The 56,682-nt window shown below is 40.3% G+C and carries 72 protein-coding genes and 1 other RNA gene (1 of these 73 running past the window's edge); 8 read left to right on the top strand and 65 right to left on the bottom strand.

All coding sequences use genetic code 11. The features are described from left to right. Positions 1–862: 862 nt before the first annotated feature. The 6 genes from ssrA to secG form a co-directional block, all read right to left on the bottom strand. Positions 863–1,199: a transfer-messenger RNA gene (gene ssrA / locus LZD48_RS03730) on the bottom strand. Between the two features lie 103 nt (positions 1,200–1,302). Beyond that, a complete protein-coding gene (gene smpB, locus LZD48_RS03725) occupies positions 1,303–1,767 on the bottom strand; it encodes an SsrA-binding protein SmpB (RefSeq protein WP_235761391.1) in 465 nt (154 codons plus the stop codon). Positions 1,768–1,841: 74 nt separating this feature from the next. Beyond that, complete coding sequence (gene zupT / locus LZD48_RS03720; RefSeq protein WP_235761390.1) at positions 1,842–2,648, bottom strand: zinc transporter ZupT; 807 nt, start codon at positions 2,646–2,648, stop codon at positions 1,842–1,844. Between the two features lie 173 nt (positions 2,649–2,821). Next, positions 2,822–5,053: a ribonuclease R gene (gene rnr / locus LZD48_RS03715; protein WP_235761389.1), complete on the bottom strand. Its 2,232-nt coding sequence runs from the start codon at positions 5,051–5,053 to the stop codon at positions 2,822–2,824. Between the two features lie 49 nt (positions 5,054–5,102). After that, positions 5,103–5,849, bottom strand: a complete 747-nt coding sequence (locus LZD48_RS03710; RefSeq protein ID WP_235761388.1) for an alpha/beta hydrolase — start codon at positions 5,847–5,849, stop codon at positions 5,103–5,105. A gap of 74 nt (positions 5,850–5,923) precedes the next feature. After that, entirely contained in the window at positions 5,924–6,154 is a 231-nt protein-coding gene (gene secG, locus LZD48_RS03705; RefSeq protein ID WP_235761387.1) for a preprotein translocase subunit SecG, read from the bottom strand. A gap of 143 nt (positions 6,155–6,297) precedes the next feature. On the opposite strand from secG, the gene LZD48_RS03700 reads away from it, so the two are divergent. Further along, a complete protein-coding gene (locus LZD48_RS03700) occupies positions 6,298–7,209 on the top strand; it encodes an alpha/beta hydrolase (RefSeq protein WP_235761386.1) in 912 nt (303 codons plus the stop codon). 83 nt (positions 7,210–7,292) lie between these two features. Here LZD48_RS03700 and LZD48_RS03695 read toward each other — a convergent pair whose 3' ends face one another. The 14 genes from LZD48_RS03695 to LZD48_RS03630 all read right to left on the bottom strand — a co-directional run bounded on the left by LZD48_RS03695 (position 7,293) and on the right by LZD48_RS03630 (position 23,158). Further along, entirely contained in the window at positions 7,293–7,868 is a 576-nt protein-coding gene (locus tag LZD48_RS03695; RefSeq protein ID WP_235761385.1) for a nitroreductase family protein, read from the bottom strand. A 105-nt stretch (positions 7,869–7,973) separates the two neighbouring features. Then, a complete protein-coding gene (gene eno / locus LZD48_RS03690) occupies positions 7,974–9,260 on the bottom strand; it encodes a phosphopyruvate hydratase (protein WP_235761384.1) in 1,287 nt (428 codons plus the stop codon). Positions 9,261–9,296: 36 nt separating this feature from the next. Further along, positions 9,297–10,835 carry a 2,3-bisphosphoglycerate-independent phosphoglycerate mutase gene (gene gpmI / locus LZD48_RS03685; protein WP_235761383.1) on the bottom strand — a complete coding sequence of 513 codons (1,539 nt, stop codon included), beginning with the start codon at positions 10,833–10,835 and terminating at the stop codon, positions 9,297–9,299. Further along, positions 10,828–11,589, bottom strand: a complete 762-nt coding sequence (tpiA, locus tag LZD48_RS03680; RefSeq protein WP_235761382.1) for a triose-phosphate isomerase — start codon at positions 11,587–11,589, stop codon at positions 10,828–10,830. Before tpiA ends, gpmI begins: the two co-directional genes overlap by 8 nt. 17 nt (positions 11,590–11,606) lie before the next feature. Next, positions 11,607–12,788: a phosphoglycerate kinase gene (locus tag LZD48_RS03675; protein WP_235761381.1), complete on the bottom strand. Its 1,182-nt coding sequence runs from the start codon at positions 12,786–12,788 to the stop codon at positions 11,607–11,609. Between the two features lie 249 nt (positions 12,789–13,037). Continuing rightward, positions 13,038–14,048 carry a type I glyceraldehyde-3-phosphate dehydrogenase gene (gap, locus tag LZD48_RS03670; RefSeq protein ID WP_235761380.1) on the bottom strand — a complete coding sequence of 337 codons (1,011 nt, stop codon included), beginning with the start codon at positions 14,046–14,048 and terminating at the stop codon, positions 13,038–13,040. 61 nt (positions 14,049–14,109) lie between these two features. Then, positions 14,110–15,129, bottom strand: a complete 1,020-nt coding sequence (locus tag LZD48_RS03665) for a sugar-binding transcriptional regulator (RefSeq protein WP_235761379.1) — start codon at positions 15,127–15,129, stop codon at positions 14,110–14,112. A 130-nt stretch (positions 15,130–15,259) separates the two neighbouring features. Next, the gene (locus LZD48_RS03660) at positions 15,260–15,508 is read right to left on the bottom strand and encodes a glutaredoxin family protein (RefSeq protein WP_235761378.1); all 249 of its coding nucleotides are present in this window, start codon (positions 15,506–15,508) and stop codon (positions 15,260–15,262) included. A 7-nt stretch (positions 15,509–15,515) separates the two neighbouring features. Beyond that, a complete protein-coding gene (gene rpoN, locus LZD48_RS03655; RefSeq protein WP_235761377.1) occupies positions 15,516–16,793 on the bottom strand; it encodes an RNA polymerase factor sigma-54 in 1,278 nt (425 codons plus the stop codon). 639 nt (positions 16,794–17,432) lie between these two features. Next, on the bottom strand, positions 17,433–18,311 hold the full coding sequence (gene nikC, locus LZD48_RS03650; RefSeq protein ID WP_235761435.1) for a nickel transporter permease: 879 nt from the start codon (positions 18,309–18,311) through the stop codon (positions 17,433–17,435). A gap of 60 nt (positions 18,312–18,371) precedes the next feature. After that, a complete protein-coding gene (locus LZD48_RS03645) occupies positions 18,372–19,373 on the bottom strand; it encodes an ABC transporter permease (protein ID WP_235761376.1) in 1,002 nt (333 codons plus the stop codon). A 103-nt stretch (positions 19,374–19,476) separates the two neighbouring features. Next, positions 19,477–21,159 (bottom strand): ABC transporter substrate-binding protein, encoded by a 1,683-nt coding sequence (locus tag LZD48_RS03640; protein ID WP_235761375.1) that lies wholly within the window; start codon positions 21,157–21,159, stop codon positions 19,477–19,479. 30 nt (positions 21,160–21,189) lie between these two features. Then, a complete protein-coding gene (locus LZD48_RS03635; RefSeq protein ID WP_235761374.1) occupies positions 21,190–22,167 on the bottom strand; it encodes an ABC transporter ATP-binding protein in 978 nt (325 codons plus the stop codon). After that, positions 22,148–23,158 carry an ABC transporter ATP-binding protein gene (locus LZD48_RS03630; protein ID WP_235761373.1) on the bottom strand — a complete coding sequence of 337 codons (1,011 nt, stop codon included), beginning with the start codon at positions 23,156–23,158 and terminating at the stop codon, positions 22,148–22,150. Before LZD48_RS03630 ends, LZD48_RS03635 begins: the two co-directional genes overlap by 20 nt. Positions 23,159–23,372: 214 nt before the next feature. Between LZD48_RS03630 and LZD48_RS03625 the strand changes: the two genes are divergently transcribed. Continuing rightward, positions 23,373–23,765: a ribonuclease HI family protein gene (locus tag LZD48_RS03625; RefSeq protein ID WP_235761372.1), complete on the top strand. Its 393-nt coding sequence runs from the start codon at positions 23,373–23,375 to the stop codon at positions 23,763–23,765. A 23-nt stretch (positions 23,766–23,788) separates the two neighbouring features. After that, positions 23,789–24,310 (top strand): shikimate kinase, encoded by a 522-nt coding sequence (locus tag LZD48_RS03620; RefSeq protein WP_235761371.1) that lies wholly within the window; start codon positions 23,789–23,791, stop codon positions 24,308–24,310. Between the two features lie 256 nt (positions 24,311–24,566). Here LZD48_RS03620 and LZD48_RS03615 read toward each other — a convergent pair whose 3' ends face one another. The 4 genes from LZD48_RS03615 to LZD48_RS03600 all read right to left on the bottom strand — a co-directional run bounded on the left by LZD48_RS03615 (position 24,567) and on the right by LZD48_RS03600 (position 26,150). Beyond that, positions 24,567–24,878, bottom strand: coding sequence for a YolD-like family protein (locus tag LZD48_RS03615; protein ID WP_235761370.1), 312 nt, complete (start codon positions 24,876–24,878; stop codon positions 24,567–24,569). Continuing rightward, a complete protein-coding gene (locus LZD48_RS03610; RefSeq protein WP_235761369.1) occupies positions 24,878–25,090 on the bottom strand; it encodes a hypothetical protein in 213 nt (70 codons plus the stop codon). Before LZD48_RS03610 ends, LZD48_RS03615 begins: the two co-directional genes overlap by 1 nt. A gap of 121 nt (positions 25,091–25,211) precedes the next feature. After that, positions 25,212–25,721 (bottom strand): hypothetical protein, encoded by a 510-nt coding sequence (locus LZD48_RS03605; RefSeq protein ID WP_235761368.1) that lies wholly within the window; start codon positions 25,719–25,721, stop codon positions 25,212–25,214. Continuing rightward, positions 25,722–26,150: a hypothetical protein gene (locus tag LZD48_RS03600; protein ID WP_235761367.1), complete on the bottom strand. Its 429-nt coding sequence runs from the start codon at positions 26,148–26,150 to the stop codon at positions 25,722–25,724. A gap of 339 nt (positions 26,151–26,489) precedes the next feature. Between LZD48_RS03600 and LZD48_RS03595 the strand changes: the two genes are divergently transcribed. From LZD48_RS03595 to LZD48_RS03580, 4 genes are all read left to right on the top strand, one after another. After that, on the top strand, positions 26,490–26,825 hold the full coding sequence (locus LZD48_RS03595; protein WP_235761366.1) for a hypothetical protein: 336 nt from the start codon (positions 26,490–26,492) through the stop codon (positions 26,823–26,825). After that, positions 26,825–27,289, top strand: a complete 465-nt coding sequence (locus LZD48_RS03590; protein ID WP_235761365.1) for a hypothetical protein — start codon at positions 26,825–26,827, stop codon at positions 27,287–27,289. Before LZD48_RS03595 ends, LZD48_RS03590 begins: the two co-directional genes overlap by 1 nt. Before the next feature lie 4 nt (positions 27,290–27,293). Then, the gene (locus tag LZD48_RS03585) at positions 27,294–27,533 is read left to right on the top strand and encodes a helix-turn-helix domain-containing protein (RefSeq protein WP_235761364.1); all 240 of its coding nucleotides are present in this window, start codon (positions 27,294–27,296) and stop codon (positions 27,531–27,533) included. A 107-nt stretch (positions 27,534–27,640) separates the two neighbouring features. Next, positions 27,641–27,790 carry a hypothetical protein gene (locus LZD48_RS03580; protein ID WP_235761363.1) on the top strand — a complete coding sequence of 50 codons (150 nt, stop codon included), beginning with the start codon at positions 27,641–27,643 and terminating at the stop codon, positions 27,788–27,790. 114 nt (positions 27,791–27,904) lie between these two features. Here LZD48_RS03580 and LZD48_RS03575 read toward each other — a convergent pair whose 3' ends face one another. The 9 genes from LZD48_RS03575 to LZD48_RS03535 all read right to left on the bottom strand — a co-directional run bounded on the left by LZD48_RS03575 (position 27,905) and on the right by LZD48_RS03535 (position 36,044). Next, entirely contained in the window at positions 27,905–28,747 is an 843-nt protein-coding gene (locus LZD48_RS03575) for an N-acetylmuramoyl-L-alanine amidase family protein (RefSeq protein ID WP_235761362.1), read from the bottom strand. Positions 28,748–28,805: 58 nt separating this feature from the next. Then, positions 28,806–29,033 carry a phage holin gene (locus LZD48_RS03570; RefSeq protein ID WP_188859864.1) on the bottom strand — a complete coding sequence of 76 codons (228 nt, stop codon included), beginning with the start codon at positions 29,031–29,033 and terminating at the stop codon, positions 28,806–28,808. Positions 29,034–29,046: 13 nt separating this feature from the next. Next, positions 29,047–29,352: a hemolysin XhlA family protein gene (locus tag LZD48_RS03565; protein ID WP_235761361.1), complete on the bottom strand. Its 306-nt coding sequence runs from the start codon at positions 29,350–29,352 to the stop codon at positions 29,047–29,049. A 256-nt stretch (positions 29,353–29,608) separates the two neighbouring features. Further along, the gene (locus LZD48_RS03560; protein ID WP_235761360.1) at positions 29,609–29,920 is read right to left on the bottom strand and encodes a hypothetical protein; all 312 of its coding nucleotides are present in this window, start codon (positions 29,918–29,920) and stop codon (positions 29,609–29,611) included. A gap of 100 nt (positions 29,921–30,020) precedes the next feature. Continuing rightward, positions 30,021–30,266 (bottom strand): hypothetical protein, encoded by a 246-nt coding sequence (locus LZD48_RS03555; protein WP_235761359.1) that lies wholly within the window; start codon positions 30,264–30,266, stop codon positions 30,021–30,023. Further along, complete coding sequence (locus LZD48_RS03550; RefSeq protein ID WP_235761358.1) at positions 30,266–30,694, bottom strand: DUF1617 family protein; 429 nt, start codon at positions 30,692–30,694, stop codon at positions 30,266–30,268. The genes LZD48_RS03555 and LZD48_RS03550 overlap by 1 nt, the downstream gene beginning before the upstream one ends. Next, on the bottom strand, positions 30,691–35,445 hold the full coding sequence (locus tag LZD48_RS03545) for a phage tail spike protein (RefSeq protein ID WP_235761357.1): 4,755 nt from the start codon (positions 35,443–35,445) through the stop codon (positions 30,691–30,693). The genes LZD48_RS03550 and LZD48_RS03545 overlap by 4 nt, the downstream gene beginning before the upstream one ends. Before the next feature lie 6 nt (positions 35,446–35,451). Next, a complete protein-coding gene (locus LZD48_RS03540; RefSeq protein ID WP_235761356.1) occupies positions 35,452–35,823 on the bottom strand; it encodes a hypothetical protein in 372 nt (123 codons plus the stop codon). A gap of 50 nt (positions 35,824–35,873) precedes the next feature. After that, positions 35,874–36,044 carry a hypothetical protein gene (locus tag LZD48_RS03535; RefSeq protein ID WP_235761355.1) on the bottom strand — a complete coding sequence of 57 codons (171 nt, stop codon included), beginning with the start codon at positions 36,042–36,044 and terminating at the stop codon, positions 35,874–35,876. Positions 36,045–36,114: 70 nt separating this feature from the next. On the opposite strand from LZD48_RS03535, the gene LZD48_RS03530 reads away from it, so the two are divergent. After that, entirely contained in the window at positions 36,115–36,351 is a 237-nt protein-coding gene (locus LZD48_RS03530; protein WP_235761354.1) for a hypothetical protein, read from the top strand. 2 nt (positions 36,352–36,353) lie between these two features. On the opposite strand, the gene LZD48_RS18710 is transcribed toward LZD48_RS03530, so the two are convergent. The 32 genes from LZD48_RS18710 to LZD48_RS03385 all read right to left on the bottom strand — a co-directional run. Then, positions 36,354–36,488, bottom strand: a complete 135-nt coding sequence (locus LZD48_RS18710; RefSeq protein ID WP_255770444.1) for a hypothetical protein — start codon at positions 36,486–36,488, stop codon at positions 36,354–36,356. A 16-nt stretch (positions 36,489–36,504) separates the two neighbouring features. After that, on the bottom strand, positions 36,505–37,983 hold the full coding sequence (locus LZD48_RS03525; protein ID WP_235761353.1) for a distal tail protein Dit: 1,479 nt from the start codon (positions 37,981–37,983) through the stop codon (positions 36,505–36,507). Between the two features lie 4 nt (positions 37,984–37,987). Continuing rightward, entirely contained in the window at positions 37,988–41,362 is a 3,375-nt protein-coding gene (locus LZD48_RS03520) for a tape measure protein (RefSeq protein WP_235761352.1), read from the bottom strand. A gap of 1 nt (position 41,363) precedes the next feature. Further along, positions 41,364–41,924 (bottom strand): Gp15 family bacteriophage protein, encoded by a 561-nt coding sequence (locus LZD48_RS03515; protein WP_235761351.1) that lies wholly within the window; start codon positions 41,922–41,924, stop codon positions 41,364–41,366. Between the two features lie 8 nt (positions 41,925–41,932). Then, positions 41,933–42,373: a hypothetical protein gene (locus LZD48_RS03510; protein ID WP_235761350.1), complete on the bottom strand. Its 441-nt coding sequence runs from the start codon at positions 42,371–42,373 to the stop codon at positions 41,933–41,935. Positions 42,374–42,418: 45 nt separating this feature from the next. Continuing rightward, on the bottom strand, positions 42,419–42,958 hold the full coding sequence (locus LZD48_RS03505; protein ID WP_235761349.1) for a phage tail tube protein: 540 nt from the start codon (positions 42,956–42,958) through the stop codon (positions 42,419–42,421). Then, on the bottom strand, positions 42,951–43,358 hold the full coding sequence (locus LZD48_RS03500) for a phage tail terminator protein (protein WP_235761348.1): 408 nt from the start codon (positions 43,356–43,358) through the stop codon (positions 42,951–42,953). Before LZD48_RS03500 ends, LZD48_RS03505 begins: the two co-directional genes overlap by 8 nt. Then, positions 43,359–43,685, bottom strand: a complete 327-nt coding sequence (locus LZD48_RS03495) for a minor capsid protein (RefSeq protein ID WP_235761347.1) — start codon at positions 43,683–43,685, stop codon at positions 43,359–43,361. After that, positions 43,685–44,023, bottom strand: a complete 339-nt coding sequence (locus tag LZD48_RS03490) for a putative minor capsid protein (protein ID WP_235761346.1) — start codon at positions 44,021–44,023, stop codon at positions 43,685–43,687. Before LZD48_RS03490 ends, LZD48_RS03495 begins: the two co-directional genes overlap by 1 nt. Further along, positions 44,017–44,415 (bottom strand): head-tail connector protein, encoded by a 399-nt coding sequence (locus LZD48_RS03485; protein ID WP_235761345.1) that lies wholly within the window; start codon positions 44,413–44,415, stop codon positions 44,017–44,019. Before LZD48_RS03485 ends, LZD48_RS03490 begins: the two co-directional genes overlap by 7 nt. A 33-nt stretch (positions 44,416–44,448) precedes the next feature. Beyond that, the gene (locus LZD48_RS03480; RefSeq protein WP_235761344.1) at positions 44,449–45,471 is read right to left on the bottom strand and encodes a major capsid protein; all 1,023 of its coding nucleotides are present in this window, start codon (positions 45,469–45,471) and stop codon (positions 44,449–44,451) included. Positions 45,472–45,486: 15 nt separating this feature from the next. Beyond that, a complete protein-coding gene (locus LZD48_RS03475) occupies positions 45,487–46,110 on the bottom strand; it encodes a phage scaffolding protein (RefSeq protein WP_235761343.1) in 624 nt (207 codons plus the stop codon). Positions 46,111–46,237: 127 nt separating this feature from the next. After that, the gene (locus LZD48_RS03470; RefSeq protein ID WP_235761342.1) at positions 46,238–46,501 is read right to left on the bottom strand and encodes a DUF6275 family protein; all 264 of its coding nucleotides are present in this window, start codon (positions 46,499–46,501) and stop codon (positions 46,238–46,240) included. A gap of 71 nt (positions 46,502–46,572) precedes the next feature. After that, a complete protein-coding gene (locus LZD48_RS03465; RefSeq protein ID WP_235761341.1) occupies positions 46,573–46,836 on the bottom strand; it encodes a hypothetical protein in 264 nt (87 codons plus the stop codon). A 5-nt stretch (positions 46,837–46,841) separates the two neighbouring features. Continuing rightward, positions 46,842–48,023 carry a phage minor capsid protein gene (locus LZD48_RS03460; protein WP_235761340.1) on the bottom strand — a complete coding sequence of 394 codons (1,182 nt, stop codon included), beginning with the start codon at positions 48,021–48,023 and terminating at the stop codon, positions 46,842–46,844. Between the two features lie 4 nt (positions 48,024–48,027). After that, positions 48,028–49,602 (bottom strand): phage portal protein, encoded by a 1,575-nt coding sequence (locus LZD48_RS03455; RefSeq protein WP_235761339.1) that lies wholly within the window; start codon positions 49,600–49,602, stop codon positions 48,028–48,030. An 11-nt stretch (positions 49,603–49,613) separates the two neighbouring features. Then, positions 49,614–50,969, bottom strand: coding sequence for a PBSX family phage terminase large subunit (locus LZD48_RS03450; protein ID WP_438822742.1), 1,356 nt, complete (start codon positions 50,967–50,969; stop codon positions 49,614–49,616). After that, a complete protein-coding gene (terS, locus tag LZD48_RS03445; protein WP_235761337.1) occupies positions 50,956–51,717 on the bottom strand; it encodes a phage terminase small subunit in 762 nt (253 codons plus the stop codon). The genes LZD48_RS03450 and terS overlap by 14 nt, the downstream gene beginning before the upstream one ends. Before the next feature lie 56 nt (positions 51,718–51,773). After that, positions 51,774–52,397, bottom strand: coding sequence for a hypothetical protein (locus LZD48_RS03440; RefSeq protein WP_235761336.1), 624 nt, complete (start codon positions 52,395–52,397; stop codon positions 51,774–51,776). Positions 52,398–52,523: 126 nt separating this feature from the next. After that, positions 52,524–53,036 carry a sigma-70 family RNA polymerase sigma factor gene (locus LZD48_RS03435; protein ID WP_235761335.1) on the bottom strand — a complete coding sequence of 171 codons (513 nt, stop codon included), beginning with the start codon at positions 53,034–53,036 and terminating at the stop codon, positions 52,524–52,526. 96 nt (positions 53,037–53,132) lie between these two features. Continuing rightward, a complete protein-coding gene (locus tag LZD48_RS03430) occupies positions 53,133–53,705 on the bottom strand; it encodes a hypothetical protein (RefSeq protein ID WP_235761334.1) in 573 nt (190 codons plus the stop codon). Beyond that, on the bottom strand, positions 53,702–53,926 hold the full coding sequence (locus LZD48_RS03425; RefSeq protein ID WP_235761333.1) for an XtrA/YqaO family protein: 225 nt from the start codon (positions 53,924–53,926) through the stop codon (positions 53,702–53,704). Before LZD48_RS03425 ends, LZD48_RS03430 begins: the two co-directional genes overlap by 4 nt. A 106-nt stretch (positions 53,927–54,032) precedes the next feature. Beyond that, positions 54,033–54,164 carry a hypothetical protein gene (locus tag LZD48_RS19200; protein ID WP_438822741.1) on the bottom strand — a complete coding sequence of 44 codons (132 nt, stop codon included), beginning with the start codon at positions 54,162–54,164 and terminating at the stop codon, positions 54,033–54,035. A gap of 167 nt (positions 54,165–54,331) precedes the next feature. Next, positions 54,332–54,490, bottom strand: coding sequence for a DUF1064 domain-containing protein (locus LZD48_RS18700; protein WP_255770437.1), 159 nt, complete (start codon positions 54,488–54,490; stop codon positions 54,332–54,334). Between the two features lie 11 nt (positions 54,491–54,501). Beyond that, complete coding sequence (locus LZD48_RS03415) at positions 54,502–54,714, bottom strand: hypothetical protein (protein ID WP_235761332.1); 213 nt, start codon at positions 54,712–54,714, stop codon at positions 54,502–54,504. Positions 54,715–54,717: 3 nt separating this feature from the next. Then, positions 54,718–54,912 (bottom strand): hypothetical protein, encoded by a 195-nt coding sequence (locus LZD48_RS03410; RefSeq protein WP_235761331.1) that lies wholly within the window; start codon positions 54,910–54,912, stop codon positions 54,718–54,720. Positions 54,913–54,914: 2 nt separating this feature from the next. Then, positions 54,915–55,229, bottom strand: a complete 315-nt coding sequence (locus LZD48_RS03405) for a MazG-like family protein (protein WP_235761330.1) — start codon at positions 55,227–55,229, stop codon at positions 54,915–54,917. Then, positions 55,226–55,360, bottom strand: coding sequence for a hypothetical protein (locus LZD48_RS18695; protein ID WP_255770434.1), 135 nt, complete (start codon positions 55,358–55,360; stop codon positions 55,226–55,228). Before LZD48_RS18695 ends, LZD48_RS03405 begins: the two co-directional genes overlap by 4 nt. A 112-nt stretch (positions 55,361–55,472) precedes the next feature. Continuing rightward, positions 55,473–55,781 carry a hypothetical protein gene (locus tag LZD48_RS03400; RefSeq protein ID WP_235761329.1) on the bottom strand — a complete coding sequence of 103 codons (309 nt, stop codon included), beginning with the start codon at positions 55,779–55,781 and terminating at the stop codon, positions 55,473–55,475. Next, on the bottom strand, positions 55,778–56,170 hold the full coding sequence (locus LZD48_RS03395; protein ID WP_235761328.1) for a hypothetical protein: 393 nt from the start codon (positions 56,168–56,170) through the stop codon (positions 55,778–55,780). Before LZD48_RS03395 ends, LZD48_RS03400 begins: the two co-directional genes overlap by 4 nt. Continuing rightward, on the bottom strand, positions 56,163–56,345 hold the full coding sequence (locus LZD48_RS03390) for a hypothetical protein (RefSeq protein ID WP_235761327.1): 183 nt from the start codon (positions 56,343–56,345) through the stop codon (positions 56,163–56,165). Before LZD48_RS03390 ends, LZD48_RS03395 begins: the two co-directional genes overlap by 8 nt. Next, positions 56,342–56,682 carry the 3' portion of a hypothetical protein gene (locus tag LZD48_RS03385; protein WP_235761326.1) on the bottom strand. 229 nt of this gene lie beyond the right edge of the window, so only the last 341 of its 570 coding nucleotides appear in the window; its start codon lies off the right edge, out of view; its stop codon occupies positions 56,342–56,344. Before LZD48_RS03385 ends, LZD48_RS03390 begins: the two co-directional genes overlap by 4 nt.

The following is a 56,682-nucleotide window of genomic DNA, read 5'->3' as shown; positions in this document are numbered from 1 at the left end:
AGATTAGACATTAATTCCGGATGGATATGATAGTTATTCCAATTCCATCATTCTTCAGTTGGTAGATTATTATCATTTATTCGCAGTTCTTTAGGAAAAAGTCTCTGATATTTCTCCCAATATACTTCATTTTCAATTAAGATATATTTCCAATGTTTGAATTCATTCTCTTTATTATAAAATTTGTTATCCTTTAGAACTAAGATAACATTAACAATTTGTCTGAGTCCATAGAAATCATATTTCATATATCTAATAATTTTTGCATTCATTGTATGATTCATTTTTTCTTCTTTTTTACCGAAATTTTACATCATACCAAATCAAGCATAAAATTTCCTGAAATCAAATAAAGCATAAAGTTTCCAAACGGAAATTTTATGCTTTACGTCACAAAACATAAAAAAACCACCAACATATGTATTGGTGGAGACGGTGGGACATGTCCTTCCATGCTTTCGTCACGGCACTGACTATATCTTGGTCCTTTTTATTTAAGGACCCTCGGCGTATTATACGAAATATATATTTGTCACAGGATGGCAGGATTTCGTATCCTAGTACTACCAAGTTGGCAGCCTATAAGTCGATACATGGCTGTTGGATTGCTCCACATACCACTCGGTATTGCCCTATTGCCTAATAAAAACTCCGGTAAAAATAACCTTCGCATTTCTTCGTTGGCTTGCTTTTCCGTTGCTCACGTATGAACTGTATACGTTCCGCTACTCAAAGCTACGCCGCCTCGAACTGCTCGGTCTTTTTTTATCCTCATTTTTGAAATCAAAATTATAGACAACTTAGGTTTCACCGATAAAGCCGAGTTTTCACTTTTGTATTGCTACAAAAGGCGACTATTTACTAATCGAACCCACGTCCAGAGATATTGCCACTCAGGCTTCTACACGTGTAGTTGGTATATTCGTATTTCACTATGCACTCGGCCTACCAACAGGCTTTGTGATAGCTAGTCTGATTCATCTCGACTGACGATCCTCAGACGGTGGAAGTCAGTCCAGCCTGCTTGAGTTTGAGACCCTTCTATCTACAACACAGGCGATTGTAGGAAGGATCCTTTAGGACTGCTTATGCAGCAGCTAAAGAGTAATTTTCGTTTTTGCCAGTTATAGGCGTTTACGTTTTACGAGCCGTAACCTCGACGCGCAACCTGAGCTCAACCTACCCCTGTCGAATCCGTAACGTCCCCATATAATGAGAACACTCGGGAGGGAGCCCTGAGCTCTGTATTTATTATAACACAACCTCACAAAAATGAAAAGGGGCGCTGACTGCGCACACCGTTTACTGATTGTATTCTTTTAACGCACGGTCCGCATCCCGTTTCATTTGTTTCCGTTTCAGGTCTTCCCGTTTATCGAACCTTTTCTTCCCTTTACCAAGACCGATCAACACTTTGGCATATCCATTTTTTATATAAATTTTAAGTGGAACAAGTGTGTATCCTTCTTGCTGCGTGAGACCAATTAATTTATCAATCTGATTGCGATGTAAGAGAAGCTTACGGGAACGAGTCGGATCATGGTTATACCGATTTCCTTGTTCATATTCCGCTATATGCAGATTCACAAGAAATACTTCACCATTGATAATCCTTGCGTGTGCATCTTTAATGCTCACGCGACCAAGTCGGAGAGATTTAATTTCCGTTCCTTGAAGAACAACCCCTGCTTCATATGTTTCTTCAATGAAAAAATCATGGCGCGCTTTCCTGTTTACTGCAATTGTTTTTCCTGCTCCTTTTGGCATTGGAACACCTCCCAATCACTTCCATAGAACTTCATTTTATCAAATTATCATATTTATTCCAATGAATATCCTGTTTATTGTAAATATATCAGGCTAATCGCCATTATTGCCATTCCAGCAATCACGCCATAAATTGATAAATGCGTCTGGTCATAACGCTTCGCAGCCGGCAGCAGTTCATCGAGTGAAATAAATACCATAATACCAGCAACCATGGCAAAGGTAACACCAAAGACAAATTCATTTAAAAATGGCATTAAAATTAGAAAGGCAAGGACCGCTCCAACCGGTTCCGCCAGACCAGAAAGAAATGAAAGCATAAATGCTTTTTTTCGATTGCCTGTCGCATAGTAGATCGGTACAGACACCGCAATCCCCTCAGGAATATTATGAATCGCCACCGCAACTGCTATTGCAAAGCCGACAGAAGGGTCTTGTAACGTAGAAATGAACGTTGCAATCCCTTCTGGAAAGTTATGAATGGCAATTGCTATTGCTGTAAATACTCCCATCTTCATTAATTCGGGATCTTGAATTGCTTTTCCCGGTTTCTCCATATCCTCGACTTTTTTAATTTCATGAGGATTGGAATACGATGGTATGATCTTATCAATAACACCTATTAATAACATACCGCTAAAGAAAGCAAGGACTGTCACCCAATAACCTTCTGTATACCCTAATGAAGATATAAGTGCATCTTTCGCTTTAAAAAAGATTTCAATCATTGAAACATAAATCATAACACCGGCTGATAAACCGAGTGCAAAAGAAAGGAATTTCGTATTTGTTGTCTTAGCAAAGAATGCAAGCAAGCTCCCAACACCGGTAGCAAGCCCTGCAAAAAGAGTAAACATTAATGCAAGGGTTACATTATCCAATACACCACCTCCAACATGCAGTCTATTCTATATATATACCCGATCTATAAATTTTGACATATAAATATTATAAATCAAGAATAACTTAGGAGTCAACAAAGGTTTTTCCCTCATCCAACTTCTATTGGAAATTTGCTTAAATGAAAAACAGTGGAGCCTTTCCCCACTGTTTTCTAGCTTTTTTTCTTTCGTTTCTTCTTTTTCCCTTTTGGATTTCCGTTTGCTTTATTCTTTCTTTTAGCTGGTATCGCTTGCTTGTTCCCTTCATTGCGCCGTTTCTTTGTTTTAGCTTCCAGGAGCTCGAAGTCTACCGCTCGTTCATCCAAATTCACTTGGGCAACTCTTACTTTCACTTCATCACCCACACGATAAACTTTCGCTGTATGCTCGCCAATTAAAGCGTGCGCCCGGTCATTGTAATGGTAATAATCATCTGTCAAATAGCTGACATGAACGAGCCCTTCCACTGTGTTTTCCAGTTCAATAAACAATCCAAAGTTGGTTACCGAGCTGATTACTCCGGTAAATTCTTCACCAACCTTATCTTCCATATACTCCGCTTTTTTCAAATCATCCGTTTCCCGCTCCGTATCAACTGCTCTTCTTTCCATTTCAGACGTATGCCTTGCAATCTCGGGAAGTGCTTCCCTCCAGTGGGAAATTGTCTTTTTATCCATCCTCTTCTCAAATAGATACGTACGGATAAGACGGTGAACAATCAAATCGGGATACCGGCGAATTGGTGACGTGAAATGCGTATAAAACTCTGTAGCAAGTCCGAAGTGACCAACACTTTCCGGAGCGTACTTCGCCTGCTTCATCGAACGCAGCATCAGTTTGGACACAATCATTTCTTCTGGTTCATCTTTAATTTTGTCAAGCACTTTTTGTAATGCTTGCGGGTGGATTTCATTAGCGGTTCCTTTCACAGAAACACCAAGACCTGCAAGGAACTCAAAGAAACTCTCAAGCTTTCCTTCATCCGGTTCTTCATGAATCCGATGAATAAACGGTAGATCTAACCAGTGGAAATGTTCTGCTACCGTTTCGTTTGCAGCAAGCATGAACTCTTCAATTAGCCGCTCTCCTACCGAACGTTCACGGAGCACGACATCTTGTGCCTTCCCTTCCTCATCGACAAGCACTTGCGCTTCTTTGAAATCAAAGTCAATTGCACCGCGGCCTTTTCTTTTGCCACGTAAAATCTCCGCAAGCTTCTCCATCCGTTCAAACATCGGAACGAGCTCCGCATATTTTTCCCGTAATTCCGCGTCTTCATCAACAAGAATTTTATTCACATCGGTGTAAGTCATTCGCTCTGTCGAGTTAATTACAGCAGGGAAAAATTCATGTTTTACAACTTCACCGCTCATCGTAATTTCCATTTCACAGCCGATTGTCAACCGGTCGACTTGCGGATTCAATGAACAGATTCCATTGGAAAGCCGGTGCGGAATCATAGGGATAACTCGGTCTACTAAATAGACACTTGTCCCTCTTTCATATGCTTCCTTATCCATTGGAGAATCTTTTTCAATATAATAACTGACATCTGCAATGTAAACGCCAAGCTGATAATTTCCATTGTCTAACTTTTTAACTGAAATCGCATCATCCAGATCTTTTGCATCTGCCCCGTCAATTGTCACGATTTGTTCATTTCTGCGATCGGCTCTTCCTTCCAGTTCCTCTGGGGAAATTGTATCACGGGTTTCCGCAGCTTGTTGCAAAACTTCTTCGGGAAAGTCAACTGTTATTCCATGCTTATAAATAATGGAAATAATATCAATACCTGGGTCATTTTTATGACCAAGAATCTCGGTGATTTCAGCTTCTGCACTGCTCCAAGCCTCTGGATATTTCGTAATATGGGCGATTACTTTATGACCATCAATTGCTCCATTCGCTTTGCCTTTTGGAATGAAGATATCATGCGGTATCCGTTTATCATCCGGAATGAGGAAACCAAAGTTTTTGTTATCATCATATGTGCCGACAACCTGGGTGATGGCCCGCTCCAATATTCGGAGAACGACACCTTCCGCCCGGTCGCCTGAATAGGATTGTTTTTCTCGTCTTACAAGTACTTTATCTCCGTTCATCGCAGAATTGAGATCTGATGGGTTAATATAGATGTCCTCTAATCCTTCTTCTTCTGGGAGAAGGAAGGCAAACCCTTTATTATGCATCTGGATCCGGCCTAAAATAAGATTCATCTTCTCAGGTAAGCCGTACCGATTTTTTCTCGTGCGAACAAGTTCACCTGAATCTTCAAGAGCGTTCAACGTCTTGACTAGTTCCTTAAATTCTTCTGCATCTTCAATGCCCAGCTTCTCTTCCATTTCATCGACACTTAATGGCCGGGTTTCCGTTTCATTGAAGAATGTAAGCAATCTTTCTTTCATTCATCTCACCTACTTTCATTATATTTATTACCGCTCCGAATTTTTTTAATCATACATTCCAGTCGAGCTTCTCCAGGAATGCGTAAATATCTTCATGTAACTCATCTTTTTGCTTATCCAATGTGATGACGTGGCCAGACTCTTCATACCACTTAATTTCTTTTAAGTCGGCTTCTACATTCTCGTAAATATAGGTTGCACTTTCCGTATTAATCATCGCATCATTCCTCGCTTGGACAACAAATGTCGGCGTGTAAATTGTATCAATATTTCCGCGTACTTCATCAATTGTTTCCTTCAGTAAGGAGAAAACTTCATCAGAGCCCTCCATGACAGCTGTAACTTCTCGTTCGATCGTTTCAGGGTCTTTCTTTTCGAGTTGTTTATATTCTTTAGCAAAGAGTTCAAATCCTTGTGTTAATTGTGTCTCATTATCAAAATACATCGGAGCACACATGGAAATGATTCCTTTCAGCTGAGTGGAATAGGCTAGTTTTAATCCGAGTACTCCGCCAAGTGACAGACCGGCAACTGCAATCTCTTCATATCCTAGTTCTTTTAAATGGTTTAATGCTTTATTAACATCTTCCCACCACTGATCTGGGTTTGTTTCAATCAATTCTTCTGGTGGAACGCCGTGTCCCCGGTAAATTGGAGCATGGGATGTGTAGCCTTTCTTTTCCAGGAACCGCGCGAGCATTCTTACATCCGCCGTATGACCTGTAAAACCGTGTAATAATAGAACAGCCCTCGGTCCTGCTTCGAATGTAAATGGTTGTGGCTGTTTAATTTTCATGTATATCTACTCCTTTAAAAATTCTACTCTTAAAAAAACCCTTACCACATTCGTGATAAGGGCAATTACCATTATTATATAACATATGCACTTAAGAAAGCTAAGAGAAAGAATAGGATTCCCGTTACAACGGTACCCCGGTGTAAGAACAAATCGATCCCTCTTGCTTTTTGTTTTCCAAATAATTGCTCAGCACCACCTGATATAGCTCCGGACAGCCCTGCGCTTTTCCCGGATTGCAGAAGAATAAGAACGATCATAATAAGTGCATCGATTACCAATAAAATATTAACTGCCATTTGCATGATACAATGACACCTCCCGTGACAACAATTGCTATTATATACTTTATCACAAGTACATTTTACATAGCAAGATAATACTTTAGTTTTATTGTTTTTCTTTTTAACAATAGCCAGTATAATAGACTCGAAAGGATGAGTTTAAGATGAATGATGGATTTTGGCTAATTGCGGAAGATGATTGTGAATTATATGTTCAATGTTGGGGAAAGGAAATGAGCGATACAAAGGCTGTTATGCTCATTTCCCACGGGATGACGGAGCATATCCGCCGCTATAATCAGCTTGCAGCCTATTTCAACACCCAAGGATTTATTGTCTACGGGGATGACCACCGCGGGCATGGAAAAACAGGAGAGAAACAAGGACAGCTCGGATTCATCGCTGAAACAAACGGATTCGACTCCTTGGTGCAAGATCTGTATCTACTTGTAAACCATGTGAAAAAGAAACATCCCGCTTTACCGGTTTTCATTTACGGTCATAGTATGGGTTCCTTTATAACGAGAAACTTTATTCAGAAGTATTCAGATGAGATCACTGGTGTCATTTTATCGGGTACTGGATTTTTCCCAGAGCGCAGCAGTAAGCTGGGTTTAGAAATTGCGTCTCTTCAGGCCCCCAAGAAAGAATCCACCTTTATGAATAATCTCGTATTCGGGCATTACAATAACAAAATCGCCCAAAGACTGACGAGCTTTGACTGGCTATCAAGGGATGAGCAAGTCGTAAAAGATTATATTGCTGATCCACTTTCTGGCTATGTGCCAACTGCCGGGTTTTTCGTTGATTTATTAACAGGTATTCTTCTTATGCAAGATGCGAAGCGCAACAAAGAGATTCGAAAAGACCTTCCGATGCTCTTTGTAAGCGGTGATGCTGATCCGGTAGGTAATTACAGTAAAGGTGTCTTTCGAGCTGCTGAAAGCTACACAGAACTTGGATTAGACAATGTGCTCGTCTCCCTCTTTCCAGAGGCAAGGCATGAATTACATCAGGAAACGAACAAAGAAGAAGTGTTCGACTTTTTAGAGCGTTGGATGATGAAACAATTATAGAAATGAAGCCTAAAGGTGGACCAGTCGATAATGGTCCACTTTTATAGACTGATCGTGAATTATAGCATTTCTGTTTTATGCCCCTATTCAATCACCTCCATCCACTTCTCAACAGAAGTTCTTCCTTTATCCCTCGTTGTTTTATCCGGATAGCCAATTTGCAGTACGGCCACTACTTTATGTTTATCACGTTCCAGTCCTATTTTCTCTATAAACTGTTCATCATGCATATAAGGTGTAATCGTCCAGAGCATACCGATACCATACTCCCAGGCAGCAAGTTGAGAGTTTTGAATAAACGCCGCAATCGATGAATAGTCTTCTTCATTGCGAATTGGGTCACCCGGGATTTCGTAATAAATTAAAGCGTGATGCGGGATGGTAAGCAGAAAATCAGCAATCGATGCCCTCGAACGCAGTGTCTTCTCAGAATTGCCGGTTGGAAGCATGCCTGAACGCTGATAACTTTCAATAATTGCTTGGATGAGATGTTCTTTCCCCTCTCCTTGATATAATTTCATTCTCCATGCTTCCGTCATGTAATGTGTCGGTGCGTAGGAACCATATGTAAAAATTTCCTTCAACGTGGAGAGTTCAATTTTTTCACTCTTAAAGCTTAAGGTAGAGCGTCGTTCTTTAATTGTACGTAAGAGATTCATTCCGATTCCCCTTTCCGATATTACTTATTATAGCGCTAAAACATAGCAGAAGACAAAAATATCCTAGACTCAGAACAAGTCCAGGATATTTTTCACATATCTTATTTACTTTTTCAAGTTATAGAAAGCGTTTCTGCCTGCATATTCAGCAATACCTGCAAGTTCGTCTTCGATACGCAGTAACTGGTTGTACTTCGCAACACGGTCGGTACGGGATGGTGCACCTGTCTTGATTTGACCAGCGTTTGTTGCAACTGCAATATCAGCAATTGTTGCGTCTTCTGTTTCACCAGAACGGTGGGAGATTACTGCTGTATACCCAGCGCGTTTTGCCATTTCAATTGCTTCAAATGTTTCAGTTAGTGTACCGATTTGGTTCACTTTAATTAGAATTGAGTTGGCAATGCCTTTCTCAATTCCTTCAGCAAGCTTGGATGTATTTGTAACGAATAAGTCGTCACCAACAAGCTGGACACGGTCACCGATACGGTCCGTTAATAGCTTAAAGCCATTCCAGTCATCTTCGTCAAAACCGTCTTCAATGGAAACAATCGGGTATTTGTCAACCATTTGCTCATACCATTCAACCATTTCTTCAGACGTACGGACGACACCTTCACCTTTCAGGTTGTATTTTCCTTCTTCAAACATTTCAGATGCTGCAACGTCCATTGCAAGCTGTACTTCTTCTCCTGGCTTGTAACCAGCAGCTTCAATCGCTTCGATGATTGTCTGCAGTGCTTCTTCGTTCGAACCAAGGTTAGGAGCGAATCCACCTTCATCTCCAACTGCTGTGTTCAAGCCTTTGTCAGCTAGAACTTTCTTCAAGGAATGGAAAATTTCTGCACCGACACGTAATGCTTCTTTGAATGTTGGAGCTGCAACAGGCATAATCATAAATTCTTGAATGTCTACGTTGTTATCTGCATGCTCTCCACCGTTTAGAATGTTCATCATTGGTGTTGGCAGTACATTAGCATTGAATCCGCCAAGGTAATTGTATAGTGGGATATCAAGGTAGCTGGATGCTGCATGAGCTGCTGCCATGGATACGCCAAGGATTGCATTCGCACCAAGTTTTCCTTTGTTTTCTGTTCCATCCAATTCAATCAATAATGCATCAATAATGTTTTGTCTTGTAACGTCAAGACCGATCAGTTCTGGAGCAATAACTTCATTAACGTTATTTACTGCTTTCTCGACACCTTTACCTAAATAACGGCTCTTGTCACCGTCACGTAATTCTACTGCTTCATATTCACCAGTTGATGCCCCGCTTGGAACAAGTGCGGAACCGAATCCACCTGATTCTGTCGTAATTTCAACCTCAACCGTCGGATTACCACGGGAGTCTAGTACTTCTCTTGCATAAACATCTGTAATGTATGGCATCTGTAATTCTCTCCTTTTATCTAGTGTTTTTTATAATTACTTTTTCAATAAGGAATTACCGGTCATTTCTTCTGGTTTAGACACATCCAATAAATCAAGCAAGGTTGGTGCTAAATCAGCTAAAATTCCACCATCTCGTAATTCCGCATCCTGCTCGGTCACGATGACCGGAACCGGATTTGTCGTATGTGCTGTCATTGGGTCTCCATCAAGCGTCATGACCTCATCGGAGTTACCATGGTCAGCTGTAATAATCGCTTTACCACCAAGCTCGAGAATTTTATCAACAATCTTACCTAAACATTCGTCCACTGCTTCAATTGCTTGAATGGTCGGCTCTAGCATTCCGGAATGCCCGACCATATCCGGGTTGGCGAAGTTCAAGATAATTGCTTGCTGGTTACCTTCTTCAAGTTCCTGCAGTAACGCGTCCGTTACTTCATAGGCACTCATTTCTGGTTGCAAATCGTAGGTAGCTACTTTTGGTGAATCAATCAATATTCGTTTTTCACCAGGGAATTCTTCGTGACGTCCCCCACTCATAAAGTACGTGACGTGCGGATATTTTTCTGTTTCGGCAATTCGGAGTTGGTTCAATCCATTATCGGATAGGACTTCTCCGACCGTATTCTTCAAATCAGTTGGACCAAATGCAACTGCACTATTTATATCATTACTATAATTCGTAAATGTGACGAAATCAATATCCTGAGGAACATTTTCACCACGTTCAAAGTCACGGAAATCTGCGTCCGTAAATGTTTTCGTGATTTGAATCGCCCGGTCTGGACGGAAGTTGAAGAAAATGATTGAATCATTATCTTCAATTAAACCAACTGGGTCTTCATTTTCATCCATGATGACGGATGGCTCGACGAATTCGTCAAATACTCCATGCTCATAGGACTCACAGACGACATCGAGCGGATGCTGATAAGTCGGGCCTTTCCCGTGTACCATTGCGTCGTACGTTTTCTTCACGCGGTCCCAGCGATGATCCCGGTCCATCGAATAATAACGGCCGGAAACTGTTGCAAACTTCCCGACACCCAACTCCTGCATTTTCTCTTCCGTTTGACGAATATATTCAGCAGCTGTTTTCGGACCTACATCTCGTCCATCCAAGAAAGCATGTACATAGACATTTTCCAAATCATTCGCTTTGGCAAGTTCCAAAAGGGCGAATAAATGGCTAATATGACTATGAACGCCTCCAGCTGACAACAATCCGAATAGATGGAGTGCTTTTTGATCGGTCTTCGCTTTATGAATCGTCTGAAGGAAAGCTTCAATCTGGAAGAAGTCGCCTTCGCGAATTGCCAGATTCACCCGGGTCAGGCTTTGATAAACAATACGCCCAGCACCGATATTCAAGTGTCCGACTTCCGAGTTCCCCATTTGGCCTTCTGGCAGTCCGACTGCTTCTCCGCTTGCAGTCAATTGATTGTGGGGATATTCATTCCAATATCGATCAAAGTTTGGAGTTTTTGCTAGTTTTACCGCATTTCCTTTTACTTCATCCCGTATAGCAAAGCCATCCAGAATGATTAGAGCTGCTAATTTATCTTTATTCATTCATACCTGCCTCCACAAGGGATAAGAAAGAATCCGCTTCTAGGCTCGCACCGCCAACTAACGCACCGTCTACATCGGACTGGCTTAATAATTCATCAATCGTTGCCGGCTTCACACTGCCGCCGTACTGGATAATTACGTTATCCGCTGTTTCTTCTGATGTAAGTTCTTTAATGACATTACGAATTTCACGGCATACTTCATTCGCATCTTCACTTGATGCAGTCTTGCCTGTACCGATTGCCCAAATAGGCTCATAAGCAATGATCGTCTCCGCTATTTGTTCAGCTGATAAATCTTTCAATGCTGCTGTAACTTGGCTCTGAACAAGTTCTACCGTTTCATTCGCTTCTCTTTGCTCAAGGCTCTCCCCAACACAAACGATTGGTGTTAATCCGTGCGCATGAGCCGCTTTCGTTTTCTTATTAACTGTTTCATCCGTTTCTGCAAATAGTTCTCTGCGTTCGGAGTGTCCCAAGACAACATGGGTTACACCGATATCTTTCAGCATGACCGGGCTTACTTCTCCAGTGAACGCACCGCTATCTTCAAAATGCATATTTTGGGCAGATACTTTAATTTCTGTACCATTCGTTGCTTCTACTAATGCTGGCAAATAAGGAAACGGCGCACAAATGATAGCTTCAGCCTTGTCATTTGCCGGAACCTTTTCCCGGATTGCCTCGACAAATTCCTTTGTTTCACTAGCTGTTTTGTTCATTTTCCAATTTCCTGCAATTACATTTTTACGCATAGTTTCACACTCCCTACTTATTTTTCATCTAATGCTGCGATACCTGGCAGAACTTTCCCTTCCATAAATTCAAGAGATGCTCCTCCACCAGTTGACACATGATCCATCTGTCCAGCGAAACCAAATTGCTCAACTGCTGCAGCCGAGTCTCCACCACCGATAATCGAGAATCCTTCTGTTTCAGCAAGGGCCTTGGCAACTTCCCTCGTCCCGCCAGCAAAAGAATTCATTTCAAAGACACCCATCGGTCCATTCCATAAAACCAACGCAGACTCTTGAATCGTTTTGCGGTAGATTTCCCGGGTTTCCGATCCAATATCAAGCCCTTCCCAATCCGCTGGAATTTCATTTACAGGTACAATTTTTGTATCTGCTGTATCTGAGAAGTCATCAGCGACTACAATATCAACCGGCATAAGAAAGTTGACATTCTTCTCTTTGGCTTTTGCTATAAATTCATTGGCCAGGTCAATTTTATCTTCTTCAAGAAGCGATTTTCCAACCTCATGACCTTGAGCTTTAACGAATGTATAAGCCAGTCCGCCACCGATAATCAGGTTGTCTACTTTGTCGAGCAGATTATCGATTACATTAATCTTATCCTTAACTTTTGCTCCACCAATAATTGCTGTGAACGGACGTTTCGGGTTTTCCAGTGCATTACCAAGTATTTCAATTTCTTTTTCCATTAAGAATCCCGCAGCTGCTGGCAGCTTCTCTGCAACACCTACTGTTGAAGCATGTGCTCTGTGAGAGGTTCCGAAAGCATCATTCACAAAGAGATCCGCGAACTTCGTGAATTCTTCGGCTAGTGCTGGATCGTTTTTCTCTTCACCTGCTTCAAAACGAACATTCTCAAGAAGAAGAATACCCCCTTCTTGCATTTCGGAAACGGCATTTTCCACTTCTTTTCCAAATACTTTATCTGCTTTTAATACTTCTTTACCAAGCAGGTTGCTTAAATGTTCTGCAACAGGATCTAATCTTAATTCTTCTACTACTTCCCCTTTTGGTCGGCCTAAATGACTTACCAAAATTACTTTGGCACCTTGCTCCGTCAAATATTCAATTGTCGGGATTACTGCTTTGATTCTCGTATCATCCGTCACCTTCCCGTCCTGCATCGGAACGTTCAAGTCAACGCGGCATAGTACGCTCTTCCCTTTTACATCGAAGTCTTTCATTGTCTTCTTCTTCAAATCATCAACCTCCCAAATGGTTTTTGCAAAATTTTTGTTACATTGCTTTATATTTTGCTTTTCATCCATCATTATATACCAGGCGTAAATGAAACGCTTGTGATTCATTGAAATTCGTTGAATAATTGGATATTAAATATTTTTAATATGTACGTTGGATTTCCAGCCTGTTTTTTAAAAGGAAAAAAAGCGAAGGAGGATGACTTTTCCTCCTCCGCTTTTTGTGCATTTACAATTAGCCGATTGTAATTATAATCCTTTGCTGTTAAGAAGTTCTACAAGGTCGATACAACGAGCTGCATATGCATATTCGTTGTCATACCATGAAACAACTTTTACCATGTTGTCTTCCATAACCATTGTGGATAGACCATCAACGATAGAAGAGTGTGCGTTACCGACAATGTCAGAAGAAACGATTGGATCTTCCGTGTAATAAAGAACACCTTTCATTGGACCTTCCGCAGCTGCTTTGAACGCATTGTTTACTTCTTCTGCCGTTACATTTTTATCCAATTCAGCAACTAAGTCTGTTAATGAACCATCTGGAGTTGGAACACGTACTGCCATTCCGTTCAACTTACCGTTAAGTTCAGGTAATACTTTACCTACTGCTTTAGCAGCACCAGTTGTTGTTGGGATAATATTCTCAGCTGCTGCACGTGCACGACGATAGTCTTTGTGCGGCGAGTCAAGCGTATGCTGGTCGTTCGTGTAAGCGTGGATTGTCGTCATCATTCCACGTTTCAAACCAAATGTATCATTTAATACTTTCGCAAATGGTGCAAGACAGTTTGTTGTACATGAAGCATTTGAGATAACGTGGTGGTTTGCTGGATCATATTGATCATCGTTTACACCCATTACAATTGTTAAGTCTTCATCTGATGCAGGTGCAGAAATGATTACCTTCTTCGCGCCAGCATCAATATGTTTCTGTGCTTGATCACGTTGAGTGAACCGGCCTGTAGATTCGATTACTACATCTACACCAAGCTCGCCCCAAGGAAGATCCGCTGGGTCTCTTTCAGATAGTACTTTAATTTCTTTCGTACCGATGAAGAGGCTTGAACCTTCTGCTTTCACATCTTCTTTCAATACTCCGTGTACAGAGTCATATTTCAAAAGATGTGCAAGCATATCTGCATCTGTCAAGTCATTAACTGCTACTACTTCCATATTTTCACCATGTTCTAATGCATGACGCAATGCAATACGACCGATTCTACCAAATCCGTTAATACCAACTTTTACTGTCATGTTATTGCCTCCCTAAATTTATAAAAGATGTTTTGTTGATAAATTTATATTTAAAAGGTATTTAGCCTTTTAAAATCGCTTCTGCGCAGGCTTCATCCGTGATTAAAAGATCACTTTTCCCTGCTTCAAAATAAGACGCAATCGCTTTGGCCTTTGATTTTCCGCCTGCAATCGTCACGACATGACCAATTTCTTTTAAGTCATGCAAATGAAGTCCAACAGTACGGACCCTGTAAACAGTATTACCCTTTTGGTCAAAATAATATCCAAAAGCTTCACTAATTGCTTCATTCTCTTTTAGTTTATCGAGAACTCTTTGAGGTGTCTTACGGCGATTCGCCATTTTAAGGGCATCTCCGACACCATGCAGGACAATATCTGCTTGTTGAATTTTATCCACAATCGCCTGAATAGACGGCTCTTCCATTAAACTCAGATACGCTGCTTCACTTAGTGGGTCCGGGACATAGAGTAAGCTATAATTACCGCGGGATTTCTTAGCCATCTCTTCAGCAATTCTCGTCGCCTGATTCTCAACTTTTTCGCCAAGCGCACCTCGCGCAGGCACAAAAAGATAATCTTCCTCTTTATTAAGAGGGGTCATGACATCAGCAACTGCAGCAATCGTACTGCCACCTGTAACAGCAATCGTATTATTCGCAGTAATAATGGATTTCAAATAGGAAATACACGCCTTACCCATTTCCTGTTTTACCCATTCTTGTTCATCACTGTTCCCCGGGACAATGATTACCTTGTCTAGAGATAGTTTTTCCTTTAAACGTTCTCTTAAAACATGGATTCCTTTTAATTCACTCATAAATTCTGTCAGTTCCTCTAGCAGACGCTTGCCTTCCTTCGTGACATACATCCCTTTACTCGTAATCTCAAGCAATCCTTGTTCTTGGAGAAAGTCAACTTCACTGCGGACTTGACGTTCTGTTAATCCCACATTTTCACTGAGTGCCCGCCTTCCAATTGGATGGAAGAGACTGACACTTTGCAGAATCGCGAAACGTTCTTCTAATACGTGAAGCAAATCTGGTACAAGTTGTTTCTGAAGATTAACGATTGCTTTCATACCGCTACTCCTTCTACTGGACAACTTATGTCCATACTAGTCAATTTATGTCCCTCTTCATTTACGATTATATCATAGTGATTTATTTTTACAACTAAAAGGAACATAAAAAGAGAGAAATTAGTTTAACCTAATCTCTCTCCGAATGTTTTTTAAGGAAAGCTTCCATTATATTGTAGCTGATTTCTTCACAATTCATTTGTTCACCGTTAATTTCTAGTACTGGAATTTGAAGCTGGTATTCCGCAAGCCATTCATCCTTTGCGTGGATATCCCGTTTTTCCAATGTATGAGGATAGTCGATTTCAAAAGTAGATAGTAATGCTTCTGCTTCATCACATAATGAGCAGTTTTCCTTTGTGTAAAATATAATATGCACCTGTTCATTACTCCTTTCTTCGTTTAAATGAAGCGGGGATATTTAATTCCTGTCTATATTTCATCACTGTTCTTCTCGCAAGCTGGACCGAATATTTTTCCTGTAATTTATTCCTTATCTTCTCATCTGATAACGGCCGGGTTCTGTCTTCCCCATCAATTATTTGATGGATCAAATGTTTCAGAACAATTGTCGCTTTTTTCCCATCTTCCTGTTCAATTCCAGATTGAAAAAGGAACTTTAACGGATAAATTCCGTGTGGTGTTTCGACATACTTGTTGTTAATCGCTCGGCTGATTGTTGAAGGATGCAATTCAAGCTCGTCAGCAACATCATTTAATGTCATCGACCCCAAGTGAAGGATACCGTAATCAAAAAAGTCGATCTGCTTCTTTACAATCTCACGTATGACAAGTTCGATCGTAGCCGTTCGATACTTCAGCGCCCCTTCAAGCCATTGCAGCTGCTCTCGTTTGGACTTTAAAAACTTTTCCACTTCTTTGTCCGCCATTTGCTTATAAGTTGAATCGATCACCAACTTCGGAACTGTCCAATGATGGAAAGTAATTTTCCACTTCGCTTGAACCTTCCATATCTTCGCTTCAGGAACAATATATTCCACCTGCGTCGTATCCAGCAGTTTGCCAGGCTTAGGATCGCAAGTTTGAATAAGCTTGACTAATTCATTGTATTCTTCCCTTGTAATTCCATACGTTTCCTCTATCACAGAAAAGTTAAAATCGGCAATCCAGTCTAAATGGTGGATGAGCAAATCTTCCATAAAAGAACGATAACCATCCATCTCATAAAGCTGAAGATAAATACATTCACCGAGATGTCTGGCACCAATACCTCGTGGTTCGAGTTGCTGAATAATATGTAAAGCCTCTTCCGTTATTGAAGTTGTCGTATTGCAAGCACTGGCCCAATCTTCAAGCGTTATTTCCAAATAGCCATTTTCATTCAGGGAATCGATCCCAAATTCAACAATTGGAATAAACTCTTTCGGGATATCGATATTCAGTAATTGCTCCTTTAACTGGTCATATAGCGTTTTCTCACTCGAATTCATCGCTTCGAGGGAAAACGTATCAGATGCTTGATAAGTCGGCTGGCGTCCATCTGCGTCATAGATAACTTCTTCAATTAACGGATTATCTTTTGCTATTTCATTAATATATTCATATAATTCAGTTGAAGTAAACTGAAGCATTTGGATAGACTGGATGAGTGACTGGTTCAGTTTATGCTGGATTGTTTGCTGCTGGACCAAGTGTTGCTTCAAAACAGACAACCCCTTCTCCATAAAATATCCCTGATTCCACTATATAATGATAAATCATTTTGCACAAAGATTGATAACCCCTCCTTCATTTATCTCACACATTCATACAGCGTAAGTATTTTGCGCGTTCTTATGGTTTGCTCTCTAATCGCCGTTCAGTTGCCCGGGGGACGGATGCGCATCCTTAGGCACGGCCTCAGACTCCTCGGAAGAGAACCGCTTCCTGCTCAGGCCTGGACACGTGCTTTTACCGTAGGAGTCACCGTCCCTCGGGCAACTGAACTGGTGAAGATGATTATGATAAATTGATATTATTCCATCACTACATCAGTGTAAAGATTGCATTTACGGAATAATAAACAGTGATCTAAATTTGACCTTTCCTGGTAGCAGTCCAGACACCTCGAGACTCCTGCAGGAGGCCGGCTAAGAACGGTCACGTCCTGTGACCAACGCCGGCATTAGAACTTCCTGTTCGGAGGTAAGCCTGGCGAGACCCCGCAGCGCGTTAGCGCGAGGAGACTTGCCAGCCGCTCAGCAGGTGCGAGAGGTGTCTGGACTGCGGACCCCCAGAAGTGAGTTTCGAATACTTACGCTGAATGATAGTGTTGGTTTAGATTAGGAATTAATGAAGACTGCTTAATTTTTCATTTTTGGATCTAGAGCGTCTCGGAGGCCGTCGCCGATTAGGTTGAAGCCCAGGACGACGAGGACGATGGCGATTCCTGGGACGATGACAGTCCATGGTGCGAGTTGGATGAAGTCTCTGGAATCTGCAAGCATCTGCCCCCACTCAGGTGTCGGCGGCTGTGCGCCTAATCCAAGGAAACCTAATGCTGCCGCTTCTAATATCGCCGTACCAAAACCAAGTGTCGACTGGACGATAATTGGAGCTACGCTATTCGGCAAGATATGTTGAAATAGAATCCTGCCATGCTTCATCCCCTGAGCTTTCGCCGCCATAATATACTCTTCTTCCCGGAGACTGATTACGCGGGATCTGACAAGCCTGCCGAAGATCGGTACATTAATAATCGCAATTGCCAGTAAAGCATTCTGCAAAGATGGTCCTAGAATCGCAACAATTGCGATTGCTAATAGGATGCTTGGGAAAGCTAGTAAAATATCAAAAATTCGGGAAATGATCATATCAACCCAGCGGCCGAAATAACCAGCGACAATACCTAGAAATGTCCCGAACACTAGTGCACCTGTAACAGCGATAAAGCCTACCATCAAAGATACCCTTGCCCCGTAAACAAGCCTTGTGAAAATATCTCTCCCTAAATGATCGGTACCAAACCAATATTCCCCAGAGGGCGGATGTAACCGGTTTGCAAGATTTTGTTCATTATAGGTGTATGATGTGAACAAGGGCGCAAATATCGCAACCAAAATAAAAAATATAATGACCGAAAGCCCGATAACCGCTAATCTATTTTTCCGCAATTGACGAAATGAATCTTTCCATGGTGAGGCAGCTTCCATCTCATCATAACCGATTGACTGGCCATCCATTGCAGGATTCGGTACAAGTTGTTCTGTGTTTTTTTCATCTAGCTTCATTCACACCACCCCCTAATACTTAATCCTTGGGTCAAGTTTTTTGTATAAAATATCAACAAATAAATTAATTATAACGAAAATGAATGCTATAACTAATATCCCGGATTGGATTACCGGGTAATCCCGGTAATTAATCGCTTCATAAACATATCTGCCGATACCCGGCCAACTGAAGATTGTTTCCGTTAAAATTGCACCACCTAAGAGCACACCAGTTTGCAGCCCAATTACTGTAATGACGGGAATCATCGCGTTTTTCAAAGCATGCTTATAGATTACTAGAAATTGTCCAGACCCTTTCGCGCGAACCGTACGAATATAATCCGATTTCATTACTTCGAGCATGCTTGACCTGGTCATCCGCGCAATGATTGCCATCGGAATCGTTCCAAGTGCGATACTTGGCAAAATTAAATGTTTCAATATCGTACCTGTTCTGGCAAAGTCAAGGTGAATTAACGAATCCAATACATAGAGATGAGTAATTGCTGCAATCGGATCTCGGCTATCTTGTCTTCCGTAAGCAGGCAGCCAGCCAAGCTCTTGAGCAAATACCCACTGTTCCATAAGAGCTAACCAAAACACAGGCATAGATACTCCGATTAATGCAATGAGCATAGCCGCTAAATCAAACCATGAATTCTGTTTCCAAGCGCTAATAATTCCAGCATTAACCCCGACTATAATTGCAAAGACCATCGCAAACAGCGTAAGTTCGAAGGTCGCTGCTATGTACGGAATAATTTCGGTTGAGATTTCCGCCTTGGAACGAAGTGATGTGCCCAAATCACCTTGTAAAATATCTAATATATAATGCCAATATTGGACAAAATATGGTTCATTCAACCCCATCGTCTCTTCTAAATTTGCAATTGCATCTGCCGTTGCTGTTTCACCTAAGATAACCTGTGCAGGGTTACCTGGAATGAGATGAACGATTGAAAAGGTAATGAGCGTCATTCCAATTAATACAGGAATAAGCATCAGCATGCGGCGAATTATATAGGTTACCATTTTTCCACCCTCATTCTGTAAAACTTCTTATGTGTAGATAAAGATAGGGATAGCAGCAACAGACTACTATCCCTTCATTTTTCCACTTTCATCTCTTTGTGAATTACTCACTCAGCTCTACTTCTGCAAGAGATTCACTTGTAGATGGATGTGGGACATAGTTTTGCACTTTACTTGTAGTTGCCATGACTGGTGTCGAGTGTACAAGTGTAACCATTGGTGAATCTTGAGAGATGAGCTCTTGCGCCTGTGCGTATAGGTCAGCTCGTTCATCTTGATCGATTGCCCGTTTTGCAGCATCCAGCAATTCATCGACCTCATCATTTTGATAAAATTCCCGGTTACTGCTTCCAACGTTAGAGCCATGAAGCAAGCTGCTCAAGAAATAATCCGGGTCGCCATTTGTTCCAGACCAGCCGAGCATATATAATTGATGCTCTCCTTGAGCTGTCTTCTCTAGATATGGTGCCCACTCTTCACGTACGATGTTGGCTGTTACCCCAACATCGGCCAGATTGCTCTGAATAATTTGAGCAACTGTTTCCGGGTCAGGCATATATGGACGAGCTACTGGCATGGTCCATAATTCAATTTCCATCCCATCTTCAAATCCAGCTTCAGCAAGCAATTCTTTCGCTCTGTCTGGATTATATTCATAAGCTTCAACATCATCGTTATAGCCAAGATATCCTGGTGGTAACGGATTCTTCGCTGTTGTTGCATACCCAGCATACAAAGCATCAGCAATGGCTTGTTTATCAATGGCATAATTAATCGCATGACGCACTTCTACGTCGTCAAGCGGTTCACTCTGTGTATTGAAACCAAGGTACCCAATATTGTTTTCAGACCTAGTCAATAATTCTAAACCGTCTTCTGCTTCTACACCTGCAGCATCATCTGGATTCAAGCCATCCATAATATCAATCTCACCAGAACGAAGCGCAATGAGGCGAGCGGCATTATCAGGTATTACTTCAAAGATAACTCGGTCAAGTTTCGGCAAGCCATCAACCCGGTAATCTTCAAATTTCTCTAGAACAATTGCATCATCCTTTGTCCAACTGACAAATTTAAACGGCCCTGTCCCTACCGGATTTTCATTAATCTCTGGACCATATTCCTCCAAAGCTGCTGGAGAAGTAAGTCCGAAATAACTCATTCCGAGGTTTTGTAAAAAGAATCCAAGCGGCTGATTTAGAATAAATTCAATCTCATGGTCGTTTACAACGTTAATTTCCTCGATGACATGCCCGTCTTCCCCTTTAAAACCACCGAACATCGTTCCGTACATAGAATAAACATAGCCGTCGTCGGAAAATGCATATTCGTGTTCCGGATCTGCCCACCTTTCAAAATTGACTTTTACAGCTTCCGCATTAAAGTCTGTTCCATCGTGGAATGTTACTCCTTCTTCCAAATAAAAAGTATAAGAAAGACCATCATCAGAAACTTCCCAATCATGAGCGAGACCTGGAAGTAAGTCAAAGGAATCCTCTTCAAAGGTTAATAGGCCTTCCAACACTTGCTTCGTGACTCTTGAAGATTCCCCGTCCGTTGTACTTCCCGGGTCAAGACTTTCCGAATCTCCTCCTCTAGCAAAAACGAGTACCTGATCACCAGATGTGGCCGCCTCTTCTGCTTCAGCATCTTCCTCACCCGCTTCCGTTTCTTCCGCGTCTGTATCCGGCGCGTCATTCGTATTCGCGCCACCATCACCGCTACACGCCGCAAGTGCCAACAAAAATATAAGTAATGCGGCAAGCAAAGACATTCGTAACTTCATTTTTTATCCCCCTTTTAATAAATATATATTTCATTGCTCGTCATTATATAAATGGCAGGCAACAAAATGCTGATCATCAACCGGTCCGAATTCCGGCCTTACTTGCGAACAAATATCCATCGCAAATGGACACCTCGTATGGAATGCGCACCCGGTTGGCGGATTCGCTGGACTTGGTACATCCCCTTCCAAAATGACCCGTTCTTTTTTAATATCCGGATCCGGTTCTGGCACTGCAGATAATAATGCCTGCGTGTATGGATGTTTCGGTTCCGCATAAAGTGCATCTTTTTCCGCAAGCTCTACCATTCTCCCTAAATACATCACACCGACCCGGTCACTAATATGTTTTACAACGCTCAAATCATGCGCAATAAAAATATACGTCAGTTGAAACGCATCACGAAGCTCTTCCATTAAATTCAATATTTGTGATTGCACGGACACGTCAAGAGCGGACACTGGCTCATCGCAAATAATTAGTTTCGGATTATTTGCAAGTGCTCGAGCAATTCCAATGCGCTGCCGTTGTCCCCCACTGAATTGATGGGGGTATCTGGAAGCATGGTAGCTGCTTAAACCAACCACTTCCAGCAGCTCTTTTACACGTTTGTTCCGGTTTTCTTTGGACTTCATTCCATGGACAAGCAGCGGCTCACTGATAATCTTCTCCACTGTATGTCGTGGATTTAAAGATGCATAAGGGTCTTGGAATATAATTTGCATATCTCTTCTTAATTTCCGCATTTCTTCTGAACGGAGATTCGTTATATCTTTTCCTTCGAATTTCACTTCACCCTCTGTCGGCTCAATCAGACGCAAAATCGATTTCCCTGTCGTTGATTTCCCGCAACCTGACTCACCGACAATTCCTAAAATCTCTCCTTCCCTCACATGAAAGGTAACATCATCAACTGCTTTCACTTCTCCAATGGTTTTTCCAAAAATACCACCTTGAATTGGAAAATACTTCTTTAGTCCATTCACTTCAAGTATTGGTTGTGACATCTTTCAATCGCTCTCCTTCCTGTTCAGAATGTAAGAAGCAGCGACTTTCACGACCCTCTCCAATGTTGTAAAGCTTCGGGTTCTCTTTAAAACAGCGCTCAAAAGCAAATTCACAACGGGGAGCAAAACGACAGCCAACATGGTCCTTCCTCGGTCTTGCTACGGTCCCCGGGATGGAATAAAGCTTCTCTTCCCTTCCATGAAGTTTTGGCAAGGAACGAATGAGTCCCTGGGTGTATGGGTGTTTCGGAACTTTCAAAATTTCTCTCGTCGTCCCCTGCTCCACAACTTGCCCAGAATACATAACGACGACACGGTCACAAATATCCGCCACTACTCCTAAGTCGTGCGTGATAAGTAAAATGCTCGTCTCTTTTTCTTCATTGATTTTCTTCATGAGATCAAGAATCTGCGCTTGAATCGTTACGTCGAGAGCAGTCGTTGGCTCATCGGCAATAAGTAAACTGGGGTCACTTGACATGGCCATTGCGATCATTACCCGCTGCCGCATCCCTCCAGACAATTGATGAGGATATTCATTGACAATATTTTCCGCCCGGGGAATACCAACAATCTTCAGCATTTGTACTGCTTTTTCAGTAGCTGTCCGCTTACTTACTTTTTGGTGCAGCCGGATTGCCTCTCGCATCTGGTTGCCAATTGTAAATACAGGGTTAAGCGAAGTCATCGGCTCTTGAAAGATCATGGAGATTTCGTTTCCGCGAATTTTTTTCATCCGTTTTTCATTCGCCGCTGCCAGATTTTCACTCTTATACCTAATGGAACCGCTTACAATTTTACCGGGAGGTTGAGGGATAAGTTGTAAAATGGACAAGGAGGTAACACTCTTCCCACTGCCTGACTCCCCTACGACACCTACTACTTCACCTTTATGTACGGTAAAACTTACCTTATCCACTGCAGGTATCTCTCCACTGTCCGTGAAGAAATGGGTGCTTAATTCTGTCAGTTCTAAGATTGCTTCTTCCATTTTCTCCCTCCTTCACATTTTTATAGGGTTACTCTCCTCATTAATATACAGAAAATTGTTGAATATATCAAGATTAAATTTTGTTTTTACTGATAAATTTCTATATACAGGGAAATGTAGACAATTCATCTGCATTTGTTGTTTCTATTAAGAAGATTATTTTTACAGTTTAGAAAAAATAGCTTATACTCTTAACAAAGGAGCGTGAATAAGATTGATTGAAGTCTATACGGACGCTGCTTCAAAAGGTAATCCCGGTGAGAGTGGAATCGGGATTGTGATAAAGAACGGAAAGGATTATGAAGAATATTCTTATTCAATCGGTATATATTCAAACCATGAAGCAGAATTTCACGCGGTAATTAAGGCAATGGAATTATGTATGTCGCACCATCCAGAAGAAATACTTTCATTTCGAACCGATTCCAAAGTTGTCGTTGATACCGTGGAAAAGAATCATACAAAAAATAAGAACTTTCTTCCCCTGCTGGAAAAGATACAGGAATTAAGTAAGCAATTCCCGTTATTTTTCATTAAATGGATTCCTGAAAAACAAAATCAACGGGCAGATCGACTAGCAAGGGAAAGTATTCATAAATTAAAATAATGAGAATATAGGGTGAATAGAAATTGAACAAAAGTATTATTTTAATCGGTTTTATGGGAGTCGGGAAAACAACGCTTGGTAAAGAGCTTGCCCGCAAGATGCAATATCCATTTTTGGATATCGATGCGGAAATTGAATCGAAGTATGGGATGGAAGCTGTAGATATTTTTAAAATACACGGGGAAAAAGAATTCAGGAAGACGGAAAAAGAAATGATTCTAGATGCCTGTCAGTTGGAAGGTAAAGTCATTTCTATTGGTGGTGGAGCATTCATGCAAGAGGAAATTCGTAACGCTTGTATGGAGCATGCTGTCGTTATTTTTCTAGAGATGTCATGGGATTATTGGAAAGAGCGAATTAGTCTTTTACTTCCGACCCGACCAGTCCTTCAAGGTAAAAGCTTGGAAGAAATTAAAAAGCTCTTTGATGAACGCCAGGCCATCTATCAGAAACATCATATTCGCTTGCCAATTGATAACCTCGGTGTCAATAGTGCAGTAGACGCTATTTACGATGAGCTGAAATTAATAGGCGGATTACAATAAAAAAGACAAGGGAATGAATTTCATTCACTCCCTTGTCCTTCGTCTCATCAGCGCGCCCAGGAGGATTCGAACCCCCGACAAACCTGGTACCGGAAACCAGCAAAGCACATTTCAAGGTATTTCAAAGCCTATCAATCTATTGATTTAGTTCTGTTTCTTCTATTGTATATGCTAGATTATTCACCATGTGTTAGATGTTTCGTTAGATAATAAGTTAGAAATTATTTTTTAAGACCGCCGGATTTGGCGGTCTTATCTAATCTATCCAAACACTAACTAAACTGTCCAACGGTATTTCCATATCCTCTAACCTCAAATAATTTAATAATGGATTAATCCCTAAAAGCTTTCCGCGAGTTTTGTGATAATCGTGGTCTTTAAAATATTCAATCTCCACAGTTAAATCTTCATTCAAAGCCAGCTGCAGCTTCATATTAATTTCTACTATTTGCTGTTCGTCCAACATTGGTTTCTCTTTCCATTCTTGCTGCGCCCACATATCCTCTAGCATGCTCTGATGTTCTGGCAGCATGATTGATGTCCATTTCTTAGTACCTCTGTCTTGCATTACGCTATCCCCTTTCTTATGGAACCGCACGAAAGGATATTATCAAGCTTCAATGTGCGGACTTTTTTACGGTAGTAACAGTAAACCAAGATGTGGCTGTCATTCATTTTTAGGACACGTACATATCGTTGGGTAACCTCACCGCTGGAATCCATATAAAAAATAACGATTTTTTCTTTATGCTGCATTGATTTGATAAATAATCCTTTCATGCTATTCCTCCACTACAGAACTATTGTTCGTATTTAGTTTTATTATAAACGAATATTTGTTCTGTTTCAAGGTAAAAAAATAAAGCCTATAAAAGGCTTTTATAAAATTCCATATGATATCTTAAACATGCTTTATTTTAAACCTCGATGTTCTGTATTGATCGAAAGCATAATTTGTAAATTTTTCAACTAATGCTTTAAGTGATTGCCAAACTATCCCGAGTATTCCTCTAGTTCGAAACAGTTGTTTAGTTTTGAAACTCAATTTGGAGTCGTGAGTCTTAGCAATTTCTATAAATAATAGAATATTATCCTTTGGAGTAATTACGTCTTTAACAGCAAATAAAAACGAGAAAATTACAAATCGTTTCGTATTTATGATTTTTTCAAGACTCATTAAGTCACTCTTATTTATTTTTTGTTTCTTGCAATAATCCACTAGTTCGTGTCTACTTTTATACATCTCAATATGCGCTAATAATATTATAACAGGCAAAATGTACAAGAAAAAGGAATACATTAATGATCTAAGTCCGGAAATATCTTTTTGTCTAAAAACATAATAAATGCCAAATTGAACGCCGATTAGCCCAGCAATTATAATTATTGCGATAAAACCGACCATATTCATCTACGCCCCCTTCTTTTCTTTTACATCATAAGTTTTACCCACTCTTTTATCTTTCATTCCTACTATCCACTCAAATCCAGCGATAAAAGCTAATTTTATTGCGATAACGATAAAAAATATGTTCACATTAATTATATCATAATTCCCCATTCTCATGCTAGCAGATAGCGATATAAAAAATTGACCTTCTACTTCTCTTATCGTTAACATGTTTATCCATCCCGCTAAGCAAATCAATCCTACAATACCTACTATAGTTTGGATAACTTTTAAAAACGCAGGTTTTAACCCAGATGAGTTTTCATGATAACTTAACCAATACATTGCATAAAATACAGCTAAATTACTAAATAAATTAGTTGGATCAGCTGTATCCATAGTAGACTTCCAAATGATAAATAAACTCGCCCATGTTAAAAGTAACTTCAACAGATACACCGCCTAGGATATTCGTACCACTATAATACCAAATTAATATATCTTTTCAAGGCAAGGTATCTTTATAATTATATATATTCCACAAAAATGATTAAATTCCTTCTTTAAAAATATATTTAAGAAATAAGAAAAAATGACCCAGGGTTTTCCGCACCTTGGCTTTATACAAATCCGACCACACAACAGTTGTACTGGGGACATTTAATATGTCCTTTTCTTTTTGCATAAATAAATAAAAAAACTTCAGAATAAGTGTTGACTTACACCTAATTAGGTGTTATGCTATATTTAGAAGTTAAGAAACGGACAAAACAAAAGGAGATGGATGAAATGAACGTTATGAAAAGAGCTTGGGAAATCGCTAGAGAAGGTCAAAGCAAATTCGGTGGTAAAGTTAGTGAGTACATTTCCGAATCACTTAAGCAAGCATGGTTTGAGTATCACATTTTCCAAGAGAGAGTTAATGACGCTAGACAGTTGCTTAATGAGTTTAGATCATTAGCACTTAAAGCTAAAAAATACAACCCCGAAACTCAAGTGATCGATGTTGAAGAGGTATTGGCGGTTGCTACGCCGGAAAACGCATATAAGCTCTATGTGCACTCGTCTAGAAAAGTTAATCAAGCTAAAAAGTACTTAAAACAACTGAAAGCGAAAGCTGCATAATGGCTAAAACAAAGGATTTAACAGGCAAGCGCTTTGGAAAATTAATGGTTATGCACCAATTAAAAGAAAAGATTGATAATCGGATTGCTTGGCATTGTATATGCGATTGCGGTAACGAGGTAGATGTTAAAGGTGTGTATCTTACCACGGGACAAACTAAATCTTGTGGGTGCCTTAAAAAGGATATGGACAATACAAATCTTCGGGAGCAATACGACAGCAAACGCGTCGATGGCGTGGTCACCCCACTTTTCAAAGGAAAAACGCCACGCAAAGACAGCTCTACGGGTTTTAGAGGAGTAGAAAAATACTATACCCGTAAATCAAAAGAATTGCGATACAGAGCGTGGATAACGGTAATGGGTAAGCGTTACTATAAGTCTGGATTTGAAACGCCAGAAGACGCTTATTACAAAGGAAGACTGGAATTAGAAAGAAAACACTTGCCAGGAAGGAAGGATTGATAAAATGAAAGAAATAGATAATTATATGACACCAGCAGAGGCAGCGTACCGTTGGGGCATTAAAATTGAGAGGTTAAAGGAAAGGTTAAAACCCTCTCGCAATAATGAGGAAATTGAACAAATGGTGAAGGATGGCCAAATTAAATATTTTATAGAACCGGGAAAGAAAAATAGATCATGGATAATATCAACGGATGCCATGGAGAAATGGTACCCAAAAGAAAGTAAAAACGTTCCACTTTAACTGTTGACTTACACCTAATTAGGTGTTATAATATAATTAGAAGGTAAGGGAACAGCACGAAACACACCAACTAACGGGTAGCGACCAACGCTAAAGGAGAATAAAAAATGGGAAGAACAGTACAGTACGAAACAGAAAATTACGTGGTGGTAGAGGTTAACCAAATGTACATGACCATCAACAAGCACACGGAAGACGAAAGCGAACTATTTGAAACGGTAGAAGAAGCGATCGAATCGTTACCAGAAAGGAATTAAAAATTGAGGGGCTTGTCCCCTCTCTCAAGCAAAAAAATAGACCGGAGTTTTCCAGGCTCCGGTCTTAGTGTGTTTCCTACATATATAACAGCATCGTAACTACATTATACCAAATTAATCAAACTTCCACCAGAAGCCTTGACTGTCTAACCAGCCGCCGAATTTCTTCTGATACTCATCATTGAGTCCGCCTGTAACGATATATGGGTTATTCCCATTTGAAGCATAGGCTTTCCAATAATTTACTTTATTATCTCTGAGCCATTGCGCTGTCTTAGCGAGGTTTTCGGGATTAAGTCCGCCTGTACGTATTTTAGGATTTGCTTTAGGCTTGGATGCAGTTGGCTTGGACTTGGATGGTTTATCACTCTTAAAATTTTGCCCAAAGTATTTTTGGATCCCTTTAACATCAGCTACCGCCATGTCCTCGATATATTGTGCTTGTTTGCTTCCAAAGATCAATTCAAAGTCCTTATTATTTGTCATAAAGCCATGCTCAATTAAAACAGCCGGCATATTTGTTTCTCTGGTAATGTGTAAATTTGTCCACGTTCCTAGCACTCCCGCATGCAGTCCGTCCCCATGAGTGGAATAACCTGCCTTTTTAATCTCGTCACGTATGTGAGTGGCTAACCTTCTACCCTCGGAAGATGTCCCCCAATAAAACACGCAACGACCCTCCACGCTTGAAGCCCCCGCATTGGCGTGCAGTGATACAACGATATCGACTTTTTCACGGTTGTAGAGATTTGTCCTAGTGGTTAAAGGAACGTCTTTTTTATTGGGCTGCTGCCCCATAATTACCGTGTGCCCGTTTGCTTCCAATAATTCTTTTATACGCTTGCCTAGTTGAGCGTTAAAACTATGCTCTGCGTAGCCTTTACCGCCACGATAAACACCTTTATTAGGCGGGAACGTATTTACTCCATGACCTATATCTAAACCGATTTTAGCCATTAATAATTCCTCCTTAATATTTTATGCAAAAGAAAAGACACCTCGTAGTTGAGATGTCTTACTTCATTCCTCTATCTTTTAAAAACTTCTCATTATGCTGTGCTTTTTTAGTGACGTTATTATTTTTCCACCAAGCCCACACAGCGACTGCTACAGTGGCGACTGCGGACACACCTTCATAAACCTGTTCTTCCGAAAATGGCAATGGGTTCCACCCGAATGTAATTAGCGTCTGGTTAACCAATAAAATCACTAATACTGCTAATCTTGTGATTGCTGCTTGCATTTAAATCATCCTCTTAAAATATATTTGCTATTGCAATACCAATAACTCCGGCAACGACAGCTGTAATTGTGGCAGTGATAATGGCTCCTGTTATTTTTCTACGTATCCAGCCAGTATCGTCTTTAATTTCTTTAATCGTATCTTTAATGGTTCGGATTTCTTGATCTTGTAGCTTGTCGTTTATTTGTAAAGACGAAATGTCGTTTTTCATACTTGCTTGATCATTCGCCAATTGTTTCTGATCACTCTTTAAACTATTTATATCCTGCTGTATGCTTTCGCGCCAAACGTCCATGTTGGTCACGTCCTTTTCATCCATTTTCAACCCCCTAAAAATAAGACTTCTCGTATTTTCCCATGAAAAAAGCACCCCAGCTGGGGTGCTCATCTACTATTGCATATTCATTTTTCTGTAATAACGGCGCATAAATCGCAAAGCTGTTTTTCGTCTCCATCTTCTTTTATCATTTCAATTTCTTCGGGACTAAAATGAGTCCCACATTTTAAGCACTTCATGATAAATCCCTCCTTTTATCTTAATATTCGACATCAGGAGGGATTATCCTCCTTTTTACCTAGTAATTTCGTATTTCTTTTAATAAACTTCTTAGTTCTTTTGCAGATTCTTCAACACCAACAAAATACTCCTCTTTTTCTAATTCCTTGTCACCTAAATGATAGTATTTTTCTAAAAAAGAGCTTATTTTCTGTACTGTTTCGGCTGAACCATCTTTATAATATGGAGATAATGAAGCTACTAAAACAGTGAATGCATTACCCACTTTATCAATGTAATCAGCATCGATAGTACCGTATAACCCACCTCTACCACTTAAGTTTAATGCGCTTCTTGCGGCTAATTCTAATGACATCGATTTTTTATGCATATAAATCCCCTCCTGCCATCATCATACAATACAGGAGGTCAAAAGTCCTCATTTTCACTTCGACTGTTTCCTCACACTTCCTTTAAATTCGATTAAAACATCACTCCTCTTTCGGGTCTGCCTTCAAGCGCTCAATCACATGCGCCCGAATTTCCTCGGACAGACGATTCTCAGCACCTGCCATAAAATAATCCATCACAGGCATGGTAAAGCTCCCATCCACATTTAAAACTGTATCCGGGATGCTTGAGTCATCCTTTCCCCGGTAGTTAACCACGCGTACTGTTTCGCCGTCTCTTGTTGTGTTCCTTGAACTGGTCTCCGTAAATTCGTAATTCGCCATCATTATTCTTCCTCCTCTGTATTTTCGTCAATCTGGAACTGATCACATAGATAATCGTATATTTCTGATTCTGCGCCTTCATATTCTTCGTCTTCAAATTTCTTAAGAATCTCTTTCATGGTTCGAATCATTTCACGATTACCACCACCCTCAATTACTAATTTTTCTTGATTCAATTCTTTCAGGTCATTAGAAAAAGCAACCATGTCAGCGATGTCGTACTGGTCGCCATGAATGATTGCTTTGCCGTCTTCGTCCTTATTGGAATGGTGCTCTTGCAGTTCTTTTTTATCTTCTTGGTAGACTTTGCTCCTTTCGTCGAGAATCGTAATTAAATGCCTTCTCATCCGGGATTGCTTTCTCACCAATTTCAGTTTGTATAAAAAATTCGCCGCTGCTACTAATTTGCCGTTTTCGAGTTCTACTTTCATGCTATCTTCTCCTTTAAGATTTCAATTTCATTTTTGAGTAGTTGGTTCTCCGTCTTGAGTTGACTGATTTCATCTTCAAATTTGGTGTCGAGTTGGATGACTTTTGTGTCGAGTTCTTGAATCGCTATCGAGTTAATCGATCGGTGTGTATATCCGTTTATCGCTTCATCATCGTGCAAGAATATCTCCGGTGTTTCTCTTTCAATAACCATTCCTATTTCACGTTTACCAGAAGACTTTTTTCGGTAGTCGTAAAATACACTTTCTCTTAACAGCCCGAGTCCGCTTTCTTCAAACGGGAGAATGTCCATCTTGTATTTCTCGCTAGAAGTATCCACAATATCAGCTCTTAATACGCTGTAATTTCCGTTTACGTCAGCAACCCGTAATTCGTAACCCGGTCTAGGACGGATGAAGGCATGGCTATTAACTGTATACCCAAGAGTGGATACGGTTGTTAATTTATCGGCAGATAGTTCACCGGAAGCTTCGATGTTCCCGTTAGTTCTAAAATCCCCGGTATGAACAACGTCACCGGATAGTCTCATAAACGAACCTAACTGAATTGATGCATATCCATGACCCATTGACATCTCCATATAACGATTACCATTTGACGGGATATACCACGCTGATAGGCGCCCGATATATTGACTTCCTCGGTAAAAATCAATGTTATTTTCGCCGGCTCCCGACTCCCCGAGCGTAATTTTATTCCCTACGCTAACATCCGTCGTCACATCAATCGTAGTATTCGACGTAATGCTACCGGCTTCCATATTCCCTCGGAAAGTTCCGCCAGCCGCCTGCAAATCGCCTTTAAACGTCCCGGATGCAGCAGTCAACGAACCTGCAAACGTGCCAGTAGCAGCACTAAGTTCCCCTGCAAATGAGCCAGTTGCAGCACTCAATCGTCCGGTGAATGTTCCATTAACTCCGTCTAACTGACCGGTGAATCTACCGTCAACCCCATTCAGCGTTCCCGTAATTGTCGCATCTGTAATATCCGCATCAATGATTTCCGCCTCATCAATTAAAGCTTTAACAAGGTGTGCTTCATCAAATTTCCCTTTCTGAAAGGTCGCTTCGTTGGCATCGAGGGTTCCGATGATTTTACTGTTTTCGATTTCGGCTTCCAAAGCGTACATTTCTTCGGTGGAAATCTTTAAAAAGGTTGCATCGGGGGCTGAAATTCTGCCATAAATGTCTGTATCTCCTGTAATTTGGACATGTGCACCGCTAATCGGGTCAGCATCACCAATACGGATGCCTGCGATTAGTTCATCGTCTTTGATATAGTTAAGGCTGATTTCATCGGCTAGTTGCGTGATTCGAGTTTCGGTGTAGGTGATGGAATCTTCGGGTGCTGGTGTCCAATTTGTTACTTTGTTTCCCTCTTCAATCTGTGGTTGCCAATAAGTGAAGTCGAAACTCATATAAGTTCCAGGTGTAGAAAACACAAATTGCATCTCTGCTGTGCCATTTCCAATTCCGTGAATTACAACTCTTTTAATTTCACCTGGATAAACTGTTTCGTTTACCCCTCTGTTATTAGATACAAATAGTCTATTACCACCTGAATTGTTTTTAATATAGATTGAATGCACATATGCTTGCCCATCTGATGTTCTTGTTCCTCTACCTGAATTTAAAGTAGCGAACATATTTGAACTACTTCCGGCGGTTCCGTATGCGCGTTTGGCTGAATCGGTATTCCACTCTGACACAGTCACATCATTTACACGATTTAAAATTGTTCCATCGCCATACAATCTAACTTGTGTGTCTAATGAATTTAAAAATAAGTTTCTTCCACCGACTTCCAGGTTATCAAAGTCGCCTCGGAGATCACTGACACTTGTAGTGATATTATCCGACTCGATTTCTAATTGACCGACTTGTTCCGAAATACTGCTTATATTACCGGTTGCAGTATCAAGAATTGATTCAACGTTTTCCACTGTACCGGAAATCTTACCAAATTCAGTAATTAGTTCTCCATACTCTCTGGTGTAGGTAGTCTTATCAACATAATTGATTAATTCTTCACGTTCGACCATTGCTTCAATGCGATCTGCAAACTGGTTTAATTGTGAGGACAACGATTCAATTCGATTAGAACCATCTTCCGGAGCTGAAGACCAATCTGTTGCTTGATTTCCCTTCTCAACCTTTATCCACTTTAACCAAAATTCGGTACGGTATGGATATAAATTTAAATAAAGGTTTCCATCTTCGGTTCCCTCTATCGTTGTTGTGATTGAGTATTGACGCCATTCTGTACCAATTTCTAATGGAATACTACTTGTATGCGGTCCGCTTAGTTTTACATTTACAGCAGAACTTTCTAATGCTTTTCCGTAAACAGAAAAAGTAACTTCATCCCCTACCTCAAATTCTCTAACCACATCAATCATTGCAACAAGATATTGTGATTGTATGTGTAATACTTTTCCATGCACATCATCATTTACAAGTTCTCTTACTGTTACGTTCCCATAACTTCCACCGGAAGGTATATAATCTAGCCTGCTATTAAGGGCTAAGTTTCTCCCGCCTATTTCTATGTTGTCAAACTCTGTTCGTAACTGACTCACGTTTTGTTGGAACCCATCAGCAGTACGCTCCCACTCCGTCAAGCGTTCTTCTAAAGTTCCTTGATCTTCAACATAGTCTGTTCTATTCAACATTCCACCGATAGCTTCCCATGTTTGATAAACGTTGCTTTCGTAGTCACGGAACCGCTCGATATATCCTTCTTGGTCGGTTTCATAGGCTGTAAGAGAAACAGTGTTGTCAAACATATCGTCAACGTCAGCTTTAATATAAACATCAACTGCGTCAGCTTTGTTATCGATATTTGACCAGATATCTTCGGGTGCCGGACTCCAGTCGGTTGCTTTGTTACCTTTTTCTAATTTGGCAAAATCATCATACTTTCTTATAGAACTTGGGTAAGATAACCTTACGTAGCGTGTATCATTTGATAATTCAAAGGTTCTAGGACTGCTAGTATTATCAGATTCTAGTCGTACTATAAAATCATGATTTTCATCATATAAAGCTAGCGCATATTTGACGGATGATATTGGATAATCCTCTTTGTCATAATTAAACGTTAAAAAATTAGTTTCACTTGAGACTTCGATAAAATCAGTAGCAACCCTACCGTAGGAAGAAATATTGACCTCACCATTGCTATCAATCCAACCACCCTCAATAATGTTGAAGTGCCCTATTAAATTTCGCCCACCAACCTCGATATCTTCAATCGCAACCCGCAGCCTACCATCCACCCACTCACCATCAACCTTATCTGCAATATCACTCGTAATTTCATCAATCTTCCGGCTATAATCCAATTCATCAACTTTGTTGGATATATCTCCGACAAGTTCATCGATGCGCGCATTATAATCAACAAAATCAACCTTATCCCGCAAGCCACTTTCCGCATCCCGAAGGTCACCTTCTAACTGATTTAAATCTTCACGTGCATTACGCAGATTATCCTCCGCATCTTCCAGCCGTTCCCGAGAATCATTCAGGTCTATCTTCGTCTGGTCAAGTTCATCCCGAGCAATATCTAAATCACCACGAGCACGATCGATGTCGTCTCGAGCATCATCAATACGCCGACCAGCTTCATCCAACTCTCGATTAACTTCCTGTATGTGGTCATCCGTATAATTCTTCGAGATTGATTCCATTGCCCTCTCAAGCAATTCGGATATATTCGCTAACTCCGATTCATACAAGCCTAATAGACCGTAAACTTCCTCCACATCAGATTCCGTCGGATTATCTAGCTTATCCTTTGCTTCAACGGTGGTCATAAGGGAATCATAGGATACATCGTAACTAACCTTTGCGACGGTTAATTGACCGCGTAACGTACTGTCTAAATCGGGATTGTCGATGATTTCAGTGTATTGACTATCTACTCCCACTTTTTGAGATCGTATAGACATAACTGCAATAATTTTAGAGCCGTGACTTGCTCGCCATTTTGCACGTTCTTCTGCATCGCGAATTTTCTTTTCGAGTTCTTCACGGATGGATTCCCAGTTTTCTCTAATCTGTTCTACGGTGTATTCGGTGAAGTCTCCTAATTGCACACGTTTAGATGCCGGATTAAAAATATCCCTGTTTTGCTTATAAATACGAGCGTCAACAAACAATGGTGGATTAAATGACGTATCTTTAATGCGGATGGTATCACCGAATCGAATCTTTTTATTTTCCATGCCTGGAACATGCTCTAGATCTACGATACTCGCTTCAAAACTTATTACAGCATTGATCCGTTTATCTAGTTCAGTTCGACCCAATGTACGTAACCGCTCTTCTGTGATGTCCTCATTATCCGTTTGTGGTTCGTAAACGGCAACAATATGCTGCCCTCTACGTCCCCAGCGTTTCCGAGCATCTTCATCCTCGACAAATACTTCTAATCGCTCACCGTCTTCTCGTTCGGGTCCGATGACTAACAATGCAGTAATCGGATCAGTTTCTTCTTTCCTGCGGATACTTTGCAGGTCTTTTCCAAACTCTACATAACGACCGTTCCATTCGCCAATTCGTTTAACAAGGTCAGCATAACGAGTAATGCGGTTGCCTTCGATTTCTATACGGAATTTTAATTCTAAGTCAAATGTATTCGCTAATGATTTCAATGCAGAAAACGGATCAGTATGGTTTTCTCTGACAATAGTACGTAACCCAGTGTGAGCTACTTCCCCGACTTGCACTTCTGTTCATGATAAAATACTCCTTGCATGTGCTTCCGCAGCCATGCTTTCTGTCCGTCCTGCACGGATGATTTTAGAACCAACGAGCTCCTGGTAAGAAGCATAAGCGATAACTTCAATAAATACCGTTTCATCTTCTCGATATTTATCTGTAAATCTAATGACAAATTCTTGCCAGTTACCGTCCTCATCAGGAATAATAAGTCTGTTTTTATCAGTTAGGTATTGGGCATATCGCTTATTACCAAATGCCGTGAAGCTAAATGTTTCTAGGTAAGTTGGTTTATCCTGTTCATGATCATTTTCTATTACGTCTTTTTTTCCGATACGTTCTAGTATTTCGTCTGTTTGTCCGTCTGTGATGATAATTTTTGACATGGGTTTCCTCCTTTCTAGCAAAATAAAAACACCTAATTTCAGGTGCTCGATTAATCTTCTAATACTTCTATTTTCAATTTAACTTTTTTCTCTTTAAATTCATCCAGTAAGTCAGATAGTGTTTCATCCGGGCTGATACCTCTTTCAGCATCCTTTTTACTTGAAAATGTGCCTAAATCTTCATATTCTCCACCAAGCCAGAATTCATATTCTTTTATCATTTGTTTTATCCTTTCTTGCAGGTTTTTGTCCTCCTCTGTCGAATAGGTACATAGGAGGAGGTGAATAACTTTGAAAAAAACGAATATAGACCCAGGTGTAAAAGAACTTCCTGAATTCGATGTAATCGAACAACGCTCTGATTACATCAAATCAAGAGCAGAATACTCCAATGGTTTTATCATGATTAATGAGATTGATAAAGGTACGGTTACAGTAAAAGCAAATTATCATTGGATTCAAAAACCAGACGGCACTTTAACACCGGATTTTAATAATCCTAATCATGATTTTGTTGATGTGAAGTAGATTCAGTTCAAGGGTGTTATCACACCTTCGAACACCACTTTGTCTCCTTTGATGTTAATGCACCTTTTACCTATAATTAATTTTGACTTTCCGACTGATGCAATATATTTATTTTCGGTCATTTTAATTTCACTCATTTCCAATTCCTCCTCTTTATCTAAATTTCTCCCGATATTTAACACTTCTACTCCTGAAACTACTAGGGTGAAAGACTAACAGATTTTCCCCTTTCGCCAGCTGAATGAAATCACTTCCGAAATCCAATAAATCATTTCGTGGCTCTCCATTTATAAAAACATCTTCTTTCTTAGAATCGAATGTGATGATATCTCCTGCGTGGGCAATATAAGGAACACCCTCGGGTTCTTGTACGATTTCTTGAAGGATTACACTAGATACTCCTGAATTAGCATGTATGGGATTGTGCGTGCCTACTGTGCCCATATGGATGACGATTTGAGCAACGTTGTTCGTGTATCTTCCACCATCCCGCCATTCGGACACGATTCTGCGCCCGTGATGTCGTCCTGTGGACGTATCAACTAATGCCACATAAGCGCTCCAAACGTTTTCTTCCATCCGGTCATCCCATTCCCGGGATATTCGTAACTGTCCGCTAAAGTTATTCCATCCCGTTTCCCGAGTTGGAAAGCCGGATATGATCATATCGTTGTTATTCCGGTCGCCTGCCCGCATTTCTGCAAAGACAGCTGCTCTCGCTGCAGACGTATCTTTCAGCGCCATTTTAGCTATAGCATTACCATTGATGTCTAGCAAATATATTTCCAATCGACCGACCATATTAGCTTCTGATTCGTTTAAAAATCCTACAAATGCAGATAGTCGGAAATCCCGAATTGGACGCTCAATGCTTGTTTTAATGGCGGGTCCATGCCAGTTACTACCTTCACCATAAGAGTCAGCAACAAATCTTCCGCCTCTTGTTACGATATTACCTGTAACGATACCGCCGTCGATATCCGAATTAGATGCAGTCGTCCATCCCACTAGATCACTAGCATTGGAGTAGTACACCCTCTGATATTTCTCAAATGGTTTTTCTTCGACATCATACGGACGGCCAACCATCGTATATTTCGGGTAGGTTTCCTCGCCTAATTGGATTAAATCATTCTGATTTTGTACCATTGCATAGGTAATAGATTCTTTTGCTTCTACTTCAATTATTGGATCGGCTTCGGCAGTTCCTCTGTTACTGATGGTGGTTGTATCTGAAATTGGATTACGGGTGCGTTCGGGACCGTATTTAAATGGGTCTGAACGTCTTATAATTATTGTTGTGTCATGCCACTTTAAATGAAATTTTTCTCCACTTTCACTTGATGTTTCGACAATCCCCCAATATGTCATCTCCGGTTCGTCTGGGAAAATTATTGGAACAGGAGCATTGGTTGCAAGAATGCTGTTCAATTCGTCGATGGTCTTTCTCAAATCTTCACCAGTTATTCGTACATCGATTTCAAGGTATTTCTGGGGGGTATTAATAGATCCAAAATGCTCTCCCTCCATACCAGCAACTGGAATTCCATTAACATACCGTTGTATAAGCCCCCGCCCTCGAATGTCTTTAATTCGGAAATAAGGACTCAAATCAATACCGTTAAAAAACAAATTATCACCCCCCAAATGCTTTCCTGTTCTTATCATCTTGATCTATATTTTCTTTGACAGGTCGCCAAATAACTTTGCCTACTTTTCGACCATCTAAAATAACGTCTCCGGTTTCAACCTTGACCGATTGGTTAGATTGTCCATTGACGTTTGTTGTGGTTCTATAAATGTTGTTTATAGTCTGTCCTGCACTTCCTGTATAAGCCATGCTGGGCATTCCTAATGCCATTTCAGGCGTACCCATTCGCATAATTCCACTAGAGAGCTTATTAAGTTCCGCATATACTGATCGGGCGCCTTTTTGGAGACCAACAACAATTCCTGCTGTAGTTTCCAAACCGACATCTTCTTCCATTACTTTTGATGGAGAATGTATTCTCAAGGCACTCTGCATCGTTCTAGCCACATTATTTGCAATACTCCTAGCCGTAGCCATCACCCGGCCACTACCAGCGTTTAATCCAATCCTTAAACCAGACATTGCATGTAGACCAATAGAGCGATACTGCGAATGCATTGTGGTTCTCAATCTGCTGGTTTGTCGTTGATAATCGCTATTAATCGTATTAAACTGCCGTAACGAATCAGTTCTTACTCTGTTAAACATCATCCTAACAGCAATTAACACGCGCGCTGTACCTCTTTGGACACCGTTAGCCAATCCATCTGTTAGGTCGCCACCAATCCCCTCATAAACCTTGGATGGACTTCGTGTTTCAAAGGCATCTTTTGTTGCTTGCGTCGTCTTTTCAGCCATTTCCTTGCCCGCGTTTTCCGCATCAGGTGTACCAGATTCAATTCCTTCCACAAGTCCTTCGGGAACCATACTCCCGATTTCATCAAATCCGGCAATTTTAATCTGCTCTCTCATAGAAGTTGATCCTTCATCAATGAAATCAACCATTACATCAACAGCATCGTCGAACTCATCGCCTAAGGATGTTTTAAAACTATCTCCAGCTACTGAAGCACCGCTGTCCATCAACTCAGCAAACTCAGCTAATTTTGTATCGGACATTCCGTTAATTACCTCTATCTCAGCTGCTGAATCAGGACCTAATTGTTCTAACCAGTGTAAGAAACCTTCGTGACCGTTTTTAGATGCATATTCGTACAATTCAGCAATGTTTTCTCCCCATTCTTCTGTCATTTGCTGATTGTGCTTGAGGTTAGCAATCATTTCATCGGAAGACACCTTTGATTCATCGTTCATTTTTTCAAATGCATTCGTTGCATTTTCTACTAATTCGTCATAACTAGCTTTCATGTTGTCAAAGACTTCTTTTTGTACGTCCGATAAATCCTCATACGAAGTGACTTGCCTTAGGTTACCTTCTTCAATGGCTGTGGCTGCGTTCTCGGCTGCTGTGGTTACTTGCTCCTCCGTTAATCCGTATTGTTCCCCGAGTTCCACTAATGTCGCTTTCAATAGATTCTCTTGCTCGTCTAAGTCAGCTACGGCTTCTTTATGCTCTTTTGATTTAACTGTGCCATCTTCGAGTTTTTGATTCCATTCTTCACGCAGGGCATTCACTTCATTCATTTGTAGCTGCGTATCAATTTGCTCTGCCTGAATCTCTGCTAATCTTTCCTGTGCAGCAATTCCACTTTCCTCCGCCTTCATCAAGTCAACTCTAGCCTGCAACTCTTCATTCGACACATTCATTGCATTTGCCTGTTCATCATAAGCTAGACCCAAACCTTGTACGGAACCATTCAAGGAATCAATGTAGGTTTGTAATAAGGCTTTATCAGCTGCTGATTTCTCTTCCACCTCAGATAGTTCTTTAATTTTCCTGATAAGATCATCATTGGCGGCAGCTGTTGACGTGATGTCACTAACATTATCTTCATAAGCCTTCGAAGAATTATTTACACTATCCGCAAGTTCGTCTGTTGTACTAGCCAAATCCTCCGTTTCAGCGTTTAGCCTTTCCGCTTCTGCAGTTGTTTGATTGAACCACTTTACGACTGCAACAGCTCCGGTTACCAACGCACCAATACCAGCAGTCACCCATCCAACGGGTCCTGTCAGTACAGTTAATGCTGTTCTTAATGCAGTAGTTGCAGCAGTCTTGGCTATCATTGCAGCAGTAGATAGTTTCATTCTTCCAGTCAAGACTCCGACTGCTATGGTCTGCAAGCCGATTGCCCCAGTTTGCGCAGCAGTCGCAGCTGTGTCAGCAGCTTTTGCTGTCGTTGATGCCGCTTGTGCCGTCAATTGAGCCCTAGTCGCCAGAGTTAAAGTTTTTTGTGAAGTTTTTGCAATGGCAAGGATTTTGTTAGATGCTTCAATAGCAGCGCCCGCTTTTGTAATAACTTGATAAGCTGCATAGGCTGTCATTAAACCAATGATTGCAGGTGTCAATGCTTTTACAACTGGAATTGTTGCTTTCACTCCATCAGCAAAAAATACCACAACTGGGGTTGCGCTATCGATGGTGCTGACAATAACAGAAAAAGCGGCATTAACAACATTCTTCATGCCGTCTATGTTTTCGGCAATTGAATTTCCAGTAACTTCTTTTGATAATCGGTCAAAAGATTCAACCACATTCGCTAAGTTTCTGGATACAGCCGTTTTAAGGTTCTGCATGGAAGTCCCTACACCCAGACTGTTTTCTTTTGCAAGCTTGGCCATAATTCCTGTTCCGGTTCCAACTTCAATAAGTCTATCGTTAAACTCATCCATGGTGATTGCTCCGTCTTTCAGTGCAGCGTACAGTTCTGTTTTTGCCGTTCGGCCGGTGTACCCAAATGATTCAGCTATCTTGATTAAACCAACATCCATTGTCTCTTGGAGTGTAGTCCAGGTATCCATTTCCATTTTTCCGGTTTGTAGATATTTGATGTACTGCTCCGTACCTCGTTGTGCATCTGCTGCGCTAGACCCGGACCCTAGTAAAGCGTTGTTTAGTGCGATGGCAGAATCTGTTGCCTTGTCCATATCGTCGAATGTGGAGTACATACGCTGTGCATTAGATGCAATTTCATCTAGCTTGGTGGGTAGACCGTCGATACCATCAGATAAGTTGCTCATGGCTCGTTCGGAGTCCTCAGCTGATACACCTAATTCTTGTAATACTTTCGGAAATGTATTCAAGGTATCAAAACGAGAAATAGCCGCATCCATCGAATCTTTTAATACTTTAAAGGCTGCTGAAGCAATCGCTACTAACCCAAGTGCTCCGGCAAGCTTTTTAATGTTGCCACTCGCTTTACCGGATTCGTTACCGACTCCTTTAACAGCATCTTCCGTATCTTTTACGCCATCCCCAGTGGCCCTTCCGGTGCTCTCCAAATCTTTCAGGCTATCAGCTGCTATATTAATCTGCTTACCATCAACTTCGATTGCAATTTTAATAGAACCATCTGCCAATCTACTCCACCTCCTTCAGCGCATGAATTCTTTTCAGTTTTTCCATTTCTTTTTTTGTTTCCGGAGTATCGTGTTTTGATGGCTCCCATGCTCTAATCTGCATAATTTGTCTAAAAACTGTATTGTTAGGAAGCCCGTGAAGCAAAGCCTTGAATTCACTCCATTGCATTTTTCCTTGTTCTTGAAAAAGATTAATTCCATATGCTTGCCGGAATGAAGCATAAATATATTCGGCATCTTGTTCGATGTCGGAATACTCTTCTTCGTCCTCGTCTTCTTCCGTCGGCATTGGATTCCCTTTCAAGTCATATTGAATAGGTTTCTTTTCTTCAAATTCAATAAAGGTTTCAAAAATAAAATTCCAAAGTTCTATAATTGTTTCCGTCTCTAATGTTTCATCAACCAACAAATATTCAAGGCACTTTTTAGCCTTTTCAAATGGGTGCAAATAAGGTATTTTGATTACATCGAAAACATCAAGCACGTTATCAAACGCAAGATTGATTTCGTATTCTGTGCCTTCATATTCAAAAGAGGTGATCAGAGGGTCGTTTAAGCGCATCTAATCACCTACTTTTTCTTTGCTCTTTTTTTATCAATCTCACTTAGTTCAGATTCGGCTCTCTTCATCCGTTTGTTTTCTCTTTCTAGAACTGTGTCCATTATTGCTTTTCCAATTGGAACAACGATATTTTCAAGTTCTATTACATCCGGGTACTTTTCATAAATCTTGTTAAAGCTTCCCTCACCAAAAGCCTCTTCATAAAATGCGGAAATACTTTCTTTTTTCAACTCAACAATCTTATTCGCTGTCGCTGAGTCCATGGATTCCTCATCAATATCGTTGTATTTCTTCATTTTTTCAGCTATCTTCAAGTCATTTTCTTGTAATTTCTTTTCAGCATCCAAAAAGTTAGCTAGATTTTCCATAGAATCATCAAACCACAGTTCGATTTCTCCTACTTTCACGGGAAATCCAGTTTTCTTTATGTCAATTTGAATTCCAGACATCTTTCATCCTCCTAAAAACAGATAAAGAGAGGCACAAAGCCCCTCTTATTTTTTATCGCTGGTTGTGACAGCTTTATTATCTTCATCCGCAGAAAGCACTTTGCTTACACCTACAGTCTGAGCACTACCACCGCCACCGCTATCCAAATCGATTTCTTTAGGTTTCTCTTTAAAACGGATGGTGCAAGAGAATGTTTCATAAGCACTCGCTTCACCTGCACCTGCAATGATATTCAATACCGTTGCAGGTCCCACCCATTCTTTTTTACCGTCCGAACGAACAACTCTATGCCACACTATACGTTTGTCGCCCACTTCATCCTGCAAGCTTTCAATCAATGCTTGCGCAGGGTCTTCTGGGTCAAAGTGACCTTCAGGAGAATAAGCCCTTGCCACTCCTGTTACGGTTTCCTCTAGCGTCCCATCACCATCATAGAAAGCTTCCTCTTCTGTAGTTTCGTTTGGCTCCATTGCAATGTTGGAGATGTAGTGAGCCAATTCTAACCATTCCTCACCCGGTTCATCCTGTCCTGGTGTATACTCTTGGATAAAATGCCCACGTAATGCGTTTTTATTTCTAGCCATTGATTTTTTCCTCCTTGAAAACTGTAATATTTGCCTGTATATCTAATAAAAAAGTAAAAAAGCCTTGGTCATCAGCTTGGTTGATGAAAGGCTTGTTTGTGATTACTATATTTTGAAATTCAAAGCTACCGTCTTGACTTTCCAATTCTTCCAATTGCTCTAATTCATTCTGAACAACCCATAACGTTTGATTAATCTTGCCTTGAATTGTTGAACGCATGGCAAATTCAAAGTTTAGTTGTTGATCACTCGTTCCATCCATGAAAGCCTGCGTTATTCGGGAGCCTGGTAGTGGATAGAATACAAATGATTCACCAGCTCCAAGATAACCGGGTTCAACCCTGATAGGTAGATTCGGAATCTGGTTAACTCTTTCTGCTAGTCTTTCAATAAAGTCCACTTACCAACCAGCCCCTTTCAAAAATGCGTTAATCCAATCGCTCATGAACATTCCTTTGGCTTTATTATCCCAACGCGGTCCAGTACCTGGTGTGGTATAGTTCATTTTAGGCATATAAAATAATTCAGCAGAATATGGCGTGTTGTAATTGATTCCAGTCCCATCAATGTCGATGGTTGCTGTTTGCCTTGTAATCCCTTCAAGCATAGGAACGAATGGGTTCATATCAGCAAGCGCCTGATTCGCAACTGCATACCTTCCACGGTCTACATTCTGATTTTCCATCTTTTTATATACACCAGATAAATTGACATTCACCTTAACCATTAGACCACTTCCAATTCGTAGGAATAGAGGGTTTTCTCATATGCTTCATAGATTGGAATTACCTTTGTAATCGTGTGGTCTTGGTTATCAAAACGCACTATGGATTGTGTTATAAATTTCGGTAATGGCGTAGTAATGCCTTCGTAACAGAAAATAACGGCATTATAGAGCAGTTGTTTCCCGGCTGATGATTGACTATATTCAGCTCCATGATCTATACGGCAATGTTCGATGGTTACAGGGTCTTTGTACTCCGGTCCGTTCCAACCATCGCTAATAAACTCCCGATATTCAAATGAATCAATACAAAAGTCTGCAGGCGGTTTAGGCATTACCATACGGCAACACCTGCAAATAACAACCCTGTACCAGATAGATAAATATAAACATCTTCGGCAACCAATGACTTGCTTTCATTTTCGCCCGTTGTATTGTATCTACTTGGATTCGTTACGCTTGTACGTCCCGCACTAAACGACTGTGGCGCTTGATTGATTCCCTCGAAGGTAGTTGCACCTAACTCGTTGAAATACTCTATTTGAGCGCATAGAGCTTGTTTAAACTTATCCACTCTCCAGGGATTGTCAGAAATCATTTCACGCCTGGCATAGAAATAATTCGTTACATTATCTAAAATGGCAGATGCTTTCGGAAGCAACTTATCAAAAGTCGTTTCGTCAACATCTGCCTTATTTAGTTCTTTAAATTCGTCATAAGTTAGATAAGGCATAATTCAGCCTCCTTTTTCAATAGGGAGAGGTTTTTATGCCCCTTCCCCGTCGCTTCCATCATTTCCACCATTAGTACCTTGAGGGATGGTATTGAAACGGAATTTAACAACGCGTACCGCTTTAGGTTCATAAACACGAGTCCAACGTGCTGCAGTATTAATTTCCGCATTCGTAGGGAATACGTCTGCTACTCCACCCTCATTCCACTTAACTCCACGTGGGTGTAGAATAAAGATTTTACGGTTGATCAGCGCTTCTTCACCAGAATAAGCAAGTGGATTCCTACTTACTTCCGTTTGAATAATACGTGGATGAGAACCATTGCCCAGCGCGATAGCGCCTTGTCCGAAAATGTACATTTCAGCTTGTCCAGTCGCTGTGTCGTAGAACATAGAGTCATCAACAGTGACCTGTTTGCCGTTAAAGAATGGAATCGGACGACCTTGTTCAGATTGTGGTACGTATTCGATTAAATCTTGCTTGCGTAATTCCGTTTCAACGGCAGAGTGCATCATAACTCCTGTTAGAGCCTCTTTTGCATCCCCCATCAACTGGGTAGCATCTAAGAAGGTGTTCATGTTGATTGTTCCCGCATCTGCATCTCGGTCTGTGATGTCATAAACTTTTTGAGCCATTGTCGAGCTTTTAAATACCCCGCTAAGCGTGGATAGCAAGGTACGCTGCATATCTCGCGCCCAATAAGCAGCAACTAATTGAGCAATAGCATCCATTGGATCATCACCAGAAAGCAATGCAGAAAGCCCATTTGCTCCCCATGCATTTACCCGGGCATGTTTACGGGCAACGTCATCGCTGGAAGTGATTTTCCCAACAGACATATCGCCTTCATCTTTCATGATTTGGGATTCGTCATTACCTAAATCATTCCAGAACGGCATGTTAATGAGCGTATTCGCTCCACCTGCAAGATCATTAAACTCTGCATCGTTTGCGATAATGCCGCTTTGCACTAATGCAGATAGTTCCATTGTTTTTTGAATTGTATATGGAGTGAAAATTTCCGGTTGAATTACATCTTCTAAACGTGTAGTCATTTATATCAGTCTCCTTTATTTTCCGGCTTGTGCTTTCATTGCTTTGTAAAGCTCCGGATTCTCTTTAAATAATTTTCCTTGCTCTGTTAGGTTCCAGCTTTCCTTACTGAATGGGTTCGGTGTTCCAGTTCCTCCGTTTGGATTGCCGCCAGCAACAATTGTTGGTGAATTTGGCTTTTGTTCTTGCTTAAATAAATAAGCATCGGATTCTTGCAATGTTTTCAGCTGGTCATCTAACCCCAATAACGTTTCACCATCTAATTTAATAGAATCGGTATCAAGCAAGGCTTTTACTGCTTTAGTGTTTAAGGCATTTGCATCTCTCAAAGCTAGTTCAATAGCGAATTCCTTTTGTTGCTTGGCAGTTTGCTCCTGATGTTCTTTGTCCTTATCTTTATTCGCTTGCTGCAAGTCCGTTATTTCTTGTTGTAACTTCTCCGGATCAACGTCCTTCAAGTCGTTTAATTGCTTATCACGGTCTTTAACTTGCTGTTTCAGACTCTTGTTTTCATTATTCACCGTGTCGAACTTTTCTTTTGGGAACCAATTCCCATCAGAAACAACAGCAATCTTTTTATCACCTGCTTTTTCGATGACTTGGTTGTATAGTTCTTCTCCGAGTAATTCTTTCAAATCCATCTATATTCGCTCCTTATTAATGTTTTTTAGCATGTAACACCTCATGCGGTAAGGTTTCGCTTAGTTTTACCCCAAGCCTTTAAAATGGGCATAATAAAAGCACCCAACGCTTGACTGCTGAGTGCGATTAAATTTCAATACATTTGTTTTCCCATTTCTTATAAGCATCAAAATAGATTTCTTGCTTATCTCCGTTGAATGTCAATTCATAGTACATTCCATCAAAAAGCGTTGTACTTAATAATGCTTTGTTATTTTGCAAAACTTTAGTACTCCAAACAACAAACACATCATCTGGATTGATGTTTACTTTGTCGCTTTTATCTAAATGTTCATTGGTATATTTAACGACAATCTCTTTACACTTATCAATAAACTTTTGGCTATCCACATTTTCACCACCTTCACAGTTTACAAACGGCTACCGCACCTGGTAGCTAGGAGATATGTGATCACCTCCAATTATTGTCCGTCATAGAAACCGCATTTCTCCTTTTCCTCAAATGCATCTTTGAATACTGCCTCGACATCTACATCATCTATTTCAATAAAATCCGGATGACATTCTATAGTGAGTAGTGGTCTTTCCGGCGCTTGCATGTCTAAGTTGATGCCGAGTACACCTCTTTCTAATTTCCAATCATTGAGATAAATATCATATGTGCTTGAGCTAGTAGATTCGCATTCCTTGTTTTTACTAATTTTTAAAATCAATTTATCGCTCAACAAAATCACACTCCTTCTTTATAAGAAAAGTCTTTCAACAATGTATCTAAAGGTGTATAAACCTTTTCACGCTTATAATTCCGGCTCAAATACTCCTCATTATTCTTCAAATGAATCCGCATTGCCTTTTGCCTCCGAGTAACCATGGATTGCCAGTAAGAAGTCTTATCGCTGCCTAATTCAGTAGCAACCATAAGGTTTTTCTTGTATTTCACAATCTCCCTTTCAATCCGGCGCTGAGTATCACGTGCTTTTGCTACTTTTGCATTCAGCTCTTGGTCAAATTGAGGTTGGTTATTCGTGTTTACTCCCGGAATAAAAGGCACATGCAAGTGACGGCAGTTTACACCTCTGTGCCCACCCGCCGTTCCATATTCAGCACCCCACATAGGATCATAAATGCTTTTATGCTCGCTATCCAGCGGAATCTCATTAGGGAATCGTAAATCAACAACATTCCCTTGAATAACAGAGCATTGCTTCCTTGCTCCTGCATGAGAAGTAACAACCACTGTATGAACGCCATAATCAGCCATACGGTCTTTTCTAAGAGAATCATAGGTATTTGATAGGGTAGACTTCAAAACGGTTCTAGTATAGCGTTCTAGGCTCCACGTGTGGCCGCCTTTATCAACGAAAGTAGAATTAATACCCTTTTGCGCTAATTCCATTACAGAACGCTCAACTGCATCCTCAAATGAATATAATCCAGTATTAAACATTGCAGTAGTTCGGTTCAGGACATCTGTGTATGCTCTTGCTGCTGTTCCAGTTCCATAATTTGTAGTAATTAACGTCTGATTGACGTAGTTATCAATTTCACTCCAAACCTGCTCATGATAAGCACGCATGACGTTATCTAAGTTGTTTGGCATTGGTTTAGTAGGATAAGGCATAAATTGGTCAATATCCTCCACAATGGCTGTTCCAGCATCTTCGAACATGCGCTTTATTTCAGTTTCAGCAACGCTTGTTACTTCTGCAAGGTATTTAGCCACTTCATTGTTGAATAAGCGCAATTCGGATAGTTTCTGAGCTTGCCATTGGGTAATGTCACTTGAACCACGCTTTAAGCGTTTGATGATGATGCGAATAATTTCTCCTTCAAGGGAGTTATAGAGTTCGGACATATTGCCGGACCATAAGTCGAGTTGGATAGGAGTGATTCTCGGCTTTTTAGTTTCCACTTAATCACTCCTCCATTCCCAGCTCGCGCCTTTCCCGTCGACTAGTAATCTCTACCGGATCCATATCCGACTGGTCCATAATGATTTGCTCATACCATTCCTCAGCCATTTCTTTCGGAACCTTGAATATGCGCTCGATAGCTTCTGTTGTAGGAATAAAGCCAAACTGTTTAGCCTGTCCATAGAATCGTAGTAAAGCCGTACGATCTTGGAATACCCCATCGTCAAAGTCAACACCAATATGCTCAAATGTGGGTATTTCACCATCAAAAATCTGTTTATTATTCCATGTAGTGGCTTTTGCTAGTTCTAATACTGATACGATTAAGCCTTTAATGAATTGTTCAACCTCATAAACATGGTCATTACGAGTCCGGTAAGTTAAATCATTTTCACTAACAACCTCAGTTGCTGTTTTCATAGAACGGCCATTGAATGAGAAAGTACCCACAGAAAGCTTTAATTCCATTTCTAACGTTCGTAATGATTGATTAATAGCAGCGATATACTGGTCTGTACGAATGTCGCTAGTCACATCTTTAACCGGATCTTTGCCCTCATTCATTCTCATGGACTTATAAACGTTAACGTCTGGGTCAAAAATCTGTTTAGGAGGTCGGCCACTTTCGTCTGGTAGAGTGTTAAGCACAGCATCATCCACAAACACCGTTCGCTGCCCCATTCTGATTTCCCACCAGAACTGATCGTATGTGTCATTTATCTTTTTAAGAGTAGATACAGAGTTATCGCAAATACCCAGCCCTAGTGGACTGTGTGGATTGATATTATTGAATCCAGACGGCTTGAGATAATTAAATAACGGACGTGATAAACCGGGAATATATGAGACTTCTTGCAGCCCCTCGTATATTTCTTCTAAAGCAACACGCTTACCAACTTCATTCGGACTTTCCGACTTATAAAGTTCATTTGTAATAACGTATAAATTATTGCCATCCTGCCCTTTTTCCCACTCATGAAATTCTAGCAATGTGTAATAAATGGTGCGATTACCATCATGTTTAGTGGTCACCGACTTCATGACACCTTCCGATATGCCATTACTATTATTTCTTAACGGATAAAAAGCGTTGGCAATAGCCCAAGAAAATTCAATTTCGCCAGTTTCCATATCTACATACGGCCTTACTGTCAATCCGCCAAGAGCAAGTGCAGGCTCCAGGTAATCAGCTAGATTCTTCTTGAATTTGTTATGTTCAAATACATGCTCGATAAACTCATGTGCCGACTTAAAGGAGTTATCCTTCTTTTTCTTTTCATCCGCATCAGAAACATTGATTTCACATTGTTCATTAAAAATAAGACCAGCTAATACATCAGCACTCAATTTCCGTAAATTCAGTGACATATAATCTCGTTTCTGCAAGTCTCCATGCGAATTGTAATACTTCACTTTCGGATAATCGCCCTCATACTGCCTTAAGTTGCGCTCTATTCTTGCTAATTCTTTTGGGTCGATATTGATTTTAGGATGATCGTTAATTGATTTTAAATCCTTGCCAGACAATGCATAACCTCCTCTCTTAAATAGATTTTTAATGCGTTGGATGACCTTCACGGCTTCACCTCCTAAACTTTCAGTCTTAAATCACGTGCGTTTGATAAACAAAAATATATAAATTGGTCACAAGTATGGTCATCCTCTTCGATAACTTGCGGATTTTCACTGTTGACTGTTTTTTCATTCCAGGAGAACTTTTTATGTTCCTCTATGAAGATTTCATTGCTATCCGCATGCTCCATCCCGGTTGGATATGGATTTTTAAGATAATAAAAACGACCTTGCGCTAAAAGGTCGGTAGGGTAGTCAATCATATCAACTTTCTTTTTCTTGGCGACTGGTGCTAAATGCTGTCGATAATCTTTATAATACTGGTTTCTAAGCGCGCCCTCAGCACTATCAATGGTACGGTTCATTATCCTGGCACCACGCCAATACTCTTGTTGTGCTGTCTTTGTTATGAATTCATTTAAGTCCTTTGATAAATCGCTAGGAGCCTTCTTTTCAACTCTACCAGCCGGGCTATAGTAATAAGTATTTAGCAGTATCACATTCCCCTTAGCTGTTAGACCGTAACAACCATGAGTAGTAGCCGATTGTGAGTGCCCGCCGTCTGTAGAATAATAAAGAGCAATAATTCTATCGTCAGAAGGCAACTCCTCTAACTCTTTAAATAAGCTCATATTGTAGACATTATTTCCATGACCTACCGGTTCACCTTTATACAAATACCGATAGTAATCATAATCATTCTTTTTGATTCGCTCGATATCATCAAGCATTTGTTCAGTAACAAAGCCCAATTCATCATCTAAATAACTTGAATGATGGACCAAATAGGCATCTTCACCAGTCATGCTGTCGGACCATTCATTTATCCAGTGGTATGGGTTCCTCGGCGGGTTATACGACCAGAATATCCGGACGAAATCAGCCAGTGGATGTTTCTGTCGCATAAATGTAACGTTCGTCTGGTCAAATTCCTCGGCACTACCAAATTCAGCAGCTTCTTCATACCAGACTGCAATTAAATTCCCGATGTCGTTAGATTTCAGCTTCTGGAAATCATCCGATCCATAGAAATAGAATGTTGATCCAGTTCCTTTATGCATTATCTTGAAAGGAGCAACCGTCATACTAAATTGATCCAGCAATCCGAACTTCTCAAGCGCCCATTGAATTTTTAGGAATACCGAATCTCGAATTGTGCTTGCTACTTTACGAACGACAACAACGTTCGCCTTTTCTCCCTTGGTTAGATACCTAAGCATCATATAAACAAGCAGCAATGCAATAACAGATGACTTAAATGAGTTACGACCGCCTCTTAATATGTTATAAGGCTTATCTGTGGTCCATACAGGTTTAAAATGTGGGTTAATTTCTTTTTGGATGTTTACAGTTACCCGCTTACTCACTTGCATCACTCCACTCGTCAACAATTGTAATAACTGGTGGAGAACCGCCGTCTTGTTCTTTGGTTATTTTCTCGGTTTCGGCCTTGGTCTTATCTATTTGATGCTGCATTTGTTCGAGCTTCAACCTGCGCTCATCATCTTCATTCGTCATATCGACAAATTGCCTGATGGATGTACGCAACTCTGATATGGCTCTAGATTGTGCATTTAGGAAGCTCGCCTGCTTATCCCATGCGAATTGTATTTCATATTCCTTAGAATCAAATTCTGCTGAGCTGATATCCTTCTTTACTTCCTTGCTCATATCACTTATGTCATTTACGTACATAATCTGTTGCGAACGAATAATAGCAGCATACTGTATTTGTATTTGGTCCCAGATTAAATCTGCGGGATCACTCTTATCCAACATCCCCATGATTTCTAGTGTTTCCTCGGGAATGTATTTGCTAAAGAATCCATGCTTTAATGCTGCACTGTTCCGTTTTGTGAATTGGTTCTTTGGATTAGGGTTACCACCCCTATTTTTCTGTCCATTAGATGAAGCTTTCTTTTCATTCTTCACAACGGCTGCTTCTTTTTTTGTTGCAACATTCTTTTGTTGCGTTGCACTCACTGTTGCGTTGCGTTGCCATTTCTCTCTATTCTTCCTACTTCTAATTGTTGATGATTTTACATTGAATTGTTCTTCCAGTTCTTTATAGGTTTTATTCGTAGCTTCCCATTCTTTTTGTATTTCCTTCCAGTTCGGCATTTACATCAACTCCACACCTCCGTATTTAGGTATTAAAAAAGCACCCTTTAGGATGCTTAATATTTTTTACTTCTTAATTTGTAATACTTTTCATCTAGATTATTCTTACTAACCGCAAACATCTTGTTCACGTCTCTTACTTTTGAAATGCCAGCTTTCACATCCTCGTTGCTAAGGGCTTCTTTATATATTAATACTTTAAAAGTCTTTTTATGAAATTCGAGAATTCGAAGTTCGTCATAAGACATAACTTCATAGATTAACTCAGTATCACCAATCAACTGATTATAGAATTCTTTAAAGAATTCCTTAACAAACATATAAGATATCCCGTTTTCTCTGAAGAATGCCTGTTCATGAGCAGCTGCTTTGTTCAGATAGCTATTATAATTTGCATTTAACTTCTCTAAGCCTTGCAATTTTTCAGTAGCGCTACTTAGAAAGACTTCCTTGTCTCTATGGTCTAAAGTTACCTTAACCCCAAGATAGGTAATGAACCCTCCAATGATTGCACCGATAAACGCTATCAATCCTGCTGTTATCTCCTTACTGACATTAAACATAAAGTAGAGTAAAAAAAACATAAGAAATAACATGTTAATCCCAATTATGACCAAAACAATTAACTCTACACTATCTCTTTTATCTCCCAAACTATCAACGCCTTTATTTTTTAGCATAATAATACTATACTTTTCAGCGTTTATAAAGACCGCAAGGTCTTAAAAGAACACCTTCTACCTTGATTAGTGCTCTATACCCCTTCATTCAATACGAAATTCGTAAGACAACCGTAAGACATAACTTCATGAAGCGACCGCATGAACCTTCTCCCGTGCACGGTTTATATACATTTGAACGGTGCCTTTGCTTATGCCTAAACGGTTAGCAATTTGTTGCATGCTAAAGTTTTCGGCTTCATACATAACATAGCACTGCCTTTCCCTTTTAGAGAAATTCTTGAACACCTGCAGCAATGCTTTTCTTTGGTCTTTCGTAATGTACAACGGCTCCCGCTCTTTCCGCAATTCCTCATTTATATCCGGCAAAATATCCATATCATCATAAAACTTAGCGCGATATTTATCTTTTTTATCTACACCACGATACATATCGGGTTGCCTGCCAGTTCGCATCCAATCGATGGAATAGGTCATGCTGTCAATCATACTGTTTATATGTGTCTTATCCTGTTGATCAGGAAGAAAATCATCACGGAGATTGTCCTTCGTCTTATTCAATCCCCTCCAACCTTCATCGTATTCTGCCAGTAATCTGTCTGCCCAGTTTTCTAGTTGTTTGCTGTTCATATTGTTCATTTACAACACTCCCTCAAGTAGTTGTTTTGCAAATAAAAAAAGGACACCAAACAACGCTTCTTGCGTCATTCAGTGTCCTCCAGTTGGCTGGTAGAACTATTTTTTTAATTGTTTTGCTCTATTTGATCTTTCCTTGAACAACTCTTTGTTTTCATCCCAATCCCTAATTAAGATATACAAATAATCATCAACATCTACTTTATCGTCATACCCTAAATCCTTTCTCATTTCTAAAATTAATTCAGCTAAAATATAATTAAACTTAGCTTGTTCATCTTTACCGCCCTCATTAGTTAATAGTTGAGAATATCTTCTGTACTCAACAAACTTCTTTATAGTGTTTTCCCCAGCGAAAAACATTATGTCCTTAGTAAAGGATTCCATAGATTTTGTTGCATTTTCTTTAAGTTCTTCATCATCAACATCTTTGTATTTCACACCATTAAGAACATCGTAAAGCGCCCCACTAAACTCTGTGAACTTTTCAATCTTCTTTAGGTGCAAATTGCTTTCAGAAGCCTCTAGCTTTACAATTTCCTTCTGTAATTCATTTTTAAATGTTTCTAAGTTTTTCTTGTGTATCTGATCTGGGACCTTTTTTATATAATCAAATAACCAGTATGCTCCAATAATAATTACCACTTGCAAAATTAATATAATTATACTCAAAACTCTTCCCCCTCTTCCCTCCGCATTCTTTTCACCTTCCCTTGATGTGTAACGATTTTGTATTCGCCAAATGGTGGAAGCTCCCTCAATTTAGCTACTCCATCGCAAATAACTATTACACAACTGGAAGGTAAGTCCATTATATCAAATTCTAGCTTATTAGCTCCCTCTTCTAGTTGGAAATCTTCTTGGATTGTTGCCTGGATGTCTCTCTTATTCATGTGTACCAACCCCTCAGTATGGTATAATAAACTTAGTCAAATAGAGTTGGTTGCCGGGGAGATGAGCCCCGGCTTTTTTATTGATTATTTCGCTAGATTGCTAGATTTACTTAACTTCCCAACCATTTTTCGTTTTTTTAGCAATGATCAATTCAATTCCCGTCTTAATCTCAAACAACTTCCGCCTCAACGGGAAATCATGGGATACCCTGCCGCCTTTCACATCAATAACTTCCACATGCCCATCAATGTAGGTTACTTTGAAATCCGCCGTGTACTTAGCGCCTTGCTTTGTTCTAGTACCATGACCCTTACATAGCGTGCATTTGTTGAATCGTCCAGTCTTTTCGTTAAAGTTTCTACCCCGACCATCACAACGCCCGCAAGTGACTTTATACGGTTCGATTATATGAATTCCGGCTGTAATTCGATATCCTTCACCGTCTTGTCATTCTTGAGAAGCATATAAAGTTCCCATTCTGCTTTAGAATCGAATTCCAATCCTTGAAACTCTACTTTTCTAGCATTATATTTATTTTTTCTTTTCCTTTTCGTCCTCTGCAAATTATCACCCCTCACGACAATTTCTTACGATACACAGCTTCCCAATAGCTATCACCGCTATCTCCGGAAAACTCCACAAACTTACCTCTACGCTTAAAATGCTTATGATATCTCGTCACCCGGCGAATCGGCTGCACACATTCGAAGCCTTCCGATTCCTTATCAATACACTGCAACACACACTGATATTTATCCGGATGGCGCACTCTGCTGATTGCTTGCATGGATTATTCCTCCCCGTATGCTCGAATAGCATCATTCTTGGCGGTCACATAGTTCCATTCCAATGTATACAGGCTTACATCGTCTAGACTTCTTCCGTCCGTTGTTTCAAAGACGCCTAGTTTTCTAAGGTTCATAATTAAAAACTCCTTGCGTTGACTGACTTCTGTGTCTCTAAGTGATTTATCTAGTGTTTGCATGGTTAGACCTCCTTTAAATCTTCTTCTTTCACAAATACACCGTTAACCATTTTGCCTTTGCGGTCCTTGATTTTCTCATACGCAGCACGGACACACTGCTCAAAACTTAATCCCTGTTGCATAGACAAAATAGTCATTACCACATACATATCTCCTATAGAATCAATCACTTGGTCTAAATTGCCTTTCACTATCCCTTGGCATAACTCTCCGAATTCTTCACCGAGTTTGATAGTTTGTTTTGCTGGGTCAGCAGTGTGTAAATTCCTATCAATTGCCCACTGTTCAATATTTGTAGTTAATTCATTTAGATTCATTGGTTAGTCTCCTTTTCTCTCCTTACCTTTACTCTTAAACTACGCGCTCCTTCTCCTGCTTTAACAAGACCTTTACTCATGGCATCAGCGAATCGTTTTATGTTATTTACTGCATGCTTAGTCAGATTCATAGGTTAGTCCTCCTTAAAAACGTTTTTTAATTCATCCACAGGAGCGTTTCTGTCTTTTATGTATAATTTCATCTAGTTGTCTCCGAAACGCTCCCTATGTTGTTATTTGTGCTTAAAACCAGCTTGAATGTGGCGACTTAACCTCAACCTTCGTTAATTCCAAGAAAGCAAGCTGTTTATATAATTCTTTTAACGTCTTTCCGTTTGTTTCGTAATATCCCAATGCATGCAGTTCTTCGATTACATTTTCCATTTCTCGTTCATGCAATCCCTTCATTACAGAACCCCTCCTTTTCCGTTTTGGCTTGTTTATTGCTTTATCGATATCCCATTTGTGGAGCTTGACCCGGCTGTAAAATGTTCTGCGGTCGATGTTGTTTTGTTCCGCCTGATAGTAGTGTTCGGGTCTGATTTGACTCATTGGGATTCGCCTTTCAGGGCTTGGCGGGATTCAAGGAGCATATCCCAAGCTAGGTTGTCATTAAATTCTCTGTTTGCCCAAAGTTCTTCGATATTTTCCAATGCCTGTTTGTAGCGTTCATTCTCCATGTGCATATCTTCCAGCATTCCTTGTCGTGGATCTTGGTATTTTTCTTCTTCCAATTCCTCCACATAATCCATCACCACACCCACAACATGCCTACCTAATGTTCTTGGATGTAGTTTTCTCTTTTGCAGAAACTCGTTTAATTCGCCGTTATATCTAGAAGCATATTCAAGTTCTTCCAAGCGGGAGATCAGTCTTTCAACATCTGGATGATACCTAATTGTGTATGGTAATTCTTCTTTAATCTCTTCCAACCTACTCATTCGGATACACCCCATCTTCCAATGCATTTTGAGTTTCTAATATATCTTTTAGTAATTGTTCGATTGTCTTTCGTACGATGGTTTGGTCAGTTAGTTGTTTCGCTTCAATGGCTTTTTCCGCAAAGTCATCTAATTTCAAATGGATAAACTCCATCTCGTAATCTCGTTCAATCATTCTCCACCCTCCCGATCTAAGCGGTTTTCTGCAAAGCAAGTTACACAGAAATGTTCTCTTATGTCTTTAATCTGGTGGAAGTAACTAACTCCATCTCTCCTTAATTCGTAATAACCATCACTATCAATGCTTTTTGTACGGTATATTTCTAGGTTGTGCCTATTCTTCAACAGGTCATCTCTCTTCAACTCCCACACATCACGATTATGCTTTTTCCACCATCTACGCTCTTTTTCTTCCGCTATTTCGGATGGTGTGGCGCGCCTTCTTGTTGTATATCGATTATCCATGATATTATTTCTGTGCTGTTTGTTTATGATTTCAATCACTGCACCAG

The organism is Oceanobacillus alkalisoli (assembly GCF_021556485.1).
GTDB lineage: Bacteria > Bacillota > Bacilli > Bacillales > Amphibacillaceae > Oceanobacillus > Oceanobacillus alkalisoli.
Note: the sequence above shows the minus strand (reverse complement) of the source record. Positions and strands in the feature narration are given on the sequence as shown.

Excerpts from the sequence above, each read along its gene's own strand:
- LZD48_RS03540 (WP_235761356.1), bottom strand. The coding sequence starts at position 35,823 with ATGTCAAAAATTATCATCACAGACGGACAAACAGACGAAATACTAGAA.
- LZD48_RS03555 (WP_235761359.1), bottom strand. The coding sequence starts at position 30,266 with ATGATGGCGAATTACGAATTTACGGAGACCAGTTCAAGGAACACAACA.
- LZD48_RS18695 (WP_255770434.1), bottom strand. The coding sequence starts at position 55,360 with ATGAATCTGACTAAGCATGCAGTAAATAACATAAAACGATTCGCTGAT.
- LZD48_RS03490 (WP_235761346.1), bottom strand. The coding sequence starts at position 44,023 with ATGGTAATGCCTAAACCGCCTGCAGACTTTTGTATTGATTCATTTGAA.
- LZD48_RS03565 (WP_235761361.1), bottom strand. The coding sequence starts at position 29,352 with ATGGATGAAAAGGACGTGACCAACATGGACGTTTGGCGCGAAAGCATA.
- terS (WP_235761337.1), bottom strand. The coding sequence starts at position 51,717 with ATGCCGAACTGGAAGGAAATACAAAAAGAATGGGAAGCTACGAATAAA.
- LZD48_RS03395 (WP_235761328.1), bottom strand. The coding sequence starts at position 56,170 with ATGAGTAGGTTGGAAGAGATTAAAGAAGAATTACCATACACAATTAGG.
- LZD48_RS03535 (WP_235761355.1), bottom strand. The coding sequence starts at position 36,044 with ATGATAAAAGAATATGAATTCTGGCTTGGTGGAGAATATGAAGATTTA.
- LZD48_RS03645 (WP_235761376.1), bottom strand. The coding sequence starts at position 19,373 with ATGGTAACCTATATAATTCGCCGCATGCTGATGCTTATTCCTGTATTA.
- LZD48_RS03640 (WP_235761375.1), bottom strand. The coding sequence starts at position 21,159 with ATGAAGTTACGAATGTCTTTGCTTGCCGCATTACTTATATTTTTGTTG.
- LZD48_RS03590 (WP_235761365.1), top strand. The coding sequence starts at position 26,825 with ATGGCTAAAACAAAGGATTTAACAGGCAAGCGCTTTGGAAAATTAATG.
- rnr (WP_235761389.1), bottom strand. The coding sequence starts at position 5,053 with ATGAAAGAAAGATTGCTTACATTCTTCAATGAAACGGAAACCCGGCCA.
- LZD48_RS03495 (WP_235761347.1), bottom strand. The coding sequence starts at position 43,685 with ATGGTTAAGGTGAATGTCAATTTATCTGGTGTATATAAAAAGATGGAA.
- LZD48_RS03615 (WP_235761370.1), bottom strand. The coding sequence starts at position 24,878 with ATGCAAGACAGAGGTACTAAGAAATGGACATCAATCATGCTGCCAGAA.
- LZD48_RS03390 (WP_235761327.1), bottom strand. The coding sequence starts at position 56,345 with ATGATTGAACGAGATTACGAGATGGAGTTTATCCATTTGAAATTAGAT.
- LZD48_RS03475 (WP_235761343.1), bottom strand. The coding sequence starts at position 46,110 with ATGGATTTGAAAGAATTACTCGGAGAAGAACTATACAACCAAGTCATC.
- LZD48_RS03575 (WP_235761362.1), bottom strand. The coding sequence starts at position 28,747 with ATGGCTAAAATCGGTTTAGATATAGGTCATGGAGTAAATACGTTCCCG.
- gpmI (WP_235761383.1), bottom strand. The coding sequence starts at position 10,835 with ATGAATAAAGATAAATTAGCAGCTCTAATCATTCTGGATGGCTTTGCT.
- LZD48_RS03485 (WP_235761345.1), bottom strand. The coding sequence starts at position 44,415 with ATGCCTTATCTAACTTATGACGAATTTAAAGAACTAAATAAGGCAGAT.
- LZD48_RS03435 (WP_235761335.1), bottom strand. The coding sequence starts at position 53,036 with ATGAACAATATGAACAGCAAACAACTAGAAAACTGGGCAGACAGATTA.
- tpiA (WP_235761382.1), bottom strand. The coding sequence starts at position 11,589 with ATGCGTAAAAATGTAATTGCAGGAAATTGGAAAATGAACAAAACAGCT.
- LZD48_RS03480 (WP_235761344.1), bottom strand. The coding sequence starts at position 45,471 with ATGACTACACGTTTAGAAGATGTAATTCAACCGGAAATTTTCACTCCA.
- LZD48_RS03510 (WP_235761350.1), bottom strand. The coding sequence starts at position 42,373 with ATGTCTGGAATTCAAATTGACATAAAGAAAACTGGATTTCCCGTGAAA.
- secG (WP_235761387.1), bottom strand. The coding sequence starts at position 6,154 with ATGCAAATGGCAGTTAATATTTTATTGGTAATCGATGCACTTATTATG.
- LZD48_RS03605 (WP_235761368.1), bottom strand. The coding sequence starts at position 25,721 with ATGAATATGGTCGGTTTTATCGCAATAATTATAATTGCTGGGCTAATC.
- LZD48_RS03415 (WP_235761332.1), bottom strand. The coding sequence starts at position 54,714 with ATGCAAGCAATCAGCAGAGTGCGCCATCCGGATAAATATCAGTGTGTG.
- LZD48_RS03515 (WP_235761351.1), bottom strand. The coding sequence starts at position 41,924 with ATGCGCTTAAACGACCCTCTGATCACCTCTTTTGAATATGAAGGCACA.
- LZD48_RS03570 (WP_188859864.1), bottom strand. The coding sequence starts at position 29,033 with ATGCAAGCAGCAATCACAAGATTAGCAGTATTAGTGATTTTATTGGTT.
- LZD48_RS18710 (WP_255770444.1), bottom strand. The coding sequence starts at position 36,488 with ATGAGTGAAATTAAAATGACCGAAAATAAATATATTGCATCAGTCGGA.
- LZD48_RS03425 (WP_235761333.1), bottom strand. The coding sequence starts at position 53,926 with ATGAATAAGAGAGACATCCAGGCAACAATCCAAGAAGATTTCCAACTA.
- LZD48_RS03665 (WP_235761379.1), bottom strand. The coding sequence starts at position 15,129 with ATGAAAGCAATCGTTAATCTTCAGAAACAACTTGTACCAGATTTGCTT.
- LZD48_RS03630 (WP_235761373.1), bottom strand. The coding sequence starts at position 23,158 with ATGGAAGAAGCAATCTTAGAACTGACAGAATTAAGCACCCATTTCTTC.
- LZD48_RS03695 (WP_235761385.1), bottom strand. The coding sequence starts at position 7,868 with ATGAATCTCTTACGTACAATTAAAGAACGACGCTCTACCTTAAGCTTT.
- LZD48_RS03400 (WP_235761329.1), bottom strand. The coding sequence starts at position 55,781 with ATGAGTCAAATCAGACCCGAACACTACTATCAGGCGGAACAAAACAAC.
- eno (WP_235761384.1), bottom strand. The coding sequence starts at position 9,260 with ATGCCATACATTACAGATGTTTATGCAAGAGAAGTACTAGACTCCCGT.
- LZD48_RS03505 (WP_235761349.1), bottom strand. The coding sequence starts at position 42,958 with ATGGCTAGAAATAAAAACGCATTACGTGGGCATTTTATCCAAGAGTAT.
- LZD48_RS03700 (WP_235761386.1), top strand. The coding sequence starts at position 6,298 with ATGAATGATGGATTTTGGCTAATTGCGGAAGATGATTGTGAATTATAT.
- LZD48_RS03450 (WP_438822742.1), bottom strand. The coding sequence starts at position 50,969 with ATGCAAGTGAGTAAGCGGGTAACTGTAAACATCCAAAAAGAAATTAAC.
- LZD48_RS03560 (WP_235761360.1), bottom strand. The coding sequence starts at position 29,920 with ATGCATAAAAAATCGATGTCATTAGAATTAGCCGCAAGAAGCGCATTA.
- gap (WP_235761380.1), bottom strand. The coding sequence starts at position 14,048 with ATGACAGTAAAAGTTGGTATTAACGGATTTGGTAGAATCGGTCGTATT.
- LZD48_RS03410 (WP_235761331.1), bottom strand. The coding sequence starts at position 54,912 with ATGCAAACACTAGATAAATCACTTAGAGACACAGAAGTCAGTCAACGC.
- LZD48_RS03710 (WP_235761388.1), bottom strand. The coding sequence starts at position 5,849 with ATGAAAATTAAACAGCCACAACCATTTACATTCGAAGCAGGACCGAGG.
- smpB (WP_235761391.1), bottom strand. The coding sequence starts at position 1,767 with ATGCCAAAAGGAGCAGGAAAAACAATTGCAGTAAACAGGAAAGCGCGC.
- nikC (WP_235761435.1), bottom strand. The coding sequence starts at position 18,311 with ATGGATGGCCAGTCAATCGGTTATGATGAGATGGAAGCTGCCTCACCA.
- LZD48_RS03610 (WP_235761369.1), bottom strand. The coding sequence starts at position 25,090 with ATGAAAGGATTATTTATCAAATCAATGCAGCATAAAGAAAAAATCGTT.
- LZD48_RS03580 (WP_235761363.1), top strand. The coding sequence starts at position 27,641 with ATGGGAAGAACAGTACAGTACGAAACAGAAAATTACGTGGTGGTAGAG.
- LZD48_RS03405 (WP_235761330.1), bottom strand. The coding sequence starts at position 55,229 with ATGAATCTAAATGAATTAACTACAAATATTGAACAGTGGGCAATTGAT.
- LZD48_RS03595 (WP_235761366.1), top strand. The coding sequence starts at position 26,490 with ATGAACGTTATGAAAAGAGCTTGGGAAATCGCTAGAGAAGGTCAAAGC.
- LZD48_RS03585 (WP_235761364.1), top strand. The coding sequence starts at position 27,294 with ATGAAAGAAATAGATAATTATATGACACCAGCAGAGGCAGCGTACCGT.
- LZD48_RS03550 (WP_235761358.1), bottom strand. The coding sequence starts at position 30,694 with ATGAAAGTAGAACTCGAAAACGGCAAATTAGTAGCAGCGGCGAATTTT.
- LZD48_RS03440 (WP_235761336.1), bottom strand. The coding sequence starts at position 52,397 with ATGCTAAAAAATAAAGGCGTTGATAGTTTGGGAGATAAAAGAGATAGT.
- LZD48_RS03635 (WP_235761374.1), bottom strand. The coding sequence starts at position 22,167 with ATGTCACAACCAATACTTGAAGTGAATGGACTAAAGAAGTATTTTCCA.